The 57,671-nt window shown below is 63.3% G+C and carries 48 protein-coding genes, 1 tRNA gene and 1 riboswitch (2 of these 50 running past the window's edge); of the genes, 37 read left to right on the top strand and 12 right to left on the bottom strand.

What is annotated here, in order from left to right:
- The 18 genes from KB554_RS07965 to atpG all read left to right on the top strand — a co-directional run.
- Positions 1-1,148, top strand: partial view of a sigma-54 dependent transcriptional regulator gene (locus KB554_RS07965; RefSeq protein ID WP_211035466.1) — the 3' portion only. It extends 190 nt beyond the left edge of the window; the window shows 1,148 of its 1,338 coding nt (coding positions 191-1,338); the start codon falls outside the window, past its left edge; it ends in the stop codon at positions 1,146-1,148.
- Positions 1,149-1,541: 393 nt separating this feature from the next.
- Positions 1,542-1,622 (top strand): K(+)-transporting ATPase subunit F, encoded by an 81-nt coding sequence (gene kdpF / locus KB554_RS07970; RefSeq protein ID WP_141430044.1) that lies wholly within the window; start codon positions 1,542-1,544, stop codon positions 1,620-1,622.
- A gap of 20 nt (positions 1,623-1,642) precedes the next feature.
- Entirely contained in the window at positions 1,643-3,343 is a 1,701-nt protein-coding gene (kdpA, locus tag KB554_RS07975; protein ID WP_141429853.1) for a potassium-transporting ATPase subunit KdpA, read from the top strand.
- Positions 3,344-3,364: 21 nt separating this feature from the next.
- Entirely contained in the window at positions 3,365-5,404 is a 2,040-nt protein-coding gene (gene kdpB, locus KB554_RS07980; protein WP_141429852.1) for a potassium-transporting ATPase subunit KdpB, read from the top strand.
- A 12-nt stretch (positions 5,405-5,416) separates the two neighbouring features.
- A complete protein-coding gene (locus KB554_RS07985; RefSeq protein WP_141429851.1) occupies positions 5,417-5,986 on the top strand; it encodes a K(+)-transporting ATPase subunit C in 570 nt (189 codons plus the stop codon).
- A gap of 333 nt (positions 5,987-6,319) precedes the next feature.
- Positions 6,320-7,063 carry a hypothetical protein gene (locus tag KB554_RS07990; RefSeq protein WP_232522896.1) on the top strand — a complete coding sequence of 248 codons (744 nt, stop codon included), beginning with the start codon at positions 6,320-6,322 and terminating at the stop codon, positions 7,061-7,063.
- Positions 7,064-7,066: 3 nt separating this feature from the next.
- The gene (locus KB554_RS07995; RefSeq protein ID WP_141429850.1) at positions 7,067-8,194 is read left to right on the top strand and encodes a sensor protein KdpD; all 1,128 of its coding nucleotides are present in this window, start codon (positions 7,067-7,069) and stop codon (positions 8,192-8,194) included.
- A gap of 1 nt (position 8,195) precedes the next feature.
- Positions 8,196-9,920, top strand: a complete 1,725-nt coding sequence (locus KB554_RS08000; protein ID WP_211035468.1) for an ATP-binding protein — start codon at positions 8,196-8,198, stop codon at positions 9,918-9,920.
- A gap of 180 nt (positions 9,921-10,100) precedes the next feature.
- A riboswitch (cobalamin riboswitch) is annotated at positions 10,101-10,325 on the top strand.
- Between the two features lie 190 nt (positions 10,326-10,515).
- Positions 10,516-12,498: a DUF5074 domain-containing protein gene (locus tag KB554_RS08005; protein ID WP_211035470.1), complete on the top strand. Its 1,983-nt coding sequence runs from the start codon at positions 10,516-10,518 to the stop codon at positions 12,496-12,498.
- A 13-nt stretch (positions 12,499-12,511) separates the two neighbouring features.
- Positions 12,512-14,236: a PKD-like domain-containing protein gene (locus KB554_RS08010; protein ID WP_211035472.1), complete on the top strand. Its 1,725-nt coding sequence runs from the start codon at positions 12,512-12,514 to the stop codon at positions 14,234-14,236.
- Between the two features lie 585 nt (positions 14,237-14,821).
- Positions 14,822-16,342, top strand: a complete 1,521-nt coding sequence (gene atpD / locus KB554_RS08015; protein WP_211035474.1) for a F0F1 ATP synthase subunit beta — start codon at positions 14,822-14,824, stop codon at positions 16,340-16,342.
- 15 nt (positions 16,343-16,357) lie between these two features.
- On the top strand, positions 16,358-16,618 hold the full coding sequence (locus KB554_RS08020; RefSeq protein ID WP_242116324.1) for a F0F1 ATP synthase subunit epsilon: 261 nt from the start codon (positions 16,358-16,360) through the stop codon (positions 16,616-16,618).
- A 15-nt stretch (positions 16,619-16,633) separates the two neighbouring features.
- Entirely contained in the window at positions 16,634-17,770 is a 1,137-nt protein-coding gene (atpB, locus tag KB554_RS08025; protein WP_211035476.1) for a F0F1 ATP synthase subunit A, read from the top strand.
- Positions 17,771-17,852: 82 nt separating this feature from the next.
- Positions 17,853-18,065, top strand: a complete 213-nt coding sequence (gene atpE / locus KB554_RS08030) for an ATP synthase F0 subunit C (RefSeq protein WP_141429843.1) — start codon at positions 17,853-17,855, stop codon at positions 18,063-18,065.
- A 21-nt stretch (positions 18,066-18,086) separates the two neighbouring features.
- Positions 18,087-18,599, top strand: a complete 513-nt coding sequence (gene atpF / locus KB554_RS08035; RefSeq protein WP_211035478.1) for a F0F1 ATP synthase subunit B — start codon at positions 18,087-18,089, stop codon at positions 18,597-18,599.
- A 3-nt stretch (positions 18,600-18,602) separates the two neighbouring features.
- On the top strand, positions 18,603-19,157 hold the full coding sequence (locus KB554_RS08040) for a F0F1 ATP synthase subunit delta (protein WP_141429841.1): 555 nt from the start codon (positions 18,603-18,605) through the stop codon (positions 19,155-19,157).
- Positions 19,158-19,160: 3 nt separating this feature from the next.
- Positions 19,161-20,744 carry a F0F1 ATP synthase subunit alpha gene (gene atpA / locus KB554_RS08045; RefSeq protein WP_211035480.1) on the top strand — a complete coding sequence of 528 codons (1,584 nt, stop codon included), beginning with the start codon at positions 19,161-19,163 and terminating at the stop codon, positions 20,742-20,744.
- A gap of 6 nt (positions 20,745-20,750) precedes the next feature.
- Positions 20,751-21,656, top strand: a complete 906-nt coding sequence (gene atpG / locus KB554_RS08050) for an ATP synthase F1 subunit gamma (protein WP_211035482.1) — start codon at positions 20,751-20,753, stop codon at positions 21,654-21,656.
- A gap of 147 nt (positions 21,657-21,803) precedes the next feature.
- On the opposite strand, the gene KB554_RS08055 is transcribed toward atpG, so the two are convergent.
- Positions 21,804-24,476, bottom strand: coding sequence for a family 78 glycoside hydrolase catalytic domain (locus KB554_RS08055; protein WP_211035484.1), 2,673 nt, complete (start codon positions 24,474-24,476; stop codon positions 21,804-21,806).
- 384 nt (positions 24,477-24,860) lie between these two features.
- Here KB554_RS08055 and KB554_RS08060 point away from each other — a divergent pair, with 384 nt between their 5' ends.
- From KB554_RS08060 to KB554_RS08095, 8 genes are all read left to right on the top strand, one after another.
- Positions 24,861-25,499, top strand: a complete 639-nt coding sequence (locus tag KB554_RS08060; protein WP_141429838.1) for a TetR/AcrR family transcriptional regulator — start codon at positions 24,861-24,863, stop codon at positions 25,497-25,499.
- Positions 25,496-26,779, top strand: coding sequence for a TolC family protein (locus tag KB554_RS08065; protein WP_211035487.1), 1,284 nt, complete (start codon positions 25,496-25,498; stop codon positions 26,777-26,779). Before KB554_RS08060 ends, KB554_RS08065 begins: the two co-directional genes overlap by 4 nt.
- On the top strand, positions 26,776-27,672 hold the full coding sequence (locus KB554_RS08070) for an HlyD family efflux transporter periplasmic adaptor subunit (RefSeq protein WP_141429836.1): 897 nt from the start codon (positions 26,776-26,778) through the stop codon (positions 27,670-27,672). Before KB554_RS08065 ends, KB554_RS08070 begins: the two co-directional genes overlap by 4 nt.
- 10 nt (positions 27,673-27,682) lie before the next feature.
- Positions 27,683-28,594 (top strand): ABC transporter ATP-binding protein, encoded by a 912-nt coding sequence (locus KB554_RS08075; protein ID WP_211035488.1) that lies wholly within the window; start codon positions 27,683-27,685, stop codon positions 28,592-28,594.
- Entirely contained in the window at positions 28,587-29,327 is a 741-nt protein-coding gene (locus KB554_RS08080) for an ABC transporter ATP-binding protein (RefSeq protein WP_141429834.1), read from the top strand. The genes KB554_RS08075 and KB554_RS08080 overlap by 8 nt, the downstream gene beginning before the upstream one ends.
- Positions 29,328-29,331: 4 nt before the next feature.
- Positions 29,332-30,429, top strand: a complete 1,098-nt coding sequence (locus KB554_RS08085; protein ID WP_211035489.1) for an ABC transporter permease — start codon at positions 29,332-29,334, stop codon at positions 30,427-30,429.
- A 2-nt stretch (positions 30,430-30,431) separates the two neighbouring features.
- Positions 30,432-31,535 carry an ABC transporter permease gene (locus tag KB554_RS08090; protein ID WP_211035546.1) on the top strand — a complete coding sequence of 368 codons (1,104 nt, stop codon included), beginning with the start codon at positions 30,432-30,434 and terminating at the stop codon, positions 31,533-31,535.
- A 143-nt stretch (positions 31,536-31,678) separates the two neighbouring features.
- Positions 31,679-32,761 carry a choloylglycine hydrolase family protein gene (locus KB554_RS08095; RefSeq protein ID WP_141429831.1) on the top strand — a complete coding sequence of 361 codons (1,083 nt, stop codon included), beginning with the start codon at positions 31,679-31,681 and terminating at the stop codon, positions 32,759-32,761.
- A gap of 237 nt (positions 32,762-32,998) precedes the next feature.
- Here the strand turns inward: KB554_RS08095 and KB554_RS08100 are convergent, their stop codons facing one another.
- Complete coding sequence (locus KB554_RS08100) at positions 32,999-33,961, bottom strand: FimB/Mfa2 family fimbrial subunit (RefSeq protein WP_211035490.1); 963 nt, start codon at positions 33,959-33,961, stop codon at positions 32,999-33,001.
- A gap of 220 nt (positions 33,962-34,181) precedes the next feature.
- Positions 34,182-35,378 (bottom strand): mechanosensitive ion channel domain-containing protein, encoded by a 1,197-nt coding sequence (locus tag KB554_RS08105; RefSeq protein WP_211035491.1) that lies wholly within the window; start codon positions 35,376-35,378, stop codon positions 34,182-34,184.
- 358 nt (positions 35,379-35,736) lie between these two features.
- On the opposite strand from KB554_RS08105, the gene KB554_RS08110 reads away from it, so the two are divergent.
- The 10 genes from KB554_RS08110 to KB554_RS08155 all read left to right on the top strand — a co-directional run bounded on the left by KB554_RS08110 (position 35,737) and on the right by KB554_RS08155 (position 46,376).
- Positions 35,737-36,816: a fimbrial protein gene (locus tag KB554_RS08110; RefSeq protein WP_242116326.1), complete on the top strand. Its 1,080-nt coding sequence runs from the start codon at positions 35,737-35,739 to the stop codon at positions 36,814-36,816.
- Between the two features lie 3 nt (positions 36,817-36,819).
- Positions 36,820-37,731, top strand: a complete 912-nt coding sequence (locus KB554_RS08115) for a FimB/Mfa2 family fimbrial subunit (RefSeq protein ID WP_211035492.1) — start codon at positions 36,820-36,822, stop codon at positions 37,729-37,731.
- A 5-nt stretch (positions 37,732-37,736) separates the two neighbouring features.
- Positions 37,737-40,010: a hypothetical protein gene (locus tag KB554_RS08120; RefSeq protein ID WP_242116327.1), complete on the top strand. Its 2,274-nt coding sequence runs from the start codon at positions 37,737-37,739 to the stop codon at positions 40,008-40,010.
- Positions 40,011-40,047: 37 nt separating this feature from the next.
- Positions 40,048-40,644, top strand: a complete 597-nt coding sequence (locus KB554_RS08125) for a DUF3575 domain-containing protein (protein ID WP_211035493.1) — start codon at positions 40,048-40,050, stop codon at positions 40,642-40,644.
- A 167-nt stretch (positions 40,645-40,811) separates the two neighbouring features.
- On the top strand, positions 40,812-42,326 hold the full coding sequence (locus KB554_RS08130) for a 4Fe-4S binding protein (protein WP_211035495.1): 1,515 nt from the start codon (positions 40,812-40,814) through the stop codon (positions 42,324-42,326).
- Between the two features lie 11 nt (positions 42,327-42,337).
- Entirely contained in the window at positions 42,338-43,744 is a 1,407-nt protein-coding gene (locus tag KB554_RS08135; RefSeq protein ID WP_211035497.1) for an aldo/keto reductase, read from the top strand.
- 2 nt (positions 43,745-43,746) lie between these two features.
- The gene (locus KB554_RS08140) at positions 43,747-44,154 is read left to right on the top strand and encodes a DUF1893 domain-containing protein (protein WP_141430039.1); all 408 of its coding nucleotides are present in this window, start codon (positions 43,747-43,749) and stop codon (positions 44,152-44,154) included.
- Positions 44,155-44,181: 27 nt separating this feature from the next.
- A complete protein-coding gene (locus KB554_RS08145) occupies positions 44,182-44,691 on the top strand; it encodes an ECF transporter S component (RefSeq protein WP_211035499.1) in 510 nt (169 codons plus the stop codon).
- Positions 44,692-44,721: 30 nt separating this feature from the next.
- Positions 44,722-45,762: an alcohol dehydrogenase gene (locus tag KB554_RS08150; protein ID WP_211035501.1), complete on the top strand. Its 1,041-nt coding sequence runs from the start codon at positions 44,722-44,724 to the stop codon at positions 45,760-45,762.
- Between the two features lie 50 nt (positions 45,763-45,812).
- Positions 45,813-46,376: a DapH/DapD/GlmU-related protein gene (locus tag KB554_RS08155; protein ID WP_211035549.1), complete on the top strand. Its 564-nt coding sequence runs from the start codon at positions 45,813-45,815 to the stop codon at positions 46,374-46,376.
- Positions 46,377-46,506: 130 nt separating this feature from the next.
- Here KB554_RS08155 and KB554_RS08160 read toward each other — a convergent pair whose 3' ends face one another.
- The 9 genes from KB554_RS08160 to KB554_RS08200 all read right to left on the bottom strand — a co-directional run bounded on the left by KB554_RS08160 (position 46,507) and on the right by KB554_RS08200 (position 56,887).
- Positions 46,507-46,893 (bottom strand): VOC family protein, encoded by a 387-nt coding sequence (locus tag KB554_RS08160; protein ID WP_198418187.1) that lies wholly within the window; start codon positions 46,891-46,893, stop codon positions 46,507-46,509.
- A gap of 248 nt (positions 46,894-47,141) precedes the next feature.
- Complete coding sequence (locus tag KB554_RS08165) at positions 47,142-48,602, bottom strand: alpha-L-fucosidase (RefSeq protein ID WP_211035503.1); 1,461 nt, start codon at positions 48,600-48,602, stop codon at positions 47,142-47,144.
- A gap of 36 nt (positions 48,603-48,638) precedes the next feature.
- Positions 48,639-51,935 (bottom strand): glycoside hydrolase family 2 TIM barrel-domain containing protein, encoded by a 3,297-nt coding sequence (locus tag KB554_RS08170; protein ID WP_211035505.1) that lies wholly within the window; start codon positions 51,933-51,935, stop codon positions 48,639-48,641.
- A 51-nt stretch (positions 51,936-51,986) separates the two neighbouring features.
- Positions 51,987-53,522 carry an arylsulfatase gene (locus KB554_RS08175; RefSeq protein WP_211035506.1) on the bottom strand — a complete coding sequence of 512 codons (1,536 nt, stop codon included), beginning with the start codon at positions 53,520-53,522 and terminating at the stop codon, positions 51,987-51,989.
- Positions 53,523-53,873: 351 nt separating this feature from the next.
- Positions 53,874-54,443 (bottom strand): flavodoxin, encoded by a 570-nt coding sequence (locus KB554_RS08180; RefSeq protein ID WP_211035507.1) that lies wholly within the window; start codon positions 54,441-54,443, stop codon positions 53,874-53,876.
- A gap of 15 nt (positions 54,444-54,458) precedes the next feature.
- Positions 54,459-55,274 carry a carboxymuconolactone decarboxylase family protein gene (locus tag KB554_RS08185; RefSeq protein WP_211035508.1) on the bottom strand — a complete coding sequence of 272 codons (816 nt, stop codon included), beginning with the start codon at positions 55,272-55,274 and terminating at the stop codon, positions 54,459-54,461.
- 11 nt (positions 55,275-55,285) lie between these two features.
- Positions 55,286-55,711: an antibiotic biosynthesis monooxygenase family protein gene (locus KB554_RS08190; RefSeq protein WP_211035509.1), complete on the bottom strand. Its 426-nt coding sequence runs from the start codon at positions 55,709-55,711 to the stop codon at positions 55,286-55,288.
- A gap of 384 nt (positions 55,712-56,095) precedes the next feature.
- Positions 56,096-56,168 (bottom strand) — tRNA-Gly (locus KB554_RS08195).
- Positions 56,169-56,284: 116 nt separating this feature from the next.
- Positions 56,285-56,887: a nitroreductase family protein gene (locus tag KB554_RS08200; RefSeq protein ID WP_211035510.1), complete on the bottom strand. Its 603-nt coding sequence runs from the start codon at positions 56,885-56,887 to the stop codon at positions 56,285-56,287.
- A gap of 86 nt (positions 56,888-56,973) precedes the next feature.
- On the opposite strand from KB554_RS08200, the gene KB554_RS08205 reads away from it, so the two are divergent.
- A protein-coding gene (locus KB554_RS08205) for an acyl-CoA reductase (protein ID WP_211035511.1) crosses the window boundary here: on the top strand, positions 56,974-57,671 show its 5' portion. The gene runs 292 nt beyond the window's last position; only the first 698 of its 990 coding nucleotides appear in the window; the start codon lies at positions 56,974-56,976; its stop codon lies beyond the right edge, outside the window.

Raw genomic sequence — 57,671 nt, forward strand, 5'->3', positions numbered from 1 at the left:
CGGCGAAGATCAAGGCGGCCGCCCCGGAGGTCGAGGTGATTCTGCTGACGGCCTACGGCAACATTCCCGACGGCGTGCAGGCCATCAAGAACGGGGCGTTCGATTACATCACCAAAGGCGACGACAACAACAAGATCCTGCCTCTGCTCGCCCGGGCGATGGAGAAGGTCCGGATGCAGCGGCGGTTGCAGCGCCTCGAGAAGCAGAACGGCGACGCCGTGTCGTTCGACGGCATCGTGGGTTCGTCGGCTCCCATGCGCGAAGCCGTGGCGCTGGCCCGCAAGGTGGCGGGTACGGACGCTTCGGTGCTGCTGACGGGCGAAACGGGCACGGGCAAGGACGTTTTCGCCCGGGCGATTCACGGCGGCAGCTCCCGCAGCCGGGAGAATTTCGTGGCGGTGAACTGCGCGGCCTTCACCAAGGAGTTGCTCGAAAGCGAGCTTTTCGGCCACAAGGCAGGGGCCTTCACCGGCGCCGTGAAGGACAAGAAGGGACTGCTCGACGAGGCCGACGGCGGCACGTTGTTCCTCGACGAGATCGGCGAGATGGCGCCCGAGTTGCAGGCCAAGCTGCTGCGCGTGCTCGAGAACGGCGAATACATCCGCATCGGCGAGACCCGGGCCACGAAGACAGACATCCGCGTGATCGCCGCCACGAACCGCGACCTGACCCGGGAGATCGCCGAGGGGCGTTTCCGTGAGGACCTCTTTTACCGTCTTTCGGTCTTTACGATCCGCCTGCCGTCGCTGGCCGACCGTCCGGAGGACATCGAGGAGTATGTCCGGCATTTCGTCGGGCAGTTCTCGCAGCGCATGGCGTGTCGGATCGTGTCGATCGACCCCGAATACGTGCGGCTGATGCGCCGTCACGCATGGCGCGGCAACGTGCGTGAGCTGCGCAACGTCGTGGAGCGGAGTATGATCATGGCCGAGGACGGCCGCCTCACGGCCGGGGACCTTCCCGCCGATTTCCGGGGTGCGGAGGGCGGCGATGCGGACGACCCCGTGTCGCTGGGCGACATGGAGCGGCGGCATATCGCGAAGATTCTGAAGTACACCGGCGGCAACAAGACCGAGGCGGCGCGGCTGCTGGGCATCGGCATCGCCACGCTTTACCGCAAGATCGACGAGTACGGCATCGGCAGGTAGCGCGTCCCGGACTTTTCCATTTTGAGAGGGCGATCCTATCGTTTTGATAGGACCGCCCTCTCGATTTTTTCGTCTGATTCGAATCTTTCTGGTGATACACAGCGTGTTGCGATTTTCGGCGCGCTGTGGCACATTCTTTATACTACGTGGGGCACGAAACGAAAGATGCTGTTATGACGATCGGATGGATACTTATAGCGATGGGCGGCCTGGGGGCCGTCTGCCTGTTCCACCGTATGATGTGCGGATTCGTAACCCTAATGTATAATTCAAAAAAGGAAAGAAGATGAATGAAGTCTTGATGTTCGTGCTGCTGGCAGCGCTGGGAAGCCTCTGCTATTGGCTCTACTTCGCATGTGTGAAATGGTTTGAAAAAATTTAAGGAGGAAAAGTATGTTTGTCGGTTTACTTGTTTTGAGCCTCGCGATTTTCATTTACTTGATGTACGTGCTGGTGAAACCCGAGAAGTTCTAACGATTAAAATAGTTGAATAGATGAATACGGAGATTTTAGGTGTCATTCTGCAATGGGTCGCCCTGGTGGTGCTCTGCTATCCGCTGGGACGCTACATTGCCAAAGTATATCGCGGGGAGCGCACGTGGCTCGACTTCATGGCTCCCCTCGAGCGCGGAATCTACAAGGTGTGCGGCATCCGCGAGGACGAGGAAATGGATTGGAAGCAGTTCCTCAAGGCACTGCTCATGGTGAACCTCTTCTGGTTCTTCTGGGGCATGCTGCTGCTGGTGTTCCAGGGCTATCTGCCGATGAATCCCGACGGCAACCCGGGCCAGACGCCCGATTTGGCCTTCAATACCTGCATTTCGTTCATGGTGAACTGTAACTTGCAGCATTACAGCGGCGAGTCGGGTCTGTCGTATTTCACGCAGATCTTCGTCATCATGCTCTTCCAGTTCATCACCGCGGCCTGCGGCATGGCGGCTATGGCCGGCATCATGAAGGCGCTGGCGGCGAAGACCACGAAGACGATCGGCAACTTCTGGGTTTACCTCGTCAAGAGCACGACCCGTATCCTGATGCCGCTCTCGCTGCTCGTTGGTATCCTGCTGGTCATCAACGGCACGCCGATGTCGTTCGACGGCAAGCAGACCCTGACGACGCTCGAAGGTCAGGAGCAGGTCATTTCGCAGGGCCCCACGGCGGCCATCGTGCCCATCAAGCAACTGGGTACGAACGGCGGCGGTTATTTCGGTACGAACTCCGCCCATCCGCTCGAGAACCCCAACGCCTTCACTAACATGCTGGAGTGCTGGTCGATCCTCATCATCCCGATGGCCATGGCCTGGGCGTTCGGATTCTATATCCGCCGCCGCAAGCTGGCCGGCTGCATCTTCGGCGTGATGCTCTTCGCCTTCACGGCAGGTATTCTGATTTCCGTGCCGCAGGAGATGGGCGGTAACCCCAATATCGACGAAATGGGCATCGCGCAGGACCGCGGCTCGATGGAGGGCAAGGAGATCCGCATCGGCTCGGCCGCTTCGGCCATGTGGGGCATGGTGACGACCGTCACCTCGAACGGCTCGGTGGACTCGATGCACGATTCGCAGACGCCGCTGAGCGGTATGATGCAGATGCTCAACATGCAGATCAACTGCTGGTTCGGCGGAGTCGGTGTGGGTTGGATGAACTACTTCGCGTTCCTCATCATCGCCGTCTTCATCAGCGGTCTGATGGTGGGCCGCACCCCCGAGTTCCTGGGACACAAGGTCGAGGCGCGCGAGATGAAGATCGCCACGATCGTCGTCCTGCTCCACCCCTTCCTCATCCTGGTCGGCACGGCTTTCTCGTCGGGGCTGATCGCGGCCGATCCGTCGCTCGGATGGCTTAACAATCCCTCGTTCCACGGTTTCAGCGAAATGCTCTACGAATACACCTCGTCGGCGGCCAACAACGGGTCGGGCTTCGAGGGGCTGGGCGACAACACGCCGTTCTGGAATATTTCGACCGGTATCGCGCTGATCTTCGGCCGCTACCTCCCGATCGTCGGACAGGTGGCCATCGCGGGTCTGCTGGCTTCGAAGAAGTACATTCCCGAAAGCGCCGGTACGCTGAAGACCGATACGGCGACCTTCTCGCTGATGACCTTCGCCGTCATCGTGATCGTGGCCGCACTCGCGTTCTTCCCCGCTCAGGCTCTGGGCCCGATCGCCGATTACCTGACCGCCGTTGAGTTCTAATTCTAATTCCGGATTGAAAAAATGAAAAACCGTGTAAATAATTCGCTGTTCGACAAACAGCTCATGAAATCGAGCCTCGCAGACTCCTTCCGCAAGCTCGATCCGCGGCAGATGATCAAGAATCCGATCATGTTCACTGTCGAGGTGGTGACGCTCGTCATGCTCGTCATGATCGGCTACATCGCCGTCACGGGCGACGAGTCGCAGGGCTCGCTGCTCTACAACATCGTAATCTTCATCGTGCTCTTCGCCACGATCATCTTCGCTAACTTCGCCGAGGCCATTGCCGAGGCGCGCGGCAAGGCTCAGGCCGATTCGCTGCGCAAGACCCGCGAGGAGACGCCTGCGAAGCGTATCGAGAAGGACGGTCAGTCGCATATCGTAAGCAGCTCGGAACTCAAGCGCGGCGACGTGTTCGAGTGCGTGGCAGGCGATACGATCGCTGCCGACGGCGAGATCATCGAGGGTCTGGCTTCGATCGACGAGAGCGCCATCACGGGCGAGTCCGCTCCGGTGATCCGCGAGGCGGGCGGCGACAAGAGCTCCGTTACGGGCGGTACGAAGGTGCTTTCGGACCGGATTCTGGTGAAGGTGACGGCTCAGCCCGGCGAGAGCTTCCTCGACAAGATGATCGCCCTCGTGGAGGGTTCGTCGCGCCAGAAGACCCCGAACGAGATCGCGCTGACGATTCTGCTGGCCGGCTTCACGCTCGTGTTCGTGATCGTCTGCGCCACGCTGAAGCCCTTCGCCGACTACGTGGGCGTGAACATCACCGTGGCGGCGTTCATTTCGCTCTTCGTCTGCCTGATCCCGACCACGATCGGCGGCCTGCTGTCGGCCATCGGTATCGCCGGAATGGACCGTGCGCTGCGCGCCAACGTCATCACCAAGTCGGGCAAGGCCGTCGAGACCGCGGGCGACATCGACACCCTGCTGCTCGACAAGACCGGCACGATCACCATCGGTAACCGCAAGGCTACGAAGTTCTATCCCGTGAACGGCGTGGATGCCAAGGAGTTCCTCCAGCTCTGCGTGCTTTCGTCGGCAGCCGATGAGACGCCCGAGGGCAAATCCATCGTCGAACTGGGCCGCGAGCAGGGCTTCCGTTTCAGCCAGACCGATCTGGTGGGTGTGCATATGGTGAAGTTCACCGCCGAGACCAAGTGCTCGGGCGTGGACATGCCCGACGGACGCCGCATCCGCAAGGGTGCTTCCGAAGCGATCCGCGCCATCGCCGAGAAGGCGGGCAACGTCTTCTCTCCGGAGGTGGACAAGATCGTCCGCAAGATTTCGGAGAACGGCGGTACGCCGCTCGTGGTCTCGGAGAACGAGCGGATCAAGGGTGTCATCGAGTTGCAGGACATTATCAAGACGGGTATCCGCGAACGTTTCGAGCGTCTGCGCAAGATGGGCGTGAAGACCGTGATGGTGACGGGCGACAACCCGCTGACAGCCAAATATATCGCCGAACAGGCCGGTGTGGACGACTTCATCGCCGAGGCCAAGCCCGAGGACAAGATGGAGTATATCCGCCGCGAGCAGCAGGCCGGCAAGCTGGTGGCCATGATGGGCGACGGTACGAACGATGCGCCGGCGCTCGCACAGGCCGATGTGGGCGTTGCGATGAACAGCGGTACGCAGGCTGCCAAGGAGGCCGGCAACATGGTCGATCTGGACAACGACCCCACGAAGCTGATCGAGATCGTCGAGATCGGCAAGCAGCTCCTCATGACGCGCGGCACGCTGACGACCTTCTCGATCGCCAACGACGTGGCCAAGTATTTCGCCATCGTCCCCGCCCTGTTCATGACGTCGATTCCCGCGCTGGGGGCGCTCAACATCATGCACCTCGCTTCGCCCGAAAGCGCCATCCTGTCGGCGGTGATCTTCAACGCGATCATCATTCCGCTGCTCATTCCGCTGGCGCTGCGCGGCGTGGCGTACAAGCCCATCGGAGCTTCGGCCCTGCTGCGCCGGAACCTCTTCATCTACGGTCTGGGCGGCATCATCGCTCCGTTCATCGGCATCAAACTGATCGACATGTTGATAAACCTGTTTTAAAGTAGTAGAACAATGAAAAATCTTTGGATTTCGATAAAATTCACGCTGGCGATGTGCGTCGTGCTGTTCGTCGGTTATGTGCTGGTGCTGCGTCTCGTGGCGTGGGTGGCATCTCCCAACGACGGCGAAGCCGCGCTGGTGGAATACAACGGCAAGGTGGTCGGCGCGGCCAACGTCGGTCAGGCTTTCACGGACAGCGTCTATTTCTGGGGCCGTCCCTCGAACGTGGACTACAACGGCGGCGGCTCGGGCGGCAGCAACAAGGCCACGACCAATCCCGAGTATCTGGCCCAGGTCGAGGAGCGCGTCGATGCCTTCCTGGCAGCCCACCCCTACCTCTCGCGCGAGGAGGTTCCCGCCGAGATGGTGACCGCGAGCGGTTCGGGTCTCGATCCCGACATCTCGCCGCGCGGGGCGGAGGTTCAGATCCGTCGTGTCGCCGAAGCCCGCGGCATGTCCGTCGAGGAGGTGAAGCGGATCGTGGATTCCGTGACCGAAGGCCCCTGGCTCGGCCTGTTCGGCACCTCGAAGGTGAACGTGCTGAAGCTCAACGTGGCGCTCGATACCGCCCAGAACAAGTAAACGAAAAGAGTCCGTCCTATGGTGAAGCTGGATAAGCCGGCGAAACGATGGATCGTCGTTTCGGTCGTGTTCCTCATCGTACTGCTGATTTCGGACCTGGTTTGCCTGTAACGGCGGGCGGCTTCGCCCGGCGGGGCGGTTCGCCCGGACCGCTGCCGAGCCGAAGCCTCCGCCTTGCGGGAAACCGCAGGCCGCGGAACCTTCCGGATCGTCCGCCGAAGGCATGGGACGACGGTCAGGCCGTGTCGGCCGGGTCTGCATAGACCCGGCGCGGCGCCCTGAAACGAAAAACAACCCATTAACCCATTTTAAATAAAGCAGGAAATTTTTACTATGAAACGTTTTGTATTTGGTGTATTGGCCGCAGCGGCCCTTTTCTCCGCCGGCCGTGTTTCCGCTCAGGAAAAAGGAGTGTCGTTCAGCGGCGGTGCGGACATCGTCAGCACCTATCTCTGGCGCGGTGTCTATGAGGCGGGCGTGAGCTTCCAGCCCACGCTGGTCATGACCGCCGGCAACTTCTCCGCTACGGCGTGGGGGTCGGTCGATTTCGCCTCGACCACCTATAAGGAGATGGACCTGACGCTGGCCTATACGCTCGGCCCCGTGACGCTTTCGCTGGCCGACCTCTATTGGACCGGCGCCTATACCGACCGCGAGTCGGTGGACCGCAACTATTTCCGCTTCGGTTCCGACTCGCCCCACCGCGTCGAGGTGGGCGCCAGCTGGGTCGTATCGGAGAAGGTTCCCTTCACGCTGTCGTGGTACACGGTGCTCTTCGGCGCTGCCGACGTGAACGCCGAGGGCGAGCGCGCCTACGCTTCCTATTTCGAAGTGGCCTATCCCTTCTCGGTGAAGGGCGTGGACATGAAGGCCGGCGTGGGCATGGTTCCCTGGAATGCCGTCGGAACTTACGGCATCGACCGCGACTTCTACGTGCAGAACGTCTTCCTGAATGCCGGCAAGAGCTGGAACATCAAGGGCACGGAATCCATGTCGATCGGAATTTTTACCAATCTGGTTTGGAATCCTGCCATGGAAGATGTTAATTTTGTGGGAGGATTTTCCTTCAGAATGTAATTTATGGATACCGATACCAAACAGAGCGCCCGCCACTTCCTGGACCTGATCAAGCAGTCGCACCGGGGTAAGTTCAAGATCTATATCGGTATGAGTGCCGGTGTGGGCAAGACCTACCGCATGTTGCAGGAGGCCCACCAGTTGCTCGAAGCGGGGGTGGACGTTCGGATCGGATACATCGAGACGCACGGTCGTCCCGAGACGGAAGCCCTCGTAGCAGGGCTTCCTGTCATTCCGCGCCGCCGGCTTTTCTACAAGGGCAAGGAGCTCGAAGAGCTGGACATGCAGGGCGTCATCAACCTGCATCCCGAGATCGTCGTCGTGGACGAACTGGCCCACACCAATATCGAGGGCAGCATCAACTCCAAGCGGTGGCAGGACGTGATGCAGATTCTCGATGCAGGCGTCAGCGTCATTTCGGCCATCAACATCCAGCATATCGAGGGCGTGAACGAGCAGGTGCAGGAGATCACCGGCATCGAGGTGCACGAGCGCGTGCCGGACAGCGTGCTGGCCATGGCGGACGAGGTGGTCAATATCGACCTGACGGCCGACGAACTGATCGCCCGGCTCAAGGCGGGCAAGATCTACAAGCCCGAAAAGGTCCCCACGGCGCTCAACAACTTTTTCCGGCAGGAGAACATCCTCCAGTTGCGCGAATTGGCGCTGAAGGAGGTCGCGCTGCGTGTGGAGAAGAAGGTCGAGAACGAGGTGATCGAGAAGCCGGCCCAGCTTAGCGACCGTCTGCTGGCCGTGATCGACAGCAGCGAGAAGCGCGCCCGGCGCCTGATCCGCAAGACGGCGCGCATGGCCACGCACCTCAATGCGGGCTTTCTCGTGCTCTATGTGCAGAGCGACAGGGAGAGCACCGACCGGATTCCGCTGGCCAACCAGCGTTACCTGATCAACAACTTCGATCTGGCCGCGGAGTTGGGCGGCGAGGTGATGCGCGTGCATTCGAATCATTTTGTCGAGGCGGTCGCGGACGTGGCCATTTCCCGTAAGATCAGCCTGGTCTGCATCAGCAAACCCCGTTTCAAACTCCTCTCGCTGCTCGTGACGGCCGCGCGGATGCGCCGGTTGCTCAACCGGCTGGCGGGCATGAACATCGACTTAATCATTTTGTCGTGATATGAACCTACGATACAGATTGACATTGGGAATCGGCGTGCTGTTCGTCCTGATTCTGCTGCTCGGAGGACTCTCCGTCGGTTACGTGCGGCAACTCTCCGCCGCGTCCGGGAACATTCTCGCGGACAACTACAACTCGGTGCATTACGCCGAGGAGATGCTCCGGTCGCTGGACCGCCTCTCGCTGGATTCCTCGTCGCGGGCGACGCTCATCCGCAGCCTCAGCCTGCAGCGGCAGAACATCACGGAGGTGGACGAGAGCGAGGCCACGGCGTCGCTCGGCCGCCGCATCGCGGCCCTCACGGACACGGTGACTCCGGACCGGATAAGGCTCGTCCGCAGCGACCTCTACCGGATCATGGACCTCAACATGGCTTCGATCCGCATGAAAAGTTCCGAGATGGAAGCGCGTGCGGCCGACGCCGTGTGGTGGCTGACGGTCATGGCGGTCCTCTGCGTAGTGCTCGCCGCGGCCTTCCTCGTGCAGTTCCCGGCGGTGATCCTGCGCCCGATCGACAAGCTCAAGCGGGGCATCACGGAGATCGCCAACCACAACTACGAGGAGCGGCTCGACTTCGGGGGCAACCGCGAGTTCCGCGAGGTGGCCGAGTCGTTCAACGACATGGCCTGCAAACTCTCGGAATACCGCCGCAGTTCGCTCGATTCGCTCATGATCGAAAAGAAGCGCATCGAGGGGATCGTGAACAGCCTCCACGAACCGATCGTCGGACTGGATTCGGAGCGCAACATCCTCTTCATGAACGACGAGGCGTGCACGATCCTGAATCTGAAGCGCGGCGAAGTGATCGGCCGCAAGGCCGCGGAGGTGGCTCTGAACAACGATCTGCTGCGGAGGCTGATCCGCGAGCTCTACTCCGAACCGAAGGAGGACGAAGGACAGAAGGAGCCGCTGAAGATCTACGCCGACAACAAGGAGAGCTATTTCCAGATGGAGAACATCCCGCTCCATATCGTTCCGGTCGGCGGGCAGCGGAAGCAGTTCATCGGCAACGTGATCATCCTGAACAACGTGACGCGCTACAAGGAGCTGGATTCGGCGAAAACGAATTTCATCTCCACCGTCTCGCACGAGATGAAGACGCCCATTTCGTCGATCCTGATGAGCCTCCAATTGCTCGGCGACAACCGGCTGGGTTCGCTCAACGACGAGCAGAAAGCGCTGATAACGAGCATCAAGGACAGCAGCGACCGGCTGCTCAACATCACGGGAGAGCTGCTCAACATGACGCAGGTCGAGTCGGGCAAGCTGAAACTGATGCCCAAGATCGTCAAGCCGATCGAGCTGATCGACTACGCCGTGCATGCGACGCAGGTGCTCGCCGAGCGGTTCCACTGCTTCGTGGAGGTGGAATACCCCGAGAAGATTTCGAAACTCTTCGTCGATAACGAGAAGATCGCGTGGGTGGTGACGAACCTCCTGTCGAACGCCATTCACCACTCGCCCGAAAATTCGCGCATCATCGTGGGAGCCTGCCAGCAGGACAAGGTCGTGAATATCTACGTGCAGGATTTCGGCCGGGGAATCGACCCGCGCTACCACAAGAGCATCTTCGAACGCTATTTCCGCGTTCCCGGCACGAAGGTGCAGGGTAGCGGTCTGGGACTGGCTATTTCGAAGGAGTTCGTCGAAGCGCACGGCGGCACGATCACCGTGGACAGCCAGATCGGCAAGGGCAGTCGCTTTACGATCTCCCTTCCGGCCTGATCCGGATTTTGGTGTTATTTTTGGTGGCGCCGCCGGCACAAAGCCGGCGGCGTTTTTTGCGGGCGGCGCGCGGTGCATCCCTCCCCTGCCGCACGGCGGCGCGGAACGCCGTGCCGGGCCTCTGCGGCCGGAGCGATGAAAAAAATCGGGAAAAATCTTGTCGGATTCGTTTTTTTAGTCTATGTTTGTCTTCGCAAAGGTTTCCTTTCCGCACCCGGCGACGGGCCGCGGCGGGGAATGAAAAGGGAACGCAGTGAAAGTCTGCGACAATACCCGTTGCTGTGAGTTTCCGCTCCGTGAAGGAGCACGAGAGGTTTCGCAATCTTTGCCACTGGCCGCAGGCGCGGCCGGGAAGGCGCGGAACCGGAACGAGTCAGAAGACCTGCCTTTCGCATTTTACAGAGGATTTGTTGCCTGCGGGACTACGGGCGAGAATCAGAACAGCGATTTTCCCCCTGCCGTCCGGCCCGTCCCGGTCGCGAAACGCGAAATTTCGGAGGTGTGCGAATGTCCGTTTTGAATTTTCCGCCGTATCCTGCCAGGAGGATGCGGCTGATTTTTTTATCGGATATGTCAAACTTAAAAAACGGAAGGAATGAGAAAACTGGTTACACTTCTGATGCTCGCCATGCTCGGCATGGCGACGTGGAGCTGTTCGTATGACGACGACGACCTTTGGGCGGAAATCGACGGGATCAGGAACGAACTGGCGGCGCTCAACGAGAAGGTCTCTTCGCTGCGGACGGTCGTCGATGCGCTGGAGAAGAACAAGACGATCTCGGAGGTCGTCGAGACCGACGAGGGGTGCACGATCGTCTTCAGCGACAAGACTTCGGTGACGATCGCCAACGGGGCAGACGCCCCGGTCATCGGTATCGACCGCGTCGAGGGCGTTTACTATTGGACCCTCGGCGGCAAGGGTAATTTCCTGACGGACGACGAGGGGAACAGGATTCCCGTATCGGGCGAGGCGCCCGAGCTGGCGGTGGATGCCGAGGGGTACTGGACCGTTGACGGCGTGCGTGTAGAGGACGCTTCGGGCAAGGAGGTCAAAGCCTCGGGCAAGGACGGCGACGCCTTCTTCAGGTCGGTGACCGACGGGGAGACCGAGGTCGTTTTCGAACTGACCGACGGGCAGACGATCGTCATACCGAAGACCGGGGCCGTGTTCGGTTTCGTGCAGCCGGAGGACGGCCGCAGTTGCTTCGTGTTCGGTTTCGGGGAGCGGAGGACGCTGTCGCTGCGTGTGGCCGACGTGACCACGGCCGATTTCATGAACGTCCCCGAAGGGTGGACGGCATCGTTCGATCTGGCCGGCAGGAGCGTCACGCTGAAGGCTCCGGCCGCTTCGGATGGCGTTTCGTATGCCGGCGGCATCGTCACGCTGATCGGTATCCGCGCCACGGGCGAGACGGTGTTCGCTTCGGCCGAGGTGTGCGCTTCGGTGGATTTCACGGACGCCGGAGGCACGTTCGTCGTCTGCGAGGGCAACATGACCTCGGCCAACGGCATGCTGGTCTGGTACGACAAGTCCGGCAAGGAGTACGAGGAGGTGTTCGAGCAGGCCAACGGCGGCAAGGAGATCGGCAATGTCGTGCAGGATATGTTCATGGCCAACGACCGGATTTACCTGCTTACGCAGAACGGCGGTTCGATGAACGGGGCCGGACGGTTCGTCGTCTGCGACGCCCGGACGATGCGCATGGAGTATGCCGATCCGCTGGTTATCAAAACTCCCGAGGGCAAGGATACATGGCCGCAGCATCTGGTGGTCGTCAGTCCGACGAAGGCCTATGTGCAGTATTCCGAGTCGGGCATGGAAGCCACGTCGGGCATCTGCGCGCTGACGCTGGGCGACGGTTCCGTCGAGGTGGGCGCCACGGTGGAGGGTACTTTCGGGGCGTTCTCCACCGAAGGGGCCGTCAAGACCCGCATGGTCCTCTCCCGCGGCAAGCTCTTTGCCGGATGCGGCCACAGTCTGGTCATCGTCGATCCGGCGACGGATGCCGTCGAGAAGCGGATTACTTACGAAGGCCGTCAGGTCAAAGGTGTCGTCAAGGGCGCCGACGGCAATATCTATTTCGCGCTGGCCGGAACCTTCACCGGCAATCAGAACATGGGCGCCGATTTCACCTCCGCGGCGAAGATCGTGGGCATCGACCACGAGGGCCGCGAGATTCTGAATGAAGAACTGCCCGAGGCCGTGCGGTTCCCCGTGGCCACCTGGTCGCCTGCCGTCGGCATGTGCGCCGACTTCACCGGTCCGTACCTCTATTTCGTGGATACGGACTCCTTCAGCGCGACCACCGTGACACGTTACAACTACGAGACGAAAACGGCCGACGTGCACTGGCTTTCGGCCGGCGAGACCGTTTACGGCATCATGGGCCAGCATCCGACGACCGGAAAACTGTGGGTCGGCATGTCGAATTACGTGAGTTCGAATATCTGCGTGTACGACGTCTCGGGCGCTTCGCCGGTTCAGGAGAGCCGTTTCTCCTATTCCGCGCAGAAGGGCGCGAGCCCGGCGGGCATCGACTTCGCCTATCGTTACACGTCGGAATGGCTCGGCAAATGATATGCGCAGTCCGATGAGAAAAGCCGCGATCGCGCTGTTCGGCCTTCTTCTGACGTCGTTCGCCGCCTGCAACCGGGATGGGGTCATCGAGGCGGATGCGTCTCCGGCTCCCGTCATCGCGCTCGACAGCGAAACGGGCGTGTACACGGTGAAGGCAGGGCGCGAACTGACCATCAGCCCCCGTTACGAGTACGCCGACGACGCCCGTTTCAGTTGGACGGTGGACGGCCGGGTGATCGGAGAGGAGCCGTCGCTCGTCTTCCGCGCGGAGACCGTCGGGAAGGTTTACGTGCTGCTGGAGGTTTCGACCCGGTACGGTACGGCGAGCGAGGAACTGCGCGTGGACGTGACGGCGCTCGAAGTGCCGACCGTTTCGATTCCCGGTGCGGAGGAGGGCTTCACGATCCTCACGGATTCCGATCTGGTGCTGAAACCTTCCGTGGCCGAAGTCTCGATCCCCGTCTCCTACTCGTGGAGCGTGGACGGCAGGGAGGTTTCTACGGAGCGGGACTATACCTTCCGGAGCGCCGAGGCCGGGACCTATGCCCTGCGTTTCGCGGCCTCGAACGAAGACGGGACGGATACCGTCGAGTTTTCCGTGCGGGTCGCTGCGCCCGAAGACATGCCGTTCGGCTGGACGTTCGAGCGGACCGAGTACAATGTCTCCGCAGGCCGCACCATCCGCCTCATGCCGCTCGACGTGGTAAACGCCTTCGATGCGGAGTATGTCTGGACGCTCGACGGTAAGACCGTGCAGCGGGGCGCCGATCCCGCCTACCGTTTTACCGCGGCGGAAGAGGGCGAACACCGCGCGACGGTGACGATGCGCAACTCGCATCTGTCGGTGTCGCAGACCCTCACGGTCCGTGTCTGCCCTCCTGCCGGACGCTACTACCGCCCCCGTTCGGCGACCAGCGGCGCCGACTGGAACCGGGTGTACGAGTTTCTGCCCGCTCCCGGGCAGTTCGTCAATGAGAATTGTACCGCCGCGACGATGGAGGAGGCCTGCGCCTATGCCGAGGACCGGATGATGCGGAACACCTACGTTTCGCTGGGCGGTTTCGGCGGGTATATCGTCGTGGGCTTCGACCACAGCATCGACGCTTCGGGCGGCTACGACCTGGCCATCGTGGGCAACTCGTTCGAAGGCTCCTCCGAGCCGGGGATCGTCTGGGTCATGCAGGACGAGAACGGGGACGGGCTGCCCAACGACACGTGGTACGAGCTGAAGGGTTCGGAGACGGGCAAGGCGGAGACGTTGCAGGATTATGCCGTCACCTACTACCGCCCGCGCGGCGCCGGAATGGAGACGCGCTGGACAGACAACCGCGGCGGCAGCGGGTCGATCGACTACCTGAAGCAGTTCCACGACCAGGGGTACTACTACCCTGCGTGGGTGGAGGCGGAGAGCTATACGTTGCGCGGAACACGCCTCGAAGCCCGCAACTACGACCAGTCGGGCAACGGCTCCTATTGGGTCAATGCCGCGTACGAGTGGGGTTATGCGGACAATTTCAGTCCGATCGACCGTCTGACCGACGACGACAACGTTTCGGCCGCGGCCAATCCCAACCATTTCCGGATCGCGGACGCCGTGACGTTCGAGGGCGAGCCGGCCGGGCTGGAGTACATCGACTTCGTGAAGGTCCAGACGGGGGTGAATGCCAAGAGCGGCTGGCTCGGAGAGCTTTCGACCGAGGTGTTCGGATTCTACGATTACCGCATGAGACGCGAATGAACCGTCGGTCGCGTCGCCCCGTCCGATGTCTGTCTGCGGGAGCCGGATCGTTTGGAGATTAGTGTACGTTGTCTGCCATACAACGATTCGGATCCGGTTCCCGCGGGACGAACGCCGGAGGAGCGACGGCCGGACCGGACGGCGTTCGGCGAGAGGCGCCCGCTTCTGCGGACGCCTCGCTTTTTGGGGATGTCCGCCTGCCGGGCCCCCCGGGAATTCGGACTCCGGCGGTTCCCGGGGGCCCGGCAGCGGGAATCTGGGGGATGTTTCGCCGACGCAATAAATTGCGTTTCGTATCGTTAATTCTTATGTGATATACACTCGATTTATCGGTTCTTTCGTATCTTTGCGGTTTGCCGGAGGATTCCGGCAGATTTGCCGGGATTGTCCGCCGCAGGGAGGCAGGAACGGTTCGCCGGGAAGAAATTGAACATTTTTCGGGTTGTTCGGACGAAGCCTTCCCGACGATAATCGGCTACCTTTGCGCCGTGCCGGCGGTCCGGAGACCGCAGCGGTTTCGCGGGTGGTTTCGGCGCGGAGCATAACATTATTATTACGGATGAAAAACAGAGTTGTCGGATAGATATGGCACAAGTTGAAGGATACATTTCGCAGATCATCGGACCGGTCGTGGACGTGCATTTCCCCGATCTGAGACGGGAGAGTCTGCTGCCGGGCATTCACGAGGCGATGACGATCCGCCGTCGGGACGGGCGGGAGCTCGTCGTCGAGGTGCAGCAGCATATCGGCGAGAACACCGTGCGGGCCATTGCGATGGACTCGACGGACGGATTGCAGCGGCATATGAAGGTGACGGCGCTCGGCGGGTCGATCTCGATGCCCGTGGGCGACCAGATCAAGGGCCGCCTGCTCAATGTCGTGGGCGAGCGGATCGACGGCATGCGGCCGCTGGACCGCACACACGAGGCGTCGATCCACCGCGAACCGCCCAAATTCGACGAGCTGGCCACCTCGCAGGAGGTGCTCTACACGGGAATCAAGGTGATCGACCTCCTGGAGCCCTACGTCAAGGGCGGCAAGATCGGGCTGTTCGGCGGCGCGGGCGTGGGCAAGACGGTGCTCATCATGGAGCTTATCAACAACATCGCCAAGAAGCATAACGGCTTCTCGGTCTTCGCCGGCGTGGGCGAACGCACGCGCGAGGGCAACGACCTGCTGCGCGAGATGATCTCCTCGGGGGTGATCCGCTACGGCGACGCGTTCCGGAAAAGCATGGAGGAGGGGCATTGGGACCTCTCGAAGGTCGATTACGACGAAGTGGCCCGCTCGCAGGCCACGCTGGTCTTCGGCCAGATGAACGAACCGCCCGGGGCGCGTCTTTCGGTGGCGCTGTCGGGGCTGACGGTCGCCGAGTCGTTCCGCGACGGCGGCCGGGAGGCGGGCGAGACGCGCGACATCCTCTTCTTCATCGACAACATTTTCCGCTTCACGCAGGCCGGGTCGGAGGTTTCGGCCCTGCTGGGGCGCATGCCCTCGGCCGTGGGCTACCAGCCGACGCTGGCCACGGAGATGGGCCAGATGCAGGAGCGCATCACCTCGACGCGCTACGGTTCGATCACCTCGGTGCAGGCCGTTTACGTGCCGGCCGATGACCTGACGGACCCCGCCCCGGCCACGACCTTCACGCACCTCGACGCCACGACCGTTCTGAGCCGCAAGATCGCCGAACTGGGTATCTACCCCGCCGTCGATCCGCTGGAGTCCTCGTCGCGCATCCTCGATCCGAATATCGTGGGCGAGGAGCACTATGCGGTGGCGCAGCGCGTGAAACAGATACTGCAACGCAACAAGGAACTGCAGGACATCATCGCCATCCTGGGCATGGACGAGCTGTCGGACGAGGACCGGCTGACGGTGAACCGCGCGCGCCGCGTGCAGCGGTTCCTTTCGCAGCCTTTCGCCGTGGCCGAGCAGTTCACGGGCGTCAAGGGGCAGATCATTCCGATCGAGGAGACGATCCGGGGCTTCAAGATGATTCTCGACGGCGAGACGGACCGCCTGCCCGAACAGGCTTTCGTCAATGTCGGCACGATCGACGATGCCGTGCGCAAGGGCGAGGAGCTGCTCAAACGGGCGAATGCATAAAAAAGGAGGCGGGATATGTTGCGTCTTGTGATCGTTTCTCCCTCCGGCGAGCTGAGCCGGACGACGGCGGCGAAAGTCTCGTTTCCCGGCGAGGCGGGTGCATTCACCGTGCTGCCGGGCCACGCTCCGCTCGTTTCGGGTCTTGCGGCGGGCGAGATCGTCTATGCCGAATCCGACGGGAGCGAAGAACACCGCCTCGGCATTGCGGGCGGATTCGTCCGCGTGCTGCGCGACGAAGTTGAAGCGTGCGTCGAGGTGAACGATGAAAAATATTGACAACCAATGATTCGTATGAATAGATCGTTCGGCCCGTTCTGCCGGGTCCTGCTTTTGCTCCTTGCGGCGGCGCTGTTCCCGGCAGGAGCGGCGGCGCACGCGGCGGCTTCGTCCGCCGGACGTGCGGAGGACACGGCGGCGCAGGAGATCGCGGAGGAGGAGCCGGACGTCAAGCGGATCGTGCTGGGACACGTCGGCGACAGCTACGAGTGGCACATCGCTACGGCGGGCGGCCGCGAGTGGAGCCTGCCGCTGCCCGTCATCGTGCACAGCCCGTCGAGCGGCTGGCACTGCTTCTCGGCGAAACGCCTGCGCGGAGGGGCCGAGTACGAAGGGCTGCGGATCGCCGCCGACGGCGACCATGCCGGCAAAATCGTCGAACGGCAGGCCGACGGCAGCGACCTCCGTCCGCTGGACCTTTCGATCACGAAGACCGTGGCCGGACTGCTGCTCAACAGCGCGCTCGTCGTGGCGCTGGTGCTCGGTGCGGCCCGGTGGTATCGGGGGCGCAAACCCGATGCGGCCGCTCCGCGCGGCGTGGTCGGGCTGTTCGAAACGCTCGTCGAGTCGCTCGTGGACGATCTGATCGAACCCTGCGTGGGGCCCTCCTACCGCCGTTTCGCACCCTATCTGCTGACGGTCTTCTGCTTCATCTTCCTGAATAACCTGATGGGGCTGATCCCCTTCTTCCCCGGCGGTGCGAATGTCACGGGCAATATCGCCGTGGCGCTGGTGCTCGCCGTCGCCACGTTCCTCGTGGTCAATCTTTCGGGCAGCCGCCGCTACTGGAAAGACATTTTCTGGCCCGACGTGCCGACGTGGCTCAAGGTTCCCGTGCCGATCATTCCGCTCATCGAGCTGGTGGGCGTCTTCACCAAACCCTTCGCGCTGATGATCCGTCTGTTCGCCAACATGCTGGCCGGGCACGCCGTGATTCTGAGCCTGACGTGCGTGGTGTTCGTCACGGTGAAGATGGGCGCGGCGGTGAATGCTTCGATGACGGCGCTTTCGGTGCTCTTCTCGATCTTCATGAACTGCCTCGAGCTGCTCGTGGCGTTCCTCCAGGCCTATGTCTTCACGATGCTCTCGGCCGTCTTCATCGGACTGGCGCAGGAGCGAGGCGGCGAGGCGGATGCCGGAGCGGAAAAGTGATGCGGCCGGTGCGGCTCCTTTGTGATGCGGCCGGGCGGAAAAAGACGATAAAACGAATGTCAAACGTTAATGGATTGAAATTATGGAATTAGGAACTATCGGCGCCGCACTCGGCGCAGGTCTCGCGGCCATCGGCGCGGGTCTCGGTATCGGAAAGATCGGTTCGGCCGCCATGGAGGCCATCGGCCGTCAGCCCGAAGCTGCGGGCAAGGTCCGGACGAACATGATTATCGTGGCGGCCCTGATCGAGGGCGTCGCGCTGTTCGCCGTCGTGGTTTGTTTCCTGGCGCTCTGACGGTTTAAATCCGAGCGGATCATGGGACTTTTACAACCCGAAGCGGGCGTTCTCTTCTGGATGACGCTGGCGTTCGCCGTGGTTTTCATCGTGCTGGCACGGTACGGTTTTCCGGTGATCGTGCGGGCGATCGAGGAGCGCAAGGCGTATATCGACCGGTCGCTGGAGGAGGCCCGCGCCGCGGAGCGGAAGCTCCGGGAGCTCGATGCCGAGGGGCAGGCCGTCCGGGCTGCCGCCGAGCGCGAGCGCGGCCGGATTCTCCGCGAAGCCGCCGAGACGCGCGACGCCCTGCTGGCCGAGGCGCGCCGCAGGGCCGACGAGGAGGGTGCGCGGATCGTCGCCGCAGCCCGGGAGAAGGCCGAGGGCGAACGGGAGGCGATCCTGCAGGATGCCCGTCATCAGGTGGCGCTGCTCTCGATCGCCATTACGGAGAAGATGCTGCGCGAGCGGCTGGACGACGAGGCGTCGCAGACGCGGCTCGCGGAGAAGATGCTCGACGAGATGGAGAGCCGGAGCGAACGAAAGGAGGCATAGGATATGTATACCGGATTGATAGCGAGCCGTTACGCATCGGCGCTGGCGGAGTTTTCCGCGGCGAACGGCGACGAGGAGCGCACCTACGACGAGGTGCGGCGGCTGATCGGCCTTTACCGGCGGGACCGTTCGTTGCGTGACGTGCTTTTCTCGCCCGTCGTCGGCGACGAGGCGAAGCTGGAGGTGCTCCGCGGAGCGTTCGGACGGCCGATGAGCGCGTCGCTCGAAGGTTTCGTGCGGCTGGTGCTGCGCCATCGCCGGGAACATTACCTCTACTTCATGTTCTATTCGTTCACGGACCTCTACCGGCGGCGGCACAACATCCGCGAGGCGTTGCTCGTGACGGCCGCCCCGGTGGACGACCGGTTCGCCGGAAGGGTCTGCCGTGCGGCGGAGAGCCGGACGCACGGGGAGGTGCGGCTCGCGCGCGAAGTGCGGCCCGAACTGATCGGAGGCTTCGTCTTCCGGATGGACGACGTACTGATCGACGCGAGCGTCGCGGCGCAGCTCAAGCTGCTGCGCCGCAAGTTAGGATGCAAACCCAATCGAATCGTATAGCTTATGAACAAGGATAATATCAAGCCGGCGGAGGTGTCCGAGGTGCTGCTCGCCGAACTGCAAGGCATCGACCTCAAGGCGCAGTACGCCGAGGTGGGTACGACGCTGCAGGTGAGCGACGGCGTGGTCCGCATCTACGGACTCGGGAATGCCGAGGCGAACGAACTGCTCGAATTCGAGAACGGCATGAAGGCCGTGGTGATGAATCTCGAGGAGGACAACGTCGGCGCCGTGCTGCTCGGACCCACGGACCTCGTCAAAGAGGGCGACACGGTGCGCCGCACGGGCCATACGGCCTCGATCCGTGTCGGCGAGGCGCTGCTCGGACGTGTCATCACGCCGCTGGGCGAGCCGCTCGACGGCAAGGGGCCGATCGAGGGCGGGACGGTCGAGATGCCGCTCGAACGCAAGGCGCCGGGCGTGATCTTCCGCCAGCCCGTGAGCGAGCCGTTGCAGACGGGACTGAAGGCCGTGGACGCCATGATCCCGATCGGCCGCGGACAGCGCGAGCTGATTATCGGCGACCGCCAGACGGGCAAGACGGCCATCGCCGTGGATGCGATTCTCAACCAGCGGCGCAATTTCGAGGCCGGCGATCCGGTCTATTGCATCTATGTCGCCGTGGGTCAGAAGGCTTCGACCGTGGCGGCGCTGGTCGAGACGCTGCGGCAGCACCGGGCGATGGAATACACGATCGTGGTGGCCGCCACGGCTGCCGATCCGGCCGCGATGCAGTATTTCGCACCCTTCGCGGGAGCCGCCATCGGCGAGTATTTCCGCGATACGGGCCGTCATGCGCTGGTCGTGTACGACGACCTGTCGAAGCAGGCTGTGGCCTACCGCGAGGTGTCGCTCATCCTGCGCCGCCCGTCGGGCCGTGAGGCCTATCCGGGCGATATTTTCTACCTCCATTCGCGCCTGCTGGAGCGGGCGGCGAAGATCATCGCGCAGGAAGAGGTGGCCCGCGAGATGAACGACCTGCCCGAGTCGCTCAGGGACAAGGTGCGCGGCGGCGGGTCGCTCACGGCGCTGCCGATCATCGAGACGCAGGCCGGCGACGTTTCGGCCTACATCCCGACGAATGTCATTTCGATCACCGACGGCCAGATCTTCCTCGACACGAACCTCTTCAACCAGGGCAACCGCCCGGCCATCGACGTGGGCATCTCCGTGTCGCGCGTGGGCGGCAACGCCCAGATCCGGGCGATGAAGAAGGTGGCCGGAACGCTCAAGATCGACCAGGCGCAGTACCGTGAGCTGGAATCCTTTTCGAAGTTCAGCAGCGACATGGACGCCGTGACGGCGGCCGTGCTGGACCGGGGGCGCAAGAACACGCGCCTGCTCGTCCAGCCGCAGTATGCGCCGATGCCCGTGGAGCAGCAGATCGCCGTCCTCTACTGCGGCACGCACGGTTTGCTGCGCGACGTGCCGATCGGGAAAGTCGCCGAGTTCGAGCGGCTGCTCGTCGAGACGCTCTCGGCCACGGACGTGTTCGATGCACTGCGCGGCGGAGCGGAGGTCGAAGGCGGAATCGGGACGAAAATCGAGGAGGCTGCGGCCCGTGTCGCGGCTTCGCTCAAAGCATAGCGTGCCATGGCTTCCCTGAAGGAGATAAGGGCGCGGATCGCATCGGTCCGGAGTACGCTGAAGATCACCTCGGCGATGAAGATGGTCGCTTCGGCCAAACTGCACCGCGTGCAGGGTACGGCTGAGGCGCTCGCCGAGTACGCGCGGCGGCTCGGGCGGATCGCCGCGGCGCTGCGCGAAGGCGATCCGGAGATCGTGGCGTCGTCGCCGCTGGCCGCGCCGCACGAGGTCGGACGGCGTGCCGTCGTGGTGGCCTTCTCGTCGGACGGCTCCCTGTGCGGCGCTTTCAATGCCAATGCTGTCCGCGAGCTGGAACATACGGTCGGCGCGCTCCGCGAGGAGGGCTTCGCGGAGGTGGAGGTGTGGCCCGTGGGCGAGAAGATCGCGCAGGCCGCGCACAAGGCGGGCTATGCGGTGAACGACGATTTCCGCCGCCGGGCCGGCGCGGTCTCCTACCGCGATGCGGCGGAGCTGGCGCAGCGGCTCATGGACGGCTATACGGCCGGTGCGACGGACCGGGTATGCCTGGTGTACAACCATTTTCATTCGATGGGACACCAGGTTCCGACGCGGGAGACCTTCCTTCCGGCCGTCTTTCCGTCGTCCGGCGCGGCCGAAACTGAGGATGCAGCGCGGCCGGAGACTCCGTATCGTCCGGACGTGCGGCCCGATTATATCTACGAGCCGGACCTCGCTAAACTGCTCGGCGAGCTGCTGCCCTACACGCTGCGGATGCGGATGTACGAGGTGTCGCTCGACAGCGCCACGGCCGAGCACGCCGCACGTATGGTCGCCATGCAGACCGCGACGGACAATGCACAGGAGTTGCTGGGCGACCTGACGCTGACCTTCAACAAGCGCCGCCAGCAGGCCATCACCGACGAACTGGCGGACATTACGCAGTCCGAGTGACGGCTGCGGCGCCTGCGGTCTTCGTTTCGGGCGCGGACTGCCGGTGCGGGAGATTACGGTCCTGTTTCGGATGACACGGCCCCTGACGCAATTCGCGTCAGGGGCCGCGTCGTATCGGGAATGCCGCTGTCCGGGCAGGTGTCTCCGTCAGCGGTTGCCGTGTCCGGTTGCGTAGGCGAGCGTATGCCGTCCGGCTGCGAGCGCTACCCTGCCGTCCGGTGTCCCCGTCGTCCGGCCGTCCAGTTCGCAGGTGCGCACTCCGTCCGGCAGGAAGAAGGTGGCGGTACTGTTGGCCGGGACGACGATGTCGGCCGCGAAGCGGCCTTCGGCGATTTCCCAGTCGATCGCGGCCGTGCCGTAGGGCGTCTCTTTGGTCGCCCGGACCCACCGTATGCCCGCGGGCGTCTGCGGACGGAATAGGATATGCCGGTAGCCCGGGTCCCGTTCGTCGGGGCGGATACCGCCCAACGCCTGCACGAACCATGCGCCGATGCCGTTGAAGCAGTTGTGTATCCGGCTGCGGTCGCCGGCCCAGTGTTCCCACGTGGTGGTGGCTCCGCGGTCGATCATGGCCAGATAGCCCGGTACGTCGCGCTTGCGGAGCATCGAGCAGACGAAGTCGGCCTGTCCCTCGCGGATGGCCCAGTCGGTGAGCACGGTCACGCCGACCAGTCCGCAGCCGATGTGTCCGCCGAGCCGCTCCCGCGTCTCGCGGAAAAGCCGCTGCGTGACCTTCGGAACCTCCTCGGAGGCCGTGACCCCGGCAAGCATCGGATAGATCTGGTCGATCTGCGATCCGGTGGCGTAGCGGGCCGTCTCCGGGTCGTAGAACTTCTCTCCGATGCGGGTGCGCAGCGCTTGCAGGCGTTCGCCGTAGCGTGCGGCCTCCTCCTCCCGGCCGAGCAGCGCGGCCATCTTCGACAGGGCGTCGAGACATTCGCACAAGTAACAGTTGCTGACCAGATCGACCGACTCCTGCGCCGTGTAATCGACGCCCTCGGGAGCCAGCCAGTCGCCCAGATACCAGCCCCGGTAGTCCGTGTCGGGCCATCGTCCGAGCAGTCCGTCCACGGTGTATCGGTCCACGTACTCCAGCCAGCGCTGCATGACGGGATAGTAGCGCTCGACGGGGCGGAAATCCCCGTAGTTCAGGTAGGTCTGCCACGAGGCGGTGATGAGGAAGCCGCACCAGTAGGGACCGCCTCCGGCCGGGTACGGATTGGGTACGTTGTGGGGCATTCCGCCGTCGTCGCGGATGCAGTCGGCCCACATTTGCAGCCAGTTCATGTAGAGCGGCGCGGCGTCGAAAAGTGTCTGGAACGTGCGGCATGAGGCGTTTCCGTCGCCTCCGTAACCCATGCGTTCCAGATGCGGGCAGTCTACCACGTAGCCTCCGAAAGCCAGATTGCGGAGCGTATATTCCACCATGTCGTAGATGGCGTTCAGGTCGGTGTCCGAGCACTCGAAGGTCGAAGCGTCGGCATAGCCGCCCTGGATGGCGTATCCCGCGAGCATCGCCGGTTCTTCGGCCAGCCCCCTGATCCGGAGGTATTGGAAAGCGTGGTGGTCGAAGCGGTTGCGGAAGACCTCCGTCCCTTCGCCCGAAGCGATGTAGAGGTCCTCGAAGTTGGAGTTGTTTTCCTGTGGGCGGTACGATCCGTCGTCGTTCGTCCAGTCCGAGTAGTCGATCGCTATGCGCTGCCCTTTTTTCAGTCCGGTCATGCGCAGTTCGATCCAGCCGTTGAACTCGCGGCCCATGTCGGCGACCCATACGCTGTCGGCGATGCGGCGGAGCGATCGCGGATGCAGCGTATCGCGGACGACGTTCGGCTCGCACATCTGGGGCGAGATCTTCAGTCCGGACAGCCGGGCCGTGGCGACGGGCCGCCACGTGCGTCCGTCGAGCGTCTCCGGTGTCAGGTCCGCGGGGACCCGGCTGCCGTCCACGCATTCGCCGCCGAAGGCCAGGGGCCGCCACGTCGCGCTCGGGGTGGGCGTATAGCCGCTCTCGCCGCCCTGCCACGATGTGTCGCTGACGAGAAGCGTGCGGGGGCCCTCCGGGGCGATCTCGTCCAGCCGGACGTTCACGAACGGTCCGTCGGTCGATGCGTCGCGGAAGGTGTCGCGGCGATACCAGCCCGGACCGAGCCATACGACCACTTCGTTCCGTCCCTCCGCGAGCAGGGACGTGATGTCGTAGGTGACGGAAAGGGCTCTCTTGCCGAGTTCCGACACGGCCGGGGCGAGCACCCGGTCGGAGACCTTGCGGCCGTTTACATAGACCTCGTGGTAACCCAGCGAGGCGACGTGCAGCAGGTGCGTCCGTTCCGTATCCGCCGCCTCGAAACGCCTGCGCAGCAGCGGGCACTCCGTTCCCGGCAGTCCGATCCAGTCTCCCGTCCAGCCCGACGGCTCCAGAATGCCGACGCCGAACCGCCGGATCGCGCTCCATGCCGATACGCGGCCCGCATCGTCCCAGACGCGGACTTTCCAGTAGGCCAGCGAGGGGGATGCCAGCGGCCGCCCTTCGTAGGGAACCAGCACGGATGCGCCGGAGGCCACGCGCCCCGAGTTCCAGAGCCCGGCCCCTTCGCCGAGCAGTTCCGTACTGTCCGCCGCGACGCGGATTTCGTAGCCGCTTTGGCGGAAGTCGCCGCCGGCGTCGGTTTTCCAACTGAAATGAGGACGGGCGGAGTCGATGGCGAGCGGATCGGTCAGGTTCTCGCATCGCAGCTCCTTCGGGCGCACGGGCTGCTCGGAGCGGCAGCCGGCGAGCAGCAATAGGCCCGCCGCGCAGCAGAGAGTTCGGGTTTTCATCATAATAGAGTCGGGTCGTTTGCCGGAGTGAAAGCTGCCGGCGGTTTTCGGGCTACAAGTTTGCGAAAAATTCCCGGGATATGCAAATCGGCCGGGCCGGAACGGCGGATTCGGATGCCTTGCCGGACCGCGTGCGGATTTCCGGCGGCGGTCCGGCTATCCCCTGCCGGATGCGGCGGATACCCGACCGGTTACGGCCTGTGGTCCGGATTGCGGACGGAGCTGCCCGGGCCGTGCGGCCGGAGACGCTCCGCTGCGGGCCGCTGTCTGTCTCCGCGGAGCGTTCGGATGAAAAAAAATGAACAGAATTGTTGGAGGATTCGGTTTTTTGTGCTTATATTTGCGTAAACAAAATTGTTAAATATAGATGTTAATACAGGAAAAGGCATGACGAAACCTCAGCAAAACAAGGAGCAGGCGATCCTGAAGGCCGCGGAACGGGAGTTTCTGACGAAGGGATACGCCGGGGCGCGGACCACTTCGATCGCCGAGGCAGCGGGCGTGACCCACGCCATGCTGCACTACTACTTCCGCACGAAGGAACATATCTTCGAGCGGATTCTCGACGAAAAAATGCGGCTGATGAGCGAATCGGTGCTGGCGGCTTTCGGCCAACCGGGCCTGCCGCTTCCCGAACGGTTGCGCAACGGCATCGAACGCCATTTCGATTTCATCGCGGCCAATCCCGACCTGCCGCGTTTCATCGTCAATGAAGTGCTGGCTCGCCCCGACCGTTACGAGTGTATGCAGCGGAGCGTTCGCCGCATCGCGAATGTCCTGATGCTCGACATCCAGCGGGAACTGGACGCCTCCGCCGCCCGCGGCGAGACCGAGCCGATGGATGTCCGGATGCTGATGCTCGATATCATTTCGCTCAACGCCTTTCCGTTCATCGCCTATCCGGTGATCGTGCCGCTGCTCGGCGATCTGGCAGCCGATCGCGAAACGTTTTTCAGACTTCGCAAGCAGGAGACGATCGAAGTCGTCATGCGGCGGCTGATGCCCCGAAACCGCAGAGACGTATGAGACGGGCGTTGCTTTTCTCCGTTTTGCTGCCGTGCGTACTCGGAGCACAGGCGCAGCCGACGCTCGACGAGTGCCGGGAGCTGGCCCGCGGGCATTATCCCGAAATTCGGCAGTACGACCTGATCCGGCGTACTGCCGAATACGATCTGTCGAATGCCCGCCGGGCCTGGCTGCCGCAGCTTTCCCTGTCGGCGCAGGCGACCTGGCAGACCGATGTTCCCGGATTTCCGCGCGAGATGACGGGATTTCTCGCCGGACAGGGACTGGAGATTCCCGGGTTGAACAGGGACCAGTACAAGGCGCAACTGGAACTGAGCCAGACGATCTGGGACGGCGGCCAGTCGTCGGCCGACAAGCGGATGGCCGAAGCCGAAGCCGCCGAGGCCGCACGTACCGCCGATGCGGACCTCTATGCGCTCGAAGGGCGTGTGGACGGCCTCTATTTCGGCATCCTGCTGCTCGACGAACGGATCGCGCAGACGCGGATCACGATCGGACTGCTGCGGAGTGATCTCGACAAGGTCCGTTCTTTGCTGCGCAACGGTGCGGCGGCGCAGTCCGACGCCGATGCGGTGGAGGCCGAGCTGCTTGCGGCGGGCCAGCAGCTCGCGCAGGTGGAGGCTTCGCGCGACAGTTACCGACGGATGCTGGAACTGTTCATCGGCCGGGAACTGGGCGACGGAGCGCTGCGGCGTCCCGAAGCGTCGGACGCACCCGTCGCCGCCGGACCGGAGCGCCCCGAACTGCGCCTCTTCGATGCGCGGATCGACCGCATTTCGGCGCAGGAACGGCTGGTGAAGGCGGCGACACGGCCCCGTTTCGGGCTTTTCGTGCAGGGATATTACGGTTATCCGGGCATGGATTATTTCGGTAGTATGATGACCTCCGATTGGACGTGGAACGCCCTTGTGGGGATTCGGATGTCGTGGAATTTCGGAGGATATTACACGAAGCGGAATTCGCTGGGCCGGCTCGATGCGGCTAAACGGCAAGTCGAGGTGCAACGGGATATATTCTTGTTCGACAACCGGTTGGATGCAGTCGAAGAAAGCGGGGAGATCGCACGGCTGCGGCGCGCGCTGGCCGACGACGACCGGATCGTCCGGCTGCGGCGGGCGGTGCGCGAAGCGGCCGAATCGGAGCTGCGCAACGGCGTGCTGGATACGAACGGGCTGCTGCGGAAGATCGCCGACGAGGATGCCGCCGCTGCGGCACGCAGCGCGCGGGAGATCGAGTTGCTGAAGACGATTTACGAACTGAAACATACGATAAACCGATGAAACGAATCTTGTTTTGTGCGGCAGCGTTTCTGTTGGCCGCATGTGACCGCGGCGGGAACTTCGACGCCACGGGGACGTTCGAGGCCACGGAAGTGACGGTGTCGGCCGAAGCCGCGGGACGCATCCTCCGCTTCGATGCCGAAGAGGGCGATCTGCTGACGGCCGGAGAGCAGGTCGGCGAGATCGACACCGTACAGCTTTACCTGCGGCGGCTCCAGTTGGAGCGGCAGCGTGCCTCGGTACGTTCGGAACGGCCGGATATAGCCAAGCAGGCGGCCGCACTGCGCGAGCAGATCGCCAAGCAGCGGACCGAGCGGCGGCGCGTGGAGAATCTGCTGCGCGACGGTGCGGCCACGGCCAAGCAGTTGGACGACATGGACGCGCAGTTGAAGGTCCTGAACGGCCAGCTCGAAGCGCTGCTCTCGACGCTTGCGAACAGCGCCGCGTCGATCGACGAGAACGCCTCGGCCATCGACCTGCAGATCGCGCAGGTCGAGGACCAGCTCCGCAAGTGCCGCATCGTGTCGCCCGTCGCGGGGACCGTGCTGGCCCGGTATGCCGAGGCCGGCGAGCTGGCTTCGGCGGGTCGGCCGCTGATGAAGGTCGCCGATCTCGGGACGCTCTATCTGCGGGCTTACTTCACTTCGGATCAGCTCGCCGGGCTGAGGCTCGGCGAGCCGGTCACGGTGACGGCCGACTTCGGGGGCGATGCGCGATACGACTATCCCGGGCGTATCACGTGGATCGCTTCCGAAAGCGAATTTACGCCCAAGACCATCCAGACGCGCGATACGCGTGCCAATCTGGTCTATGCCGTGAAGATAGCCGTCCGGAACGACGGGCGGCTGAAGCTGGGGCTTTACGGCGAGGTCCGTCTGTCCGGTGACAAATGATCCTTTCGCCGTGGAAACCGCCATTACGGTCGAAGGACTGACCAAACGTTACGGGACGCTGACCGCGCTCGACGGCGTGTCGTTCGGGGTCGCGCGGGGCGAGTTGTTCGGACTGATCGGTCCCGACGGAGCCGGCAAGACGACGCTGTTCCGGCTGCTTGCGACGCTCATCGTGCCCGACGGCGGCCGGGCCGCCGTGGACGGGTTCGACATCGTGTCCGGCTACTGGGAGATCCGCCGGCGGGTGGGTTACATGCCCGGACGTTTCTCGCTCTACCCCGATCTGTCGGTAGAAGAGAACCTCGGTTTCTTCGCCGCGCTGTTCGGCGTGGACCGCCGCGCGAATGCCGATCTGATCGCTCCGATCTACCGCCAGATCGAGCCGTTCCGCACGCGCCGCGCCGGGAAACTCTCGGGCGGCATGAAACAGAAGCTCGCGCTCTGCTGCGCGCTGATCCACCGCCCGTCGGTGCTTTTCCTGGACGAACCGACCACGGGCGTCGATGCCGTGTCGCGCAGCGAGTTCTGGGACATGCTCTCCGACCTGAAGCGCCGTGGAATTTCGATGCTCGTCTCGACGCCTTATATGGATGAGGCGCGCCGCTGCGACCGCATCGCGCTTTGCGACAGGGGACGCCTGCTGGGCGTCGATACGCCGCAGGGAATCGTCCGCGGTTTCGGCGGACGGCTCTATGCGCTTTCGGGCGGGGAGATGTACGGTCTGCTCGTGGCGGCGCGGCGGGAGCCGGGCGTTGAGGAGTGCTATCCTTTCGGCGAGGCGCACCACCTCGTTGCGGGACCGGATTTCGATCCCGAAGGGTTCGTGCGCAGACTCGCCGGCCAGGGTTTCCGCGGCGTTGTCCTCCGCCCGGCCGAACCCGGAATCGAGGATGTTTTCATAAAACGGATGCACCATGAATGAACCCATCATATCCGTCCGGGAGCTGAGCAAGAGTTTCGGCGGCTTCAAGGCCGTGGACCGCATTTCGTTCGAGGTCGCGCGGGGCGAGATTTTCGGATTTCTCGGAGCCAACGGCGCCGGGAAAACCACCGCCATGCGGATGCTCTGCGGGCTGAGCCGCCCCACTTCGGGCGGCGGCACGGTCGCCGGATACGACATTGCGCGGCAGGGCGAGCGGATCAAGCGCCATATCGGCTACATGAGCCAGCGCTTCTCCCTGTACGACGACCTGACGGTGATCGAGAATATCCGGCTGTACGGCGGCATCTACGGCCTTTCGCGGCGCGAGATCCTGCGTCGGGCGGTCGCGCTGCTTCGCCGGCTCGATTTCCGGCGGGAGAGCCGCACGCTCGTCGGGGCGCTGCCGCTCGGGTGGAAACAGAAGCTCGCCTTTTCGGTGGCGACGCTGCACCGTCCCGAGGTGGTGTTTCTCGACGAGCCCACGGGGGGTGTCGATCCCGTGACGCGCCGCCAGTTTTGGGAGCTGATCTACGAGGCGGCCGCCGGAGGGATGACCGTCTTCGTGACGACGCACTACATGGACGAGGCCGAGTATTGTTCGCGTGTCTCGATCATGGTGGACGGGCGGATACGTGCGCTGGGCGCACCCGCCGAACTGAAGAGAGAATTTGCCGCGGAGTCGATGGACGAGGTGTTCCGGACGCTGGCCCGCGGCGCCAAACGAACCGAATAGTCGCATGGGAGGTTTCTTGTCGTTCGTCAGGAAGGAGACGCTGCATATCGTGCGCGATCCGCGCACGATGCTCGTCGTGCTGGGCATTCCCGTCGTGCAGCTGCTCCTGTTCGGATTCGCCATATCGACCGAGGTGAACAACGTCAATGTGGCCGTCGTCGCGCCGCACCCGACCGAAGCGGTCCGGCAATGCGTGGCCCGGCTGGAAGCGAATCCCTATTTCACGTTCAAAGGCTATGTCGCCGGGCCCGAGATCGACCGTACACTGCGTTCCGGCAGGGCCGATGCCGTGGCGGTCTTCGCCGACGATTTCGACCGCCGGACGGCGGTGTCGGCCGGCGGAGAGGCTGTGGCCCCGGCCGTGCAACTGGTCATGGACGCTTCGAATCCCAACATGGCCGCGGCCGGGGCCGCCTATCTGCAGAGCGTGCTGCTGCCCGGGGCGTCCGGGGTTCCGGACGCATCGCCCGGGACGCGCCTGCTGTACAATCCGCAAATGAAGAGCGCCTACAATTTCGTGCCGGGCATCATGGGGTTGATCTTCATCGTCATCTGCGCGATCATGACCTCCGTGTCGATCGTGCGCGAGAAGGAGACCGGCACGATGGAAGTGCTGCTCGTCTCGCCCGTGCGGCCGATCCGGATCGTCTTCGCCAAGATGATCCCCTACTTCGCGCTGTCGTGTCTGAATCTGGTCTCCATCCTGCTGCTGGCCCGTTTCGTACTGGACGTGCCCATGTCGGGCAGTGTCGCGGGAATCGTGTGCCTGTCGCTGCTCTACCTCGCCCTGGCATTGGCGCTCGGGCTGTTCATCTCCACGATTTCCGACCGGCAGGTGACGGCGCTGGTGATCTCGGCCATGCTTATGCTCATGCCGCTCATCATGCTCTCGGGCATGGTTTTTCCGATCGAGAACATGCCCGGCGTTCTGCGCCTGCTTTCGTGCGTCGTTCCGGCCCGCTGGTATATCGACGCCATCCGCAAACTGATGATCGAGGGACTGCCTTTCGCCGCGGTTCTCGGGGATTTCCTCATCCTTTCGGTTATGACCGTCCTGCTCGTCGTCATTGCGCTGAAGAAGTTCAACGATAAACTCGAATGACGATGCGTACACTCGCGGTTTTGCTCGAAAAGGAGTTCCGGCAGTTTTTCCGCAATCCGTTCCTGCCGCGGATGGCGCTCATGTTTCCGATGATGGTGATGCTCGTGATGCCGTGGGTGACGACCATGGACATCCGGCATGTCAGCGTGTCGGTCGTGGACTGCGACCGTTCGCCGGCTTCGCGGCGGATCGTGCAGAAGATCGGCGCTTCGGATTATTTCACGCTCTGCGGCGTATCGGACGATTTCTCCGCGGCGCTTCGCAGTCTCGAAGCCGGGAATACCGATGCCGTGCTGGAGATTCCGCGCGATTTCGGGCGCAGCCTCGAAGAGGACGCACCGCGGCGCGTGAGCATTTCGGCCAACGGGGTGAACGCCACGAAGGGCACGTTGGGAATGCAGTACCTCGTGCGGACGGTCGCGGCCTCCGTCGCCGAGCTGCGCGGCGAGCGGGGATTGCAGGCGCAACCCGATCCCGTCGTGGTCGAGAACCGTTACAATCCGACGCTTGAATACCGCAATTACATGATTCCGGCGCTGATGATCATGCTGCTTATCCTGCTCTGCGGCTTTCTTCCGGCGCTGAACCTCGTGGGGGAAAAGGAGACGGGCACTATCGAACAGATCAACGTCACGCCCGTGAGTCAGTTCGCCTTTACGCTGGCGAAGCTGATCCCCTACTGGGCGATCGGCCTCGGGGTGCTGACGCTGGCCATGTCGCTCGCCTGGGCGGTTTACGGCCTGGTTCCCGTCGGGTCGCTCGGCGCCGTTTACCTGGCTGCGGCGCTTTTCATCTTCGTCATGTCGGGATTCGGTGTGATCGCGGCCAACTATTCGGCGACCATGCAGCAGACCATGTTCGGCATGTTCTTTTTCGTGATGATCTTCATCCTGATGAGCGGCCTGCTGACCCCCGTCGAGTCGATGCCCGCATGGGCGCAGCGGATCACCTGGTTCCTGCCGCCCCGCTACTTCATCGGCATCATGCGGGCGGTTTACCTCAAGGGGGCGACCGTCGCCGATCTCCGGACCGACTATGCGGCTCTCGCGCTCTTCGCCGTGCTGTTCAACCTCTGGGCGGCGCTGAGCTACCGGAAACGGTCGTAAGCGCCTTCCCTTCCCCGGACACGGCGGGCCGAAAGATGCCGCGGGCGGACCGATATGCGCGGCGGTTCGGGAAAACTCCCCGGATAATCGCTATATTTGCAGAACCGGGGAAAACGGTTTCGCCGGTGTAAAAATCATCCGTTATGAAACGAACGTATTTCCTGTTGCCGCTGGCCGCCGCGCTTGTCGCCGTCGTGCCGCAGCCGCTCCGGGCCTGCACCGGCATCACGCTCCGGGCCGCCGACGGGACCGGTGTCGTCGCCCGCACGATCGAATGGGGCGGCAGCGATCTGAACAGCCGTTATGTCGTCGTGCCGAGGGGGTATGCCCGGCGCTCCTTCACGCCCGACGGTATGGACGGGATGCTGTTCACGGCCCGCTACGGCTATGTCGGGCTGTCGGTCGAGCGCGAGGAGTTCGTGGCCGAGGGACTGAACGAGGAGGGGCTGTCGGCCGGACTCTTCTACTTTCCGGGTTACGGCGAGTACGAGGCTTACGATCCGGCGCGGAAGGAGGAGAGCATCGCCGACTTGCAGCTCGTGTCGCTGGTGTTGGGCGCATGCCGCACGATCGACGAGGTGAAGGAGCTGCTCGGCAACGTGCGTGTCATCGGCATCGACCCGCGCGCCTCGACCGTGCACTGGCGTTTCGCCGACGTTTCGGGACGTCAGGTAGTGCTGGAGATCGTGGACCGCCATGCGGTGTTCTATGAGAACGAGCTGGGCGTGCTGACCAACTCGCCGGGCTTCGAATGGCAACTGACCAATCTGAACAACTACGTCAATCTCTATCCGGGATCGGCTCCCGAACGCCGGATGGAGGGCGTCCGCCTCGCGGCGTTCGGGGCCGGCAGCGGCATGCTGGGGCTGCCGGGCGACGTCACGCCGCCGTCGCGGTTCGTCCGGGCGGCGTTCTATCAGACGACCGCTCCGCAGCGGGCGACGGCCTTCGACGCCGTGCTGCAATGTTTCCAGATACTCAACAATTTCGATATTCCGGTCGGGGTGGAGTTCCCGCAGGGCGAGCTTCCGGCCGATATTCCGAGCGCCACGCAGTGGACCTCGGCGACGGATCCTGCGGGCCGGACGATCTACTACCGCACGATGTACGACAGTACGATCCGCAGCATCGACCTGCGTGCGATCGACTTCGGACAGGTACGGTATCGTTCCGAGCCGCTGGACGAGGTGCGGCGGCAGCCCGTCGTTCCGGTCCGGATCGGATAGCGGCCGCTTTGCGCGCCGCCGTTTCCATCACTGCCGGGGACGGTGCGGCCGGAGGTCCTTCCCCCGCCCTTCCGCTCCGCTTCGAATCCGGGTCGCTTTGTCGGGAGACGAGGAATGTTTCCGCGGAAACGCCCCTGCTGCAAAAAGGCGGCAGGGGCGTTTTCTTCATGGTTCGGCGATTCCGGACGGGGTGTTCTCAGGTCCGGCGCGGCGGCCCGTTCCGGAATCTCCGGCGGATCATTCGACTGTCGGGAATTCGATCGTCTCGCTCTCCTCGTTCCAGTCCGTGATCGTGAAGTCTCCGGGATTGCCCTCCGGCAGGATTTCGCCGATCACGACGTTGAGCGTCAGCAGCGTGTTGGCCGAAAGCGAGGAGTTCAGGGGTTGCGTCAGCTTGTGGATCGAATTGTCGGCCAGCGTGATATACAACTCCAGCGTGGGATTCGGGGCGGAAGGGAACAGCATGACCGTCGCGTTGCTCATCGTCGTATTGTCTTCCGAGCGCGAGAGGTCGAAGCGTACGGTTTTCGTCTGGTTCACCGGTTCGGCCGTGTAGAAGTTCAGCTTTTCGGCGATGCCGCCGATCTGCACCTTCACGCTCTTGACGTTGGAGTTGAACACGGCGTTGTCCTTCTGTCTGAGGTTTACGATCAGTCCGGCACTGACGCGGATGAGGCCCGTATGGAGCTCTTCCGATCCGATCCGGGTCTCCTGTACGGCGTGTACGAGGTCATAGACCGGTTTGTAGGTTCCGTCGCCGTAGGGTCTCAGGCTGAAGTACATGTCGGCGAGATTGGCTCCCTTGACGATGCCCGGGCTGTTGATCTCGGGCGAATTGTGAATCGGTTCCTCGTGCTTGGGAGTGCCCCAATAGACCATGTTGTAAGGACCGATCGGCAGATGGAGTTCCCGGTTGTTGTTCCCGTAGACGTCGCCCTGTACGATCGTGTAGTACCCGTTGAAGATCGTCAGTTTGCCGTTGATGTAGTTGCCGAAATAGTCGGATCCGCCCGCCCTGCAAGGGAAGATTTCGAGAATGCCGGTGAACGGGGCGTCCTGCGCCACCTGTTCCGTGATCCGGGCGCTGATTTTCGGGGTTACCAGATTTTCGGGCGTTCCGGAGCCGTTGTTGTTGTCGTCGTCGGAGCAGGATACGGCGGAGAGCAGAAGTGCGAAAGCCCCTAAAAATGCATGTTTCATAATGTCGATGTTTTTGAGAATGAATAAAAAAAATCGCAGCGTATAGGTTCGTTTTAACCTATACGCTGCATAAGTTATACCAAATCGGTTTTTCGGAAAGGTTTCGGAGAAAGACTTCGTTCATGGACAGGTCTTTCCACCCTCCTGTTTTACAAAGGTACGGAAATAAAACCGGAATACCAAATAATCACCGGATTATTATTCCCCCGGCACGGCCGCATCACGGATTTCCGGCCGGATTTCTCCGGAAGTCCGTGCCCGCCGGGCGCTGGTAGATGCGCAATCCGAACCGGGGCAGGATGGCGATGATGTGGTCAAAAAGCGCGCTTTGGAAGGTTTCGTAAGGAATCCAGTCGGTCGCTTTGGTGAAGCAGTAGATCTCGACTGGGATGCCTTCGGAGGTGGGTTGCAGGGTCCGCACCATCTGGAGCAGATCGGGACGGATGCCGGGGTTCGACTTCAGGTAACGTTGCATGTAACTGCGGAAAATCCGCATATTCACAACGTCTTCCGACAAATCTTCCTTCTGTGCCAGTCCTTCTTTGAGGAGCCGTTCCGTCTCTTCCGGCGTGCAGAACCGCACCGTGGAGGCGTCGAGCAGGACGGAACGTTTGATACGCCGTCCGCCGCATTCGCGCATGCCGCGCCAGTTCTGGAACGAATCGCTGACCAGCGCGTACGGAGGGATCGTCGTGATCGTCTTGTCGAAATTCTGCACCTTGACCGTGGTGAGCGAAACTTCGGTCACGTAACCGTCGGCGCCGTATTTGGCCATCGTGATCCAGTCGCCCGGGCGCAGCATGTCGTTGGCCGAAAGCTGCACGCCGGCCACCAGTCCCAGGATGCTGTCCCGGAAAATCAGCATCAGCACGGCGGCGGAGGCGCCCAGCCCGGCCAGGATCGTCGTGGCGTCGCGGCCGATGAGGATGCTGACCACGAGGATGCAGCCGACGGAGACCGACAGCAGCTTGATCATCTGGTAGATGCCCTGAAGCGGCCGGTTGCGCAGTGTCTCGTGTTCGTCCGAAATTTCGCGGAGCGTGTCCAGAAATACGCTGACGAGCATCAGCGCGACGACGATCAGGTAGATCAGACACCCCTTGCGGAGCAGCTCCAGCAGAACGGGCGAGCTGTCGAAGGCCAGCGGCAGGAGTATGTACCACACGATCGGCGGAATGAGCCGGCAGGCGCCGTGCATGACCTTGTCCTGGAAAAGATGGTCGTCCCATGTCGCCCGGGTCCGGGCGCTGATTTTCTGCAATGCCGGGATGATGAGGCGGCGGAACGCCTTCGTGGCGAGGTACGAGACGAGGAGTATTCCGGCGATGACGACGATGCGGATCTCCCATTCGGAGTGCAGGCCGCCCAGGCCGGCCCATTGCAGCAGCCGGGCTATTTCGAGATTCAGGTCTTTCATGGCGAGTTCGGGTTTGCGGGGCTGCCGTCCGCGGAGGACCGGCGCGCCGCCGCAGGCAAATTTACGATCGAAACGGCTAATCTGCAACTGTGCGGGGCGTTTTCCTTCGGCCGGGCCGGAATTCCGCCGTCCGCCGCATGTTCCCGGCGGCGGCTCCGGGGCGTGCCGCCTTTCGGCCGGAAACATGGGCGTCCGCCCGGACGGCGTGCGTCGGGGCGCCGTCGGGGCGGCTGAATGCGCCCGAAAGGAGAACGGGCGGCCGGAGAAATGTCCCGGTTTTTGCAGTATCCGGTCGGAGAACGCCGCGCGGAGCTACCTGCCGGCCTTCGCAGTTTGTATCAACATAAAATCATTTGCCATGAAAGAGAGTATCCATTCCGGGAGAGAAAGTGTCCGGGCCGTGTTCGCAGGGCTGCTGGGAATCGTGTTTTTAATGACCGCCTGCGACGGCGGGGAGACGAAGCAGGGGCCCGCGGCCGGACCGACGGCCTCCCTTACCGTTACGCTGAAGGGACAGGAGCCTTCCGTGCGGGCCGTGGCTCCTGCGGGCGATCCGGAGCAGGAGGAGCTCGCCGCGGCGGAAAACAGCGTGCATAACGTCACGGTGTTCGTTTTCAATGCCAACGGTACGCTGGACAAGAAGCATACCTTCGCTCCGTCGGTCCTTTCCGAGACGATTACCGGACTGCTCGCCGGACCGAAGAAGCTGGTGGTGCTGGCCAACGTCCCTTCGACCGTCTCCTTCCCGGACGGTATCGACTACGACTGGTTCGCCGATGTGCGGAACGTCATCGGCCTCGACACGCAGAAGACCGCGGCCGACGGGTTGTTCATGAGCGGCGAAGGTTCGGTGACACTCACCGCCAACGCCTCCGAGACGAGCACCGTGGCAGTCAGCCGGCTCGTGGCGAAGGTGAAGCTGGGAACCGTCTCCATCGTACCCGAGGCGGGACACGATGCGGCGAAGTTCGCCCTGACCGGGGTGATGGTCATGAAGGCCCGCGGATCGGCGCAGATGGGCGTGCCTTCGGCGGCTTATACGCCCGATCTCTTCTACGGAGGCATGAAGGGCGGCAAGAGCGAGGCCCGGGACTACCTCGCGGAGACCGTTACGACGGAGGATCACGCCAACCGCTACTTCTACGTGCTGCCGAGCGACAACGCCGACGGGAACACGACGCTCATCACGCTGGCGGGAACCTATGCCGGGGAGCCGACCTACTTTTCGTTCCGCATCAACGACGGAACGGTGACGGGCGGCGGTACGAACGACGGAACCTTCATCCGGCGCAACAGCGTCTATACGGTCAATGTGACGCTCAGGCGGCTGGGCGGCGGTAGTACCGATCCGGAGGTCACGGCCGATCCCGCGTCGCTCACGGTCACCGTCGAGCCGCAGGAATGGGCGACCGAACTCGTCCAGAACGTAGAGTGGTAGGCCGTGCGGGAACGTTCCATAGCGTTGCTGGCGCTCGCGCTCCTTGCGGGATGTATCCGCGAGGACCGGGCCGGCTGTCCGCTGTCGCAGGCGGGGCGGTCGGTCGTCCTGAAGATCGTGGACGCCGCGACCGGGCGGGACATCACGGAGAGCGGTGCGGCCGGAGAGGCCGAACTGTTCCTCTTCTCGCCGGACGGGACCTTCGCGGGCCGTGTCTCCGTCGGATCGGAACAGGTCGTGCATCACGTGCCGGTTCCGCTTCCGGGTGCGGATCCCGGGGCGTGCCGGATCTCGGTCTGGGCCAATGCCGGGGAGGGGCAGCTTCTGCGTATTCCCGCCGACGGAAGTCGTATCGGGGAAGCGGCCGTCTCCCTGATCGGGGACGGCGACGGCTACCACGGTGTGCCGGACGACCTGTATTTCGGCAGCGCGCAACCGGCTCCGGCGGGTGGCGAGACGCCCGAAGAGGTGGTCGTCGTCCGCAAGAACGCGCGGATGCATATTACGGTCCGGGGGTTGGATGCCGGTTTGCCGGAGGAGCGTTACTACCTGACCGTGCGACTGCCCGACGACGGCTACGACTATGAGGGCAATCCGGCGGGCGGAACGGCCACGATCCGCCGGAGCGGCGCTTTCGACGACCGGGGCGATCTGACGACCGGGGCGGCGTTCAACGTCATCCACTCCGGAACCGTGGCCGAAGCGGTGACCGTAACGCTCTACGAGCGGGCGGCCGGCAGGGCCGTCGCGGACCGTGCGGTGATCGCGGTGACGGAGAACGACGACGGACTGCCCATCGCCCTGCCCTCGGGGCGGACGTCCAACCTGCTGATCGACCTGCGGGACGGAACCGGAGTGACGATCCGCACGGAGATTACGCCTTGGAACGAAGTGTATCAATGGGAAATCTGGTAACGGTTATGAACGAATGCGGAAAAAGCAGGAAAGTCCGCCGCGGACGGCGGGCCGGAACGATCCGGTCGCGGGCGGCGGTTGCGCTGGCGGTGCTCTGTCTGTTCGGGGCGGCCTGTTCCGAAGACCCGTCGTCCGGGGCCTCTGAGCGGGAACCGGCCGGCGGTGAGGCGGTCGTGCGCCTGACGATCGCCCCGCCGCGGCCTTCGCTTCCGCAAATGCGGGCGGCGGAGGACCTCGACGAGGCGGAGAGCCGGGTGGGAACGGTCCGGGTGCTCGTCTTCGAGCAGGAAGGCGGCCGTTACCTTTACCGCAATATGGCCGAAGGCGAGCAGGTACGGTTCTCCGGGAGTGCGACGCGGTTCGAGGTTCGGCTTCCCGGGACGCCGAACCCGGTGAAACTGGCGCTGGTGTGCAATTACGGCGATGCGTTCGAGAGGTATGCGCCTGCCGCGGGGAGCGACGAGGCGACGGTCCGGGAGCGGATCGGACGGTCGTTCTCCGGGCTGACCGGGGATCTGCCGATGTACGGCGAGATATCTCTTCCGTCGGGATTGCGGGCGGATGCGGAGAACCGCTTCGATGTCAGGCTGCTGCGCGCCGTGGCGCGGGTCGATGTGACGAAGGCGCTCGATGCCGGTTCCCGTCCTTTCCGGATCGGGGAGGTCTATGTCTATCGGCCGAACGACAAAATAAGGATCGTTCCGGACGACATGGGTTCGGCCGAGTCGCCGCGCGTCACGGCGCCTTCGGTGTTTGCAGGGGCACAGAAGTCGGCGGATCCGGTGAAGGTGACCGCCGCGGAACCCGACCCGGCGTCGGTCGCGGGAATCTGTCTCCCGGAGTCCGCGGCCGAGAGCGACCCGGCGGCGCAGTTGTCGGAGGCAACCTGCATCGTCGTCGGCGGGTACTACGACGGGCAGGAGCGGCTCTCCTACTACCGGATTGACTTCGACCCGGGTATCGACGGGCATCCGTTCGGACAGGTGCTGCGGAATTACAAGTATGTTTTCCGCATCCGCAAGGTGCTGGGCGAGGGATGGAGCGATCCCGATACGGCCGCGACGAGCCGGGCGACGAGCATTGCGGTCGAAACGGAGGCGTGGGAGGATTTCACGACGGAGATGTATTTCGAGGGCGACAATTACCTCGGGGTCTCCGCCCGCAGCGTGTCGCTCGGCTATGTCGCCGGGAAGACGGCGCGGGTGGACGTGCAGGCCACGGTCCCCTACTCGGTCCGCTGGCTCGACGCTTCCGGCGTTCCGACCGGCGGCGAGGCGTCGCAGACCGGCGAGGTGCTGGAGAACGGAAGTTTCTCGGTCGCTATCGGCCGCGACGCCGGGGCCGGAGAGACGCTCTCCTACCTGTCGTTCTCGGCGCTCGCGGACAACCGCACGGATCGGGACATAACGGCCCGGCTGCGGGTGACCGGAGGGCGCTGGACGTTCGACATCGCGGTGACGCAGGGAAATCCCTCGCAGTTCAGGACCCGGATCGTGCGCGTGCTCTCCGTGCAGGAGATCGGAGACCTCGGGACGAACACCCCGACTTCGGCCAGCGGACTGCCCATGCGGCGTATCCTGGACAATGCGAAGAATTTCTCCCCGGGCGGAACGGTCGTCATCGGCGGCTTCTCCTTCTCGGAGGCGTCGCGGGCGGAGATGCAGGCCACGGGGACGGGGAGCGCCGCGGACAAGGAGATTTTCCGGAGCATGCAGGCGACGATCGGGGCGCAGGATGTGATCTATCTGACATACAACACCCCGATTTCGAACGAGTTGGCACAGGTGGTCCTCGCCTGGCTCCGGGCTGCTCCCGGCCGGGTGCTGATCGTAGGCACGGACACCGATACGAGCAACGCGCAGTTGCGGCAATACCTGACTTCGGACGGCACGTGGAAATACTATTACCGGAACAACCTGGGCGGACAGTTCCGGCGGGCGGCGCGGACCGATGCCAACGCGCGCTTCTTCACGATGCCTTTCGGAACGGTGGCCGAGAATGCGCCCGTCGTCCGTGCGGACGACTATGCGGCCTACTGCTCCGACTATCCGTCGCGGGTGACGCCGCTGGTGGTCAGCGACGTTTCGGGGCAGGGCGGCACGCTCATCGTGGGGGTGAACGGTACGGACCGGATCGTTTACCTGGGAGACGCCAGCCTCCACCAGTACAACCGGCTCAGTTCGCAGGCCAATGCCGACGGTACGGTGACGACGGATTTCGACCGGCTGATGGCCAACCTCTGGGCATGGATCGTGGAACGCGTGTGCGGGGCCGGGTGATGCGGCCGGGACCGGAACTTCATAGAATCGCAATGTGATGAAAAACTATCTGTACGAAACGGCAGTCCTGCTCTGTCTTGCACTGCTCCCGGGCTCGGGCGCATCGGCGCAGGAACGTTCGGCTCTCCGGACGGCCGGGCCGCGGTTCGCCGTCCGGACGAATGCGCTCTATTGGGCGACGGCGTCGCTCAACGCCGGATTCGAGGTGGGGCTGGACCCGCGGACCTCGTGGGAGGTGGCGGGCGGCTACAACCCCTGGACCTTCGGAGACAACCGGAAACTCAAGTTCTGGACGGCGCAGACCGAATTCCGCTACTGGCTCCGCAGGCGTTTCGCCGGGCATTTTTTCGGGCTTCACGTTCTCTATGCCGACTACAACGCCGGGGGTGTGAAGCTCTTCGGCATGGGCGACCGCCGTTACGAGGGCTTCCTCTACGGCGCGGGGCTTTCCTACGGATACCAGTGGGTCGTCGGCCGGAGATGGAACATCGAGGCGATGCTGGGCGTGGGATACATCCGGTCGGAATACGACCGCTATGTCTGGAAGCGCTGCGGGCGGTTTCTGGGCAGCGGCCGCCGGAACTATTTCGGTCCGACGCGGGCCGGCGTGTCCGTCGGTTTCATGATACGGTGAGTTCCCCTGCCGGCGTCCGTTCCGGGACGCGGCGGCCGTTTCCCGCGCAGGCGACCTTCCGGCCGTTCGTGCGGCGCATATCCGTAATCCGGGTTGGAGAATCCGTAATCCATCTACACGGAAATTCATTTTTATTCGGTATTTTTGCAACATAAATTCGGAATTTTATGTTGCGGAAAATCCGACGGACGCTCGCCGTTCTTTTCTTCGCGTGCATCACGCTGCTCTTCCTCGATTTCACGGGGACGCTCCATGCCTGGCTGGGATGGATGGCCCGGGTGCAGTTCCTGCCGGCGGTGCTGGCGCTGAATGTCGGTGTCGTGGCGGCGCTTGCGGTGCTGACGCTCCTTTTCGGCCGGGTCTATTGCTCGGTCGTCTGCCCGCTCGGGGTGTTTCAGGATCTCGTCGCCTGGCTCGGCGGCCGCGGGAAAAGGCGGAAGTACCGTTTCTCCTACTCTCCGGCCCGGCGGTGGCTGCGCTGCGGGACGCTGGCGCTGTTCGTCGCGGCGCTGGTCGCCGGCGTGGGTTCGCTGGTCGCCCTGCTTGCGCCGTACAGCGCCTACGGACGTATCGCCTCCAACTTCTTCCGTCCGGTTTATCTCTGGGGCAACAATGCGCTGGCCGCGGTCGCCGAGCGTGTGGGAAGCTATGCGTTCTATGAAACGGAGGTCCGGGTGGCGGGCCTGCCGACGTTGCTGATCGCCGCTGCGACGTGCGCCGTGCTCGTCGTGCTGGCGTGGCGCAACGGCCGGACCTACTGCAATACGGTCTGCCCGGTGGGGACGGTGTTGGGGTTCCTCTCGAAATATGCGCTGTTCCGGCCCGTGATCGACCCGGAGAAATGCCGGGACTGCGGCTTGTGCGCCCGGGGGTGCAAGGCCGCCTGTATCGACTACCGGAACCGCCGGATCGACTATTCGCGCTGCGTGGCCTGCATGGACTGCCTCGACGTTTGCAGGCACGGGGCGGTCGGCTACCGGTTTCGCACGAAGACCGCCGCATCCGTTCCGGGAGCGGCGGCCGGAAAACGGACGGAATCGGCGGCTCCTGCCGATACGGGCCGCCGGAATTTCCTGACCGGAACGGGGCTGTTGCTCGGCGCGGCGGTCGCCCGGGCGCAGGAAAAGAAAGTGGACGGCGGTCTGGCCGTCATTCTGGACAAGCGGGCGCCGCACCGCATCACGCCCCTCGTGCCGCCGGGCGCCCGGTCCCTGCGCCATTTGGCGACGCACTGCACGGGCTGCCAGCTCTGCGTCTCGGTCTGTCCTAATCACGTTCTGCGGCCCTCCGCCCGGCCCGAGACGCTCATGCAGCCCGAATCCTCCTACGAACGCGGCTATTGCCGCCCCGAGTGCACGAAGTGTTCGGAGGTCTGCCCTACCGGTGCCATCCTGAGGCTCACGGCGGACGAGAAGTCCGCGGTTCAGATCGGCCATGCCGTCTGGGTGCGGGAGAACTGCGTGCCGCTCACCGACGGTGTGGAGTGCGGCAACTGTGCCCGCCATTGTCCCGCGGGGGCCATCACGATGGTCGCCTCCGATCCGGCGTCGCCCGGTTCGCCGAAGATTCCCGTCGTGAACGAAGAGCGCTGCATCGGCTGCGGCGCCTGCGAGAACCTCTGTCCGGCGCGGCCGTTCAGCGCCATCTATGTCGAAGGACACGAACAGCACAGAATCATTTGATCCGAAAACGTATGGATACGAAGAACAGACACGCGATCGGCCGCCGGGAGTTTCTCAAACGGCTCGGTGCCGGGGCCGCCGTATCGACGGCGGCATTGGCCGGGTGCGCCCCGGAGCGCGGTCCCGCAGCGGACGGTGCCTCCGCTTCCGGAGAGATTCCGACCGATGCGATGACTTTCCGCATCAATCCCCGGACGGGCGAGAAGGTTTCGCTGCTCGGATACGGCTGCATGCGCTGGCCGACCGTGGGCGGTGACGGACCCGATGCCGACGAGATCGACCAGGAGACGGTGAACCGGCTGGTGGATTTCGCCATTGCGCACGGGGTGAACTATTTCGACACCTCCCCGGCCTACTGCAAGGGGCAGTCCGAGCGCGTCACGGGCATCGCTCTCAAGCGCCACCCCCGCGAGAAGTATTTCATCGCCACGAAACTCTCGAACTTCGCCCCTTCGACCTGGAGCCGCGAGGCGTCGCTGGCCATGTATCGCAATTCGTTCCGCGAATTGCAGGTGGATTACATCGACTACATGCTGCTGCACGGCGTGGGCATGGGCGGCGGCATGGAGGAGTTCGAGGCCCGCTACATCCGGAACGGGATGCTCGATTTTCTCCTCGCCGAACGCGAGGCGGGCCGCATACGCAACCTCGGCTTCTCGTACCACGGCGATATACGCGTCTTCGACCGTCTGCTTGCCGGACACGACCGCTATCGGTGGGATTTCGTGCAGATCCAGATGAACTACCTCGACTGGCGGCATGCCCGGGAGATCAACCCGCGGAACACCGACGCCGAGTACCTCTACGGCGAGTTGGCCGGGCGCGGCATTCCGGCCGTCATCATGGAACCGCTGCTGGGCGGCCGTCTGTCGAAGGTCCACGATCACATCGTCGCCCGCCTCAAGCAGCGCGAACCCGGCCGGAGCGTGGCGTCGTGGGCCTTCCGCTTCGCGGGGTCGTATCCCGGGGTGCTGACCGTGCTGAGCGGCATGACCTACATGGAGCATCTGCAGGACAACCTGCGTTCGTACTGTCCGCTGCAACCGCTGACCGACGAGGAGCGGGAGTTCCTCTTCGCCACGGCCGACCTGATGATGCAGTACCCCACCATTCCGTGCAACGACTGCAAATACTGCATGCCGTGCCCTTACGGACTGGACATTCCGGGTATCCTGCTCCATTACAACAAATGCGTCAATGAGGGGAACGTGCCGGAGGACCGCCAGGCGGAGAACTATCGCAAGGCCCGGCGGGCGTTCCTCGTGGGTTACGACCGTTCGGTTCCGCGGCTGCGGCAGGCCGACCGCTGCATCGGCTGCAATCAGTGCGTTCCGCACTGTCCGCAGAACATCCGGATTCCGCAGGAGATGCAGCGTATCGACCGCTTCGTGGAACACCTCAAACAGGGAACGCTATGACGATGCGCCGTCTGACCGAAATTCTGCACGGGGGCGGCTGGTCGCTGGTCGTGGATAACGGAGCGATCCGCACCTTCTCCGGCCGGGGCGTCTCCGACCTGTACGGGCTGCTGACGCGCGAACCCGAAACGCTCCGGGGGGCCTCCGTGGCGGACAAGGTGGTGGGCAAGGGCGCCGCGGCCCTGATGGTTCTGGGCGGCGTGAAGGAGGTGTATGCCGACGTGGCGAGCGCTCCGGCCCTCGGACTTTTCGCCGCGGCGGGCATCCGGGTCGTTTGCCGGGAGGAGGTTCCTCACATCGTCAATCGCACGCGGACGGGCATCTGTCCCGTGGAGCGTCTCTGCGCCGACTGCCGCACGGCCGGGGAGTGCCTGCCCCGTATCGGGGCATTTCTGGAGAATCTGCCGTAAGGAAGGAAAAACGTGAAATAACATGCTATGGAAACTACCGTGAAACTCTATTCGCTGGAGTACAGGGAGGCGAAAACCTATTCGTTGGCGGCGCTGTTCGTCGCGGGCAACATCGTCCTGCCGCAGTTGTGCCACACCGTGCACATGGGCGGACCGACGTGGCTGCCGATCTACCTCTTCACGCTCGTCGGGGCCTACAAGTACGGCCGCTGCGTCGGATTGCTGACGGCTGTCGCCTCGCCGCTGCTCAACTCGGCGCTCTTCGGTATGCCGGCCGCCGCCGCGCTGCCCGCCATCCTGCTCAAATCGACGCTGCTGGCCCTGATCGCCGGATTCGCCGCCGCCCGCTTCCGCAGGGCTTCGTTGCCGCTGTTCGCCGCCGTGGTGCTGGCTTACCAGACGGTCGGCACGCTGGGCGAATGGGCCCTGTCGGGCAGCCTCTACGCCGCGGCGCAGGATTTCCGCATCGGAATTCCCGGGATGCTGCTCCAGGTATTCGGCGGCTGGGCGGCAGTCAATTTCCTGATCCGAAAATAGACACCTGATTTTGCATAAAACGACCGAATCATGCGAGCATACGCTTATGTCGGACCCGGGAGGTTCGAACTGCTGGACAAGCCCCGCCCCGAGCTGCGGGATTCGCGCGACGCCATCGTGCGCGTCACGCTCGGAAGTATCTGCACGAGCGACCTGCACATCAAACACGGCAGCGTGCCGCGCGCCGTGCCGGGCGTGACCGTAGGTCACGAAATGGTCGGCGTCGTGGAGCGGGTGGGCGACCGTGTCGCATCCGTCCGGCCCGGCGACCGGGTGGCGGTCAATGTCGAGACGTTCTGCGGCGAGTGCTTTTTCTGCCGGCACGGCTACGTGAACAACTGCACCGATCCCGATGGCGGTTGGGCGCTGGGCTGCCGGATCGACGGCGGGCAGGCGGAATATGTCCGCGTACCCCATGCCGATCAGGGACTGACCCCCATTCCCGATACGGTGAGCGACGAGCAGGCGTTGTTCGTCGGCGACATTCTGGCCACGGGGTTCTGGGCCGCCCGGATTTCGGAGATCGGGCCGGAGGATACGGTGCTCGTCATCGGCGCCGGACCGACGGGCGTCTGCACGTTGCTCTGCGCCATGTTGAAACGGCCCCGGCGCATCATCGTCTGCGAGAAGTCGCCCGAACGGATGCGGTTCGTGCGGGAGCACTATCCCGACGTGCTCGTGACCGGACCCGAGACATGCCGGGATTTCGTGCTCCGGCACAGCGATCACGGCGGGGCCGATGTCGTGCTGGAGGTGGCCGGTACGTCGGACACGTTCCGTCTGGCCTGGGAGTGCGCCCGTCCCAATGCCGTCGTGACGGTCGTCGCGCTTTACGACGAACCGCAGGTGCTGCCCCTGCCGGATATGTACGGCAAGAACCTGACGTTCAAAACCGGCGGCGTGGACGGCTGCGACTGCGCCGAGATTCTGCGCCTGATCGCGGCGGGAAAGATCGACACGACGCCGCTCATCACGCACCGCTTTCCGCTGAGCCGGATCGGAGAGGCGTACCGCCTGTTCGAGACCCGGTCGGACGGTGTGGTGAAAGTGGCGGTCGAGTGCGGGAAATAGCCGGATCCGCCGGAGCGGACCGGAAAACGGAGAAACATACTGGAATTATGATGACACTGAATGATTTTTTGAAACTCGCCCGGGCGGGCCGGCCGCTCGCTTCGGCGGAAACGCTTGAATTCATGGATCGCATGAGCGACGAGGCTCGTCGCATCACCTGCCGGCTGAACGCCTCCTACCATACGCCCGACGAGGTGCGCGAACTGCTGGAACAGCTTTTCGGAAAGCCCGTGGATGCGTCGGTCCGGCTCTTTCCGCCGTTCTATACCGATTTCGGCAAGAACATTTCGGTCGGCCGGAACGTCTTCATAAATGCCTGCTGTCACTTCCAGGATCACGGCGGCGTGACGCTGGGCGACGGCTGCATGATCGGTCACAACGTGGTTTTCGCCACGCTCAACCACGAACTCGATCCCGCGAGGCGCGCCGAAATGACACCCGCCCCTATCGTGCTGGGGCGCAACGTGTGGGTGGGATCCAATGCGACGATTCTTCAGGGTGTCACGATCGGCGACGGCGCCGTCGTAGCGGCCGGGGCGGTCGTGACGCGGGACGTGCCGGCCGCTACGGTCGTGGGCGGAGTTCCCGCCCGGCCGATCCGCCGCATCGGATGATCCGGTTTTAGAAGCGTGCGGACGGCTCGGTGCGACACCGGTTTCGGGAAGAGATTGATGATGACCACGCAATGAGGCGCGCTGCCGATTACGGCAGGCAGGCCGATGGCTCCGCCGGGGGCGTATGCGCTTATTCCGTGATCTCGATCAGGTTCTCCTCGGGGCCCTCCACGCAACTCTCGTAGCAGCCGTCGCCCGTGATGCGCGGGCCGCTGACGATGCGGTACCCGTTCTCCCGCAGCTCCCCGGTGAGCCGATCTACGGCCTCGCGGCTCCCGGTGCCGAATGCCAGGTGGATGTAGCCGCTGCGCAGCGGCTCCTTGCGGGGATCCGTCATGTCGGGCCGGTGCATGATTTCGAGCCGTGCGCCGTCGCCGAAACGCAGGAAACAGCTTCTCAGTCCCGTCCGCGGGTTGTGGTACGGCTCGCCGCATACGGCGCCGAAGAAGCGGACGAAGAATTGCCGGGTCGCCTCCAGGTCCCGGACGTACATGGCCGTGTGGTCGATTCGTATCATTCTTCCGTGTCGTCTTCCGGCCGGATTCGCTTTTCTCGGGTCGCTCCGCGTCGGCCGGATGCGGGGAACGACCTTTCTCGGTTTCTTTCGGAACTGTCGTATAAAGATAACGTTTGTTTCCGTTCGGTGCAACAGCCCGAGGACATCTTCCTGCTCCGGAAGTGTTTGACGGGTTTCCTGTCCGCACGGTCGTCCGTTCCGCCATGCGCCGCGAAAGAAGGTCCGCCGCGCGGTTCGTTCCTGTGCGGCTATTCGGTCAGGTAAAGTCCGACATGCGAAATCCGGGCCGGGGCGCGGGTTCCGTCGATCGTGACGCGCAGTTTCCGCGCCGTGCGGGCCTCGGGCAGGCGGACGATCCGTTTGTAGCCGATCGTCGTACCCTCGGCTGCCGTCTCCCACGTCCGACCGTCGTCCGATATCTCGATGCGGAACCGCTCCACGCGCTGCCCTTTGGCGATCTCCTCCTGCAACATCACGGCGTCGAACGGCCCGTCCTTCACGTCGAATTCCCGCGCTTCGTCCGCCCGGGCGGTCCAGAGTGTGTCCCCGCCCGCCGCAAGGTTCCGTGCGAAGCTCCGGCGCAGCCATTCGCCGAACTCGTGCAGCCGTCGCGCGTCGTTCTCGTGAATCCGTCCGCGGCGGTCGGGCGGCACATTGAGCAGCAGCACGGAGTTCGATCCCACCGAGGCGAAATAGATCTCCTTCAGCGCCTCGAGCGACCGCACCTTCTCATCCTCCGAGGCGTGGTAGAACCAGCCCGGGCGGATCGACACGTCCACCTCCGAGGGATACCAGAACAGCTCCTTCGCTTCGTCGAGGATCGCACGGCTGCCCAGATCGGGCGAGGTCTCGGTGAGGGCTTCGACGGCGGGCGTCGGGTCCTTCAGCCCGACACTCGCAGGGGCCAGGGCCGTGGCGCTCCACTCCTCGGCGCGTCCCCTGCCCGCTTCGTTGCCCACCCAGCGGATGTCGTCGCCCATGATGGCCGTGACGGCTCCGGGTTGCAGCTCCTTCACGGTGCGTATGTAACGGGCCCAGTCGTAAACCTGATGCTTGCCGTCGGCCTCCGAGCCGTTGGCGCCGTCGAACCACACCTCGGCGATCTCGCCGTAGCCGGTCAGCAGTTCGGTGATCTGCCGCACGAAAAAATCGTCGTAGGCCTTCCCTGTGCCGTAGCAGGCGGCGTTGCGGTCCCACGGAGAGACGTAGAGACCCATTTTCACACCGTACTTGTCGCATGAGCGGCGGAGCATCGCCACCACGTCGCCGCGGCCCTCCATCCAGCGGGAGTTCTTCACCGAGTGCTCCGTGGTTTGGGTGGGCCAGAGGCAGAATCCGTCGTGGTGCTTGGCCGTGAGCATCACCATTCCGAAGCCGGCGTCCCGGAGCGTTTCGACCCATTGGTCGGTGTCGATTTCCGTCGGGGCGAACACGTCGGGCGACTCCTTGCCGTCACCCCACTCCTTGTCGGTGAACGTATTGACCGTGAAGTGGATGAATGCCGTCAGCTCCCATTGTTGCCAGGCCAATTGTTCGGGGGTCGGCACGAGCCGCGCGGCCATGGAGAGCTTCTCCTCCGGCGTGGCGTCGCCGAATGCGACGTGTTTTTCGTAGTAGGTCTCCTCCCGCTGTGCGGCTCCGGAGCCGCAGCACGCTCCGCCCGCGGCAGCTACGCCTGTCAGCAGCAACGGCAATAATAATCGTTTCATTGTCAGGTATTCGGTTCGGTTATTTCATACTTTGCATCAGAACGGAATGATGACGAATCCCCAGTTGTACGTGCTGTCCGCGGGGATTCTGTGCTGCGGTTCGGGCATGGCTCCCCAACTGTCGTATCCGCCCACTCCCTGCTGCTTCATGTCGATGCAGACCTCCACGAAGTCGCGGGGCGTGATGTCGTCGATATGCGTCTGCCGGGGTCTGACGTTGCGGGCGGCCGCTTCGTCGTGCTCCTTGTCCGCAGGGGTCAGGTTGCGCCATTGGTACGGTCTTCGGACAGCCTCCTCTCCGTCGAAATCCTCCACGGCGTTTCTCAGGGCGTTGAATCCGAAGAGACTGTCGGCCACGATCTCCAGGCCGTGCCGTTTGCCGAACCGCACGCGGCGCGTGTCGGTACGGTGTCCGTTCTCCTGCGGCCGGACGTAGGGGAAGTACATTTCGTCGGCCGATGTGCTGTACAGTCCCACGAACGCCCCGGCGTTTCTGTCCGCGTAGTTTTCGCCGGGGCCGCGGCCGTAGTACTCGACCTGCCTCATCGCGAGGGGCATCCGGAAGCGGACTCCGATGCGCGGCACGTCGAGCTTCGCCGCCTCGCTGCGGGCCTTCTCGCTGCCCGGGGAGAACGTCGCGGTCCGGGCGGCTTCGGAGAGCTCCGTGGCCACGGCCTCCGCGTCGGTGGACGTGAAGGTCATGCGGGTTTCGACGACACCCGACGGATGGACCGTATAGCGCATGATGCAGAGGTTTCCCGCGGCGAGCAGGTAGGCGGCCTCGATGCGTACGGCGTCTCCGGTTTTCACGGCCGCGGCCTCCACGACGTCGAACTCGCGGCTCGACGTCTTCCACACCTGCAGCCGCTCGGGCATGGCGTTTCCGTAGTCGTTGTCCGTCGGGGCGCGCCAGAAGTTGGGCCTCGGACCGAATCCGTCGGCGAAGTACTCGACGCCGTTCACGGCATAGGACGTCACCGAACCGCTCCGGCGGTCGAATACGAAGCGCACGCGCGGCGACGAGACGGCGATCCGCTCCCCGTCGTCGTCCACTCCGAGTGCGGGGCCTTTCCGCGGCACGTCGGCCTTCTTCGGGGTCCCTCCCAGCGGGATCTGCCCCGCGGCGATCTCATAACCTGCGGGAACGGCCTCCGAGGCTTCGCGCGTGGTGACGGAGAAATCGGCGAAATACTCCCCTTCGCCGCGCATCTCTTCGGGACCGAATGTGGTGAAGACGGCCGATTCCTGCGGCGCGAGGCGCACGTCGAGCTCCTTTTCGCGCACGGTCTTTCCGTCGCGCACGAGGCGGCAGATGAAACGGTACTTCTCCGACGGTGTGAAGTAGAATCGGTTGGTGATGCGCACGCGGCCCGCTCCTTCGGGTTCGAACCCGAAGTCCTGCTGCACGTACTTCACCTCCGCGAGCGCCGGATGCGGCGTGCGGTCGGGCAGTACGAGGCCGTTGCAGCAGAAGTTCCCGTCGCTGGGGGTGTATTCCCCGCCGAAATCCCCTCCGTAGGCCCAGAAAGGGCGTCCCTGGGCGTCGTGCTCCAGCAGGCCCTGGTCCACCCAGTCCCAGAGGAATCCGCCCTGCAGGTTGGGATAGCGGTAGATCGCGTCCCACTGCCCGACGAAGTTTCCGGTCGAGTTGCCCATCGCATGAGCGTACTCCGACGGCATCACGGGCCGGTCGCTGCCCTTGCGTCCGATCTCTTCCAGCCATCCCGCGCCGGGATACTGCGGAACGTACATGTCCGTATTCCACTCCCACTGCGCCCGTTCGTAATTGACAGGCCGGTTCATCCAGGCGCTGTCGGCGGCCTTCGTCCAAAGGTAGGTTTGGTAGAAGTTGTATCCGTTTCCGGCCTCGTTTCCCAGCGACCAGAATGTGACCGATGCGTGGTTCTTGTTCCGTTCGAACATGTTGCGCGTGCGCTCCATGTGGGGTTTCAGCCAGGCGGGGTCGTTGCCCAGCGTGCCGCCCTTGCGCAGGTCGTAGTACATGCCGTGCGACTCGATGTTGGCTTCGTCGTAGATGTAGAGCCCGTATTCGTCGCACAGCTCGTAGAATTTCCGGTCCTGGGGGTAGTGGCAGAGCCTCACGGCGTTGAAGTTGTGTCGTTTCATCAGCTCGAAGTCGCGGCGCATCACCTCCTCCGTGACGTAGTGTCCCGTCACGGGATGGTGTTCGTGGATGTTCACGCCCTTGAACTTCACGGGCTGCCCGTTCACCAGCAGTACGCGGTAGGGCTCGCCGTTTTCGGCCCGTTCGTCCAGCCGGGCGAACTCGAAACGGCGGAACCCTACGCGGTAGGGCACCGTTTCGGTCTCCCCGCCGGGGCCGCGGAGGGTCATCAGCAGGGTGTAGAGATCGGGGCGCTCCGCGCTCCAGGCCTTGACGCCGGGGATGCCGGCCTCGAACCGGAGGGTGCGGCATCCGCCGGCTGCGATCATTGCGTCGCGCTGCCCTGCCGCGACCTGCCGGCCCGCGTCGTCGAGCAGCTCGTAGCTCAGCGTCGCTTCGGCATCGCCTTCGGTTCGGTTGGTCAGATCGGCCTCCAGGACGAATATTCCGTCCCGGCATGCCTCGTCGAGCGTCGATTTGATGCGGAAGTCCCGCACGGCGACGCGCGGCTGCGACCAGAGGAACACGTCGCGCTCGATGCCGCTCATGCGCCAGAAGTCCTGACATTCGAGCCAGGAGCCGGTGCTCCAGCGGTAGATCTTTATGGTCAGCGTGTTCCGTCCGGGCCGGAGGTATTCGTCGATGAGGAACTCCGCGGGGTTCTTCGAATCCTCGTTGTAGCCCGCCTCGTGTCCGTTCACATAGACATATACGCCCGACTTGGCTCCTGCGAGGTGCAGGAAAACGTTGCGGCCGTTCCATTCGTCCGGAATTTCGAATTCCCGGCGGTATATCCCTGCGGGATTCACCTCGGGGAGCCGGGGCGGCTGGGGACGGTAGGTCGCGAACTCGTACTGATGGTTGGTGTATATGGCCGTCCCGAACCCCTGGCGCTCCCAGTTCCCGGGCACTTCGATGTCATCCCACCCCGAGGCGTCGGTCGCGGGGTCCGTGGCGTCGGCGGGCAGATCGCGGGCATCCTCGGCGAAGAGGAACTTCCACGTGCCGTTGAGCGGCAGATAGAAGGGGCTCTTCTCGTAGCGCATGGTCAGCGCCCCGTCCCTCGAGGGATAGGACATGAAGTCGGTGCGGGGCGGGACCTTGTTCACCGACACGGTCTGTACGTCGTACCGGTAGGGGTTGTCGGCAGCGGCGGTCTGCGCCGACAGCAGCGTGAGCGCTGCCAGGATATTGATTCTCGGGTTCATGTAATCTGGTTTTGTAGGTTTTGATTCAATGCTGTATGGGGATCGCGCGGTTTATATTTCCGGCAGTGTGACCCGGAACAGTTCGCTGGGCGTGTGTTCGCGCAGGACGATGCCGACCATCCGTTCCACCACCTCGGGATACCGGCCGGCCAGATCGCAGTCCTCGTGGAGGTCCCGCGACAGGTCGTAGAGGCGGGGCTTTCCGCTCTTGACCACCAGCTTCCAATCCCCCATTCGGACACCGATCTGGTCGGTTTCGTGGAATTCCCAGTAGAGGAATTCGTGCCGCTGCTGACGGGCGTCGTCGCCCAGCAGCGCGGGCAGGAAGGAAATGCCGTCGAAGCAGTCGCCCTCGAGGTCCGGGTTCAGGTATTTCCGCGGGAAGCGTCTGTCGCCGATCAGGTCGCAGAACGTGGGCAAGACGTCGTAGAAGGCCAGCATGTGGTCGTTCTCGGTGCCGGCCGGGACGTGTCCGGGCCAGTAGGCGATGAACGGAACGCGGATACCGCCCTCGTAGCACTGCCGTTTCAGTCCCCGCAATTTGCCGTCGCGGCCGAAAAACTCCGGATCGGCCCCGCCCTCCTCGTGAGGGCCGTTGTCGCTGGTGAAGATGACCAGCGTGTTCTCCTCCAGCCCTTTCTCCTTCAGCTTGGCGAGAATCTCCCCCACGTAGATGTCGAGGCGCGTGATCATGGCCGCGAATTCGGCGTGCGTGTGTTCCACCGGATTGTAGCGCGACCCCTCGCTGCCGCCCCACGTCTTGTCCACGAAGAACCGTTTTTTGTAGTATTGCAGGATGGAGTCGTCGGGCTGGCGCAGCTCGGCGTGCGGCAGAGTGTAGGTGAAAAGTCCGAAAAAGGGCCGTTCGCCGTCCCGGGAGTCCAGCCATCGCAGGGCCTCCCGGTGGATCATGTCGGCCGAGTATTGGGGCCGTTTTTCATAGCCCTCCCCGTACATGGGATGCCGGATGTTGTCCTCCAGGATGATCCGCACCGTGGTCGTGTCGCCTTTCGAGGCGCTGTAACGGTTCAGGAAGTTGGGATAGTAGAGGTGCGCCTGAAACTGGCAGACGAACCCGTAAAATTCGTCGATGCCCCGTTTGTCCGGCGTGGAGCAGGAGCCTTCGTAGCCTCCGGCCCACTTCCCGAACATGCCCGTCGCATATCCGTTCTTCTTCATGATCTCGGGCAGTATGACGTGTCCGGGGTCGTAGGGCTCCTGCCCCACTACGCCGTAGTCGCGGTTTTGGCCGTACACGATCTCCGGGGAGCCGGGCCAGTACTCCCGGTTGCCGCGGACATGCCCGTGTCCGGCGTGCTGTCCCGTCATCAGCGAGGCGCGGGACGGTGCGCTCACCGGACTTCCCGCATAGGCCTGCGTGAAACGCATCCCCCGGCGGGCCATGCTGTCGATATGGGGTGTGCGGATGTATTTCTGCCCGTAGCATCCCAGATCCCCGTAGCCCATGTCGTCGCAGAGGATGAGGAGGATGTTCGGAACGGATTTCCGTGCCTGCGCCGAGGCGTCCGCGGGGCAGAGTGCGGCGAATGCACCGGTGTATAGAAGCAGGTTCCGATAATTTTTCATACGTTCTTCCGTGACAGCTGTTTTCCGTTGCCGCGGGTTTGTCCGGCAAAGACGGCCCGCTTCTGCAAATATATGAATATTCTCGGAAAAAATGCGACGTCCGGTTTTGCAAACGGACCTTCCGGACGGTTGTCAGCTCTTCCGGACGGCACGGAACCTGACGGCAGCATGAAATCCGTCCTGGCCGGGAAAAGAACCACGGAGACGGATTTTCCGGAAACCCGCTTCCGGGCGGCTCCGAAAAGCCGTCCGGAAGGGTCCCGGTTCATTGCTGCCCACTTTGTCTGCGGTAGCCGGAGAACCTCCCGGCCCGGGGCATACGCTCCGTTGCCGGCTACCGCCGGGAAAAGACTATCGTTGCAGACTTTCGGCCCACTCCCGGAGGCTCTTTTCGTCGGTGCGGTTGAGCAGTCTTCCCTCCTTCCAGTCCGGTCCGGGATGGGATTTTCTCAGGGCCTCCGCGCTATGGGCGATGCCGCTCCCTCCCGACGTGGCGAACGGGATGACCGTCTTGCCCTTCAGGTCGTGGCTTTCGATGAACGTGTCGATGATCCGGGGCGCGAGGTCCCACCAGATCGGATAGCCGATGAAAACCGTGTCGTAGTCCTCCGTGTCCGGCTGTCTGCCGCCGATGGCCGGACGGGCCTGCGGATCGTTCATTTCCGCGGAGCTGCGCGACCGCTTGTCGTGCCAGTCGAGGTCGTCGGGCGTGTAGGGCCGGGCCGGGACGATCGCGTAAAGCGTGCCTCCCGTGGCTTCGGCCAGCCTTTCGGCGGCGCGCGCCGTCGTGCCGGTCGCCGAGAAATAGGCTATCAGGATTCGGTTGTCGGATGTTTCCTTGTACATGTTCTGTCGTTGTTGTGCGCATGCCGCGGCGGCGATCCCCGCTGCCGCCGACAGCGCGAATAGCAGTTTTCGCATATCGGATCGGTTTGTCTATTTGAGTTTGTCGTACTCCGTGTCCGTGACGGGTTCGAGCCATTCGTTCGAGACGTCCTCGCCGGGGATTTCGAACGCCAGGTGGGCGAACCATCTGTCGGCGGCTGCGCCGTGCCAGTGTTTCACGTTGGCGGGAATGTGGATCACCGTGCCCGGCAGTATCTCCCGTGCGGGTTTTCCCTCCTCCTGATACCAGCCCCGTCCGGCTACGCCGACGAGCATCTGCCCGCCGCCGCTCTTCGCCCGATGGATGTGCCAGTGGTTGCGGCAGCGCGGCTCGAAGGTCACGTTGGAAACGGAGACCTGCTCGCGCGAAATCGGGGCCAGGTAGCTGTTGCCGGTGAAATACTGTGCGAAGGCCGTGTTCGGCTCGCCGATCGGGAAGATCATTTCGCGCTGGAAGGCGGCCCGGGCATCTTCGCCGGAGGTATCCTCCGCCCAGACCTCCTTGGCGAGACGGAATGCCGCCCACGCCTTGGGCCAGCCGGCGTAGAAGCCGATGTGGGTGATGATCTCGGCGATCTCGGTGCGGGTGATGCCGTTCTCCTTCGCCGACTGAAGATGGTAGGTCAGCGAACTGTCCGTGATGCCCTGGCTGATGAGCGAAGTGAGGGTTACCAGACTGCGGTCGCGCAGGCCGAGGCGGTCGGTGCGGCTCCACACCTGGCCGAAGAGCACGTCGTCGTTGAGTTCCGCGAATTTGGGCGCGAAATCGCCGAGCTGGTCGCGTCCGGCCGTCTGTACGATTTTTTCCTGTGCCATAACGTTGAGTGTAAGAATGCTGAATAGTGAAATGAAAAGAATCCTGTTCATGGCGGTTGCGTTTATTGCATGAAGTTGTTGATTCGGTTCGCCGGATTGAGCGGCAACTGGTCGGACAGCTCCAGCGATTCGATCATGTGCAGCGTTTCCTGCTTGTATTTCCGGAAATGTTCCGAGTCGATATGTCTGTCGTAGGCCGCACGGCTTGCGTAGGTTTCGAGAATGGTGATGCGGCAGGGAGCCTCCCTTTCCTGCACGGCATACATGGTCAGCACGCCCGGTTCGGTGCGCAGGGAGACCTCGCCCACTTCGGCCGCGTGTTTTACGTACTCGTCGAGATACTGCGGATAAACCTCGATTTTCGACAGCCGCACGATGCCGTCGGGAGCCATCGGTTCTTTGGCGCACATGCCCGGCCGTTTCGCCTCTCCCGTGCCGCACGACAGCAGAACGGAAAGAAGCGCGATGCTTGAAATGATTCTTGTCATAGTCGTTCCGTTTTCCGGACAGTTTCTGTCCGTCGTTTCTGTTCTTTGTCGGGAACAAAGGTAGCGTATCGTACCGGAACCGGACCTAACCGTATGAGGGGAATTTATACCATTTTTACGGTTTTTTGGCGACGTCGTGTGCATCCGGTTTCCGGATGGTACGTCTTATCCGGAGACCGGTTGTGCCGGATTTTGGGGAATGAGGACCGAACGATTGCGGCCGTTGGGCCGGCTCGGTCCGGGCCGGATGGGACACGAATCGCACTCGTATGGACCTGCTTCCGAATGCATTTCCCGCAGGCTCCGAAAACGAAAGAAACCTTACATATCGTTGATACATAAGGTTTCTTTCTTCTTGTCGCCTTTTCTTTCGAAGGCCTCTAGAGCGGAAAACGGGACTCGGACCCGCGACCTCAACCTTGGCAAGGTTGCGCTCTACCAACTGAGCTATTTCCGCATGGCGTGTTTCGTATTGTGAGTGCAAAGGTAGGTAAAATTTCCGAATCTCCAAATTTTTCGGATGAAATCTCCCTGTTTTTTCGCAACGGCACGCCGCACCCGGTGTTCCGGAAACTATCCGAATATCCGGATCCGATCGTCTATGGGGTTGAATGTCTTTTCGTTGGGAGCCTCTGCCGGAATCCCGAACGGCATTTGGGCGATCAGCCGCCAGTTTCCGGGCAGTTGCCACTCCTGGCGCACGGCCGCGTCGATAAGCGGATTGTAGTGTTGCAGCGAGGCTCCGAAGCCGGCCTCTTCGAGCAACGTCCACACGACAAGCTGGTGCATGGCCGAAGTGTGCTCGGACCATGTCGGAAAATTGTCGGCATAGAGCGGGAACTGCCGTTGCAGTCCTTCGACAACCGCGGTGTCCTCGAGAAAGAGCACCGTACCGTATCCGGAGGCGAAGCTCCTGTCGATTTTCTCTTCGGTGCGGGCGAAGGCCTGCGGCGGGACGACGGTTTGCAGGGTTTGTTTGACGATGCGCCACAAGGCCGCATGGTGGTCGTGCAACAGCAGCACCATCCGCGAGGACTGCGAGTTGAAAGCCGACGGCGTATGTTTTACGGCGAAGCGCACGATCCCTTCGATTTCGGCGTCGGGAATCGGGGATCCGGCTTTGAGCGAGTAGTAACTCCGGCGCTGTTCGAGCGCCTCTTTCAGTTTTCTTTCCATGATTTTCAGGTTTGCTTTTCTGCAAATTTAATTCATCTGCGCGATTTTTGTGCGGAATCCGTCGCCGAAGTGTTATCTTTGCCCTTATGAAAGACACTCTCGACCTTTTTTCGGCTTTGGGCGACCGCCTGAAGGATTTCGGCGGGGACGCAGCGTCGCGGCAGGTCGCCGAGCGCGCTTGCCGGGCCAACGGCTGGTTCACGCCGGCGGAGGTCTGCCGTGCGGTGAGGACCCTGAGCCGGGACATGCTGCAACGGCCGAAACTGGAGCGCTGGCTGGCCGCCTACCCCGCCCTGCCCGCGGCCCGGCCGCTCGACGTGCTGGTGGTGATGGCCGGGAATATCCCGCTGGTCGGTTTTTTCGACCTGTTGTGCGTCGTGGTCGCCGGACACCGCTGTCTGGTGAAGCCTTCGGCGAAGGATACCGTGCTCATGGAATACGTCGTCGGACTGCTCCGGGAGATCGACCCCGCCGTACCCGTCTCGTTCTGCGACGGGACCGCGCCCGCGGAGGCCGTGATCGCCACGGGCGGCGACAATGCCAACCGCTGCTTCCGTGCGCGCTATGCCGGGATCCCGGCCCTGCTGCGCGGTCACCGGCAGTCGGTGGCCGTGCTTTCGGGCCGGGAGACGGAGGCGCAGCTCGCCGGGCTGGCCGACGACATCTGGGCCTATTCGGGGCTGGGATGCCGCAATGTCTCGCTCGTATTTCTGCCCGAAGGCGCGGAGCTGCGGCTCCGGATGCCCGCAGTGCAGGCGAAGTACCGCAACAACTACCTTCAGAC

This window comes from Alistipes sp. Marseille-P2263 (assembly GCF_018101075.1).
In the GTDB taxonomy this organism is placed as follows: domain Bacteria; phylum Bacteroidota; class Bacteroidia; order Bacteroidales; family Rikenellaceae; genus Alistipes; species Alistipes dispar.

Bases quoted from the DNA above. Each gene is read 5' to 3' on its own strand.
- KB554_RS08155 (WP_211035549.1), top strand. From the start codon at position 45,813: ATGACACTGAATGATTTTTTGAAACTCGCCCGGGCGGGCCGGCCGCTC.
- KB554_RS08160 (WP_198418187.1), bottom strand. From the start codon at position 46,893: ATGATACGAATCGACCACACGGCCATGTACGTCCGGGACCTGGAGGCG.
- KB554_RS08105 (WP_211035491.1), bottom strand. From the start codon at position 35,378: ATGAAAGACCTGAATCTCGAAATAGCCCGGCTGCTGCAATGGGCCGGC.
- KB554_RS08170 (WP_211035505.1), bottom strand. From the start codon at position 51,935: ATGAACCCGAGAATCAATATCCTGGCAGCGCTCACGCTGCTGTCGGCG.
- atpD (WP_211035474.1), top strand. From the start codon at position 14,822: ATGGCACAAGTTGAAGGATACATTTCGCAGATCATCGGACCGGTCGTG.
- KB554_RS08125 (WP_211035493.1), top strand. From the start codon at position 40,048: ATGAAAAACTATCTGTACGAAACGGCAGTCCTGCTCTGTCTTGCACTG.
- KB554_RS08150 (WP_211035501.1), top strand. From the start codon at position 44,722: ATGCGAGCATACGCTTATGTCGGACCCGGGAGGTTCGAACTGCTGGAC.
- atpA (WP_211035480.1), top strand. From the start codon at position 19,161: ATGAACAAGGATAATATCAAGCCGGCGGAGGTGTCCGAGGTGCTGCTC.
- KB554_RS08010 (WP_211035472.1), top strand. From the start codon at position 12,512: ATGAGAAAAGCCGCGATCGCGCTGTTCGGCCTTCTTCTGACGTCGTTC.
- KB554_RS08200 (WP_211035510.1), bottom strand. From the start codon at position 56,887: ATGGAAAGAAAACTGAAAGAGGCGCTCGAACAGCGCCGGAGTTACTAC.
- kdpF (WP_141430044.1), top strand. From the start codon at position 1,542: ATGTTTGTCGGTTTACTTGTTTTGAGCCTCGCGATTTTCATTTACTTG.
- KB554_RS08145 (WP_211035499.1), top strand. From the start codon at position 44,182: ATGGAAACTACCGTGAAACTCTATTCGCTGGAGTACAGGGAGGCGAAA.
- KB554_RS08130 (WP_211035495.1), top strand. From the start codon at position 40,812: ATGTTGCGGAAAATCCGACGGACGCTCGCCGTTCTTTTCTTCGCGTGC.
- KB554_RS08005 (WP_211035470.1), top strand. From the start codon at position 10,516: ATGAGAAAACTGGTTACACTTCTGATGCTCGCCATGCTCGGCATGGCG.
- atpG (WP_211035482.1), top strand. From the start codon at position 20,751: ATGGCTTCCCTGAAGGAGATAAGGGCGCGGATCGCATCGGTCCGGAGT.
- KB554_RS08100 (WP_211035490.1), bottom strand. From the start codon at position 33,961: ATGAAACATGCATTTTTAGGGGCTTTCGCACTTCTGCTCTCCGCCGTA.
- KB554_RS08070 (WP_141429836.1), top strand. From the start codon at position 26,776: ATGAAACGAATCTTGTTTTGTGCGGCAGCGTTTCTGTTGGCCGCATGT.
- KB554_RS08000 (WP_211035468.1), top strand. From the start codon at position 8,196: ATGAACCTACGATACAGATTGACATTGGGAATCGGCGTGCTGTTCGTC.
- KB554_RS08175 (WP_211035506.1), bottom strand. From the start codon at position 53,522: ATGAAAAATTATCGGAACCTGCTTCTATACACCGGTGCATTCGCCGCA.
- KB554_RS08065 (WP_211035487.1), top strand. From the start codon at position 25,496: ATGAGACGGGCGTTGCTTTTCTCCGTTTTGCTGCCGTGCGTACTCGGA.
- KB554_RS07995 (WP_141429850.1), top strand. From the start codon at position 7,067: ATGGATACCGATACCAAACAGAGCGCCCGCCACTTCCTGGACCTGATC.
- KB554_RS07985 (WP_141429851.1), top strand. From the start codon at position 5,417: ATGAAAAATCTTTGGATTTCGATAAAATTCACGCTGGCGATGTGCGTC.
- KB554_RS08185 (WP_211035508.1), bottom strand. From the start codon at position 55,274: ATGAACAGGATTCTTTTCATTTCACTATTCAGCATTCTTACACTCAAC.
- KB554_RS08095 (WP_141429831.1), top strand. From the start codon at position 31,679: ATGAAACGAACGTATTTCCTGTTGCCGCTGGCCGCCGCGCTTGTCGCC.
- KB554_RS07990 (WP_232522896.1), top strand. From the start codon at position 6,320: ATGAAACGTTTTGTATTTGGTGTATTGGCCGCAGCGGCCCTTTTCTCC.
- KB554_RS08080 (WP_141429834.1), top strand. From the start codon at position 28,587: ATGAATGAACCCATCATATCCGTCCGGGAGCTGAGCAAGAGTTTCGGC.
- KB554_RS08180 (WP_211035507.1), bottom strand. From the start codon at position 54,443: ATGCGAAAACTGCTATTCGCGCTGTCGGCGGCAGCGGGGATCGCCGCC.
- KB554_RS08135 (WP_211035497.1), top strand. From the start codon at position 42,338: ATGGATACGAAGAACAGACACGCGATCGGCCGCCGGGAGTTTCTCAAA.
- KB554_RS08165 (WP_211035503.1), bottom strand. From the start codon at position 48,602: ATGAAACGATTATTATTGCCGTTGCTGCTGACAGGCGTAGCTGCCGCG.
- KB554_RS08110 (WP_242116326.1), top strand. From the start codon at position 35,737: ATGAAAGAGAGTATCCATTCCGGGAGAGAAAGTGTCCGGGCCGTGTTC.
- KB554_RS08120 (WP_242116327.1), top strand. From the start codon at position 37,737: ATGAACGAATGCGGAAAAAGCAGGAAAGTCCGCCGCGGACGGCGGGCC.
- KB554_RS08040 (WP_141429841.1), top strand. From the start codon at position 18,603: ATGTATACCGGATTGATAGCGAGCCGTTACGCATCGGCGCTGGCGGAG.
- KB554_RS08055 (WP_211035484.1), bottom strand. From the start codon at position 24,476: ATGATGAAAACCCGAACTCTCTGCTGCGCGGCGGGCCTATTGCTGCTC.
- atpB (WP_211035476.1), top strand. From the start codon at position 16,634: ATGAATAGATCGTTCGGCCCGTTCTGCCGGGTCCTGCTTTTGCTCCTT.
- KB554_RS08190 (WP_211035509.1), bottom strand. From the start codon at position 55,711: ATGACAAGAATCATTTCAAGCATCGCGCTTCTTTCCGTTCTGCTGTCG.
- KB554_RS08085 (WP_211035489.1), top strand. From the start codon at position 29,332: ATGGGAGGTTTCTTGTCGTTCGTCAGGAAGGAGACGCTGCATATCGTG.
- KB554_RS08140 (WP_141430039.1), top strand. From the start codon at position 43,747: ATGCGCCGTCTGACCGAAATTCTGCACGGGGGCGGCTGGTCGCTGGTC.
- atpE (WP_141429843.1), top strand. From the start codon at position 17,853: ATGGAATTAGGAACTATCGGCGCCGCACTCGGCGCAGGTCTCGCGGCC.
- KB554_RS08090 (WP_211035546.1), top strand. From the start codon at position 30,432: ATGCGTACACTCGCGGTTTTGCTCGAAAAGGAGTTCCGGCAGTTTTTC.
- kdpB (WP_141429852.1), top strand. From the start codon at position 3,365: ATGAAAAACCGTGTAAATAATTCGCTGTTCGACAAACAGCTCATGAAA.
- atpF (WP_211035478.1), top strand. From the start codon at position 18,087: ATGGGACTTTTACAACCCGAAGCGGGCGTTCTCTTCTGGATGACGCTG.
- KB554_RS08060 (WP_141429838.1), top strand. From the start codon at position 24,861: ATGACGAAACCTCAGCAAAACAAGGAGCAGGCGATCCTGAAGGCCGCG.
- kdpA (WP_141429853.1), top strand. From the start codon at position 1,643: ATGAATACGGAGATTTTAGGTGTCATTCTGCAATGGGTCGCCCTGGTG.
- KB554_RS08020 (WP_242116324.1), top strand. From the start codon at position 16,358: ATGTTGCGTCTTGTGATCGTTTCTCCCTCCGGCGAGCTGAGCCGGACG.